This window comes from Bdellovibrio sp. ZFWA1 (assembly GCF_056175665.1).
The window spans coordinates 56,703-113,342 of record NZ_JBJKJH010000004.1 but is presented as its reverse complement, the minus strand read 5'-3'; the positions used below and the strand labels follow the sequence as shown (position 1 = coordinate 113,342).

Below are 56,640 nucleotides of genomic sequence, written 5' to 3'. Positions count from 1 at the left end.
AAATTGAGTGGCGTTGACAAGTTTAGCGCAGCGAGAAGGGTTTAAGGAAACGTTTCTGAACGAGATAAACGGGAAGTGCTTGCGAACATAGCGACCATACTGGCGCTGTGTGAAGCAATCGCCGGCCTTGCCGTCGCCTGGGTAGTCGTCTCCGAAAGCTCGCCAATCCATACCGCGCTCTTCAAGAAGGTCTCCAATATGAGATACATTTAAATCGAAAGGCTTATTTGTTGTGATGCCGTAGGTGTCCCCGGCGGTCAGCGCGATGTAATTTGGCTGAGAGACGGTGGCAATAGCGGAAAACTGGGTGAAGGTTGCCCCTTGGTTGGCTAGGGCTTTAAAGGCAGGCTCTTGAAGGGCGTGATTGTAATCGGTATTTTCAAGAACGATAACGACGACCCGGCGGTCACTGCTAGCAAAAGTTGTTACCGAGAAAAAAAGCAAGAAGAAGAGGCTAAGTGTTTTCATGCCTTTTCTATGCGCCTACGAATAGGGAAAGACAAATAAAAAACAGGCGAATAGAAAAAAGATCAAAGCGTACGAATGATATAATTAAAATCGCGCATCATTGTAGAGTAAACTTTTTGTTTATTTATAAACCCTAAGTAGTGGAAATGCCTGCATTTTGGAACCTCAAGCTCGGACTCATCGTGGGCAGAATAAATGACGACGGGGGTTGAGGCTTTATTTTTAGAAATACGATGTTCATTCAATAAGCGGTCCATCATTAGCAGCATTTCTTTGCCGGTCATTAGGGGCATTTGCCAGTCTAAGATGATCAGGTCGAAGTCTTCTTTGACCAGTAATGGAATGCTGTCTTCACCGTCGAAAGCCATGGTGATATCACATTTGTACTGGTCTAAAATGTGCGACATTAATCGAATGGACTCTAGGCAGTCGTCGACCAATAGGACTTTTAAGGGGCTTACGGGGAGAGATTTAGCGGCAGCCGAAGAATCCGAGTTCTGCATTTTGACTCCTAGTTATATGTCCATTGTTTTGCATTTTCGAATTAGCTGAAAGAAAAACCCCCACTCTTAAAGACCTTTAAGGGTGGGGGCTCAAAATAAGACAATTTGTTTTTTAGGGACGTCTTATAAAACTACGCATGCTGCGCCTTTTAGCCTACGCATGCTGCACCTTTTAGTTTACGCATGCTGCTCTTTGCGAGTTCCTTCCGCTACGATGGTTTCGCGGACGACGACCACTTTGATTTGCCCTGGGTAGTTGCATTCTTCTTCGATGCGTTTTGCAATTTTTTTAGCAAGTTCAAGGGCCTTTAAGTCATTAACCTTTTTGCTATTCACAAGCACGCGGCACTCGCGGCCCCCACTAAGGACAAAGCAATCTGTTACGCCCTCGAAGCTGCGTGCAATTTCTTGAAGCTCAGAAACTTTTTGGTTGTAGGTCTCCATGGTCGACCGTCTAGCGCCAGGGCGAGCACCAGAGATCGCATCGGCAGCAATCACAATAAATGCATGATCGGTGGCGGGTTGTTCGTCATAGTGATGGGCACGAACGGCGTGAACAACGTCGGGTGCTTCGTTGCGAGCTTGAATAAAGTCTGCGCCAATGACGGCATGCCCGCCGTCCATCGCATGGTCCATCGATTTACCAATATCGTGAAGCATTCCAATTCTTCGTGCTTTTTTAACTTCGACCCCGATTTCGGCAGCCAGAAGTCCGGAAAGCCAACCCACTTCACCACAGTGAAAGTATTGGTTCTGAGTGAACGAATATCGATAACGAAGGGAACCCATCATTTGTCGAATTTCTGGGTGTAGATGTTCAAGTTTTAATTCTTTAGCGATATTATCGCCATCACGCTTAATATTATTAAAAAGTTCTTTACGTTGATTCTCGGCGATCTTGCGAATGAAATCGGGTTGCACTGGCTTCTTTTCTTTCAATAGTCGCTCAAGAACCCGTCGTGTTAGTTCGCGACGGACTGGATCATAACCCGCGACTCCGATCATATCATTTTCATTTTCAACAACGATATCGCAACCACAAACTTCTTGGATTGTTTTAATATTCAGACCTTCGGGATCCAAAAGGACCTTTCTTGCGTTCGCGTCTGGAAAGTGAACGGCACCTATTCCGCGTTCTGGGCAGTAGGGACGAGCAAAGCGGTCAATTGCCAGGGCTAAAATTCGTTTTGCCTTAATTTCTGCATGCTCTTTGACTTCTTCTTCCAAGTTTTGCGCGGCCTTAGATGAAAAACGCTGCGCTTCTTCCTCGAGGCTCTTGATGATTTGAAGTTTGATTTCTTCTTTTGTTGTCTGGGTTTTTTGCGTCAGTTTTTCAATAAATTCTTTGTTTAAAAGATTTAATTGCTCGCGCTTTTGTTTGATACGTATTTCTTCGTTCTTGACCGCAGCTTCTTGAGTCTTAATATCTGACTCAAAACTTTGAAGTTTCTTTTTTTCTTCCTGAATGACGCTGTCGGCTTTGGATTTTTTTTCGTCCGCAATTTCTTGAAGCTCTTCAATGCGCTCTTCAAGTTTAAGCATATCGTTTTCAATTTTTGTCCAGAGCTCAAGCTCGATCTCCTGAGTTCTTTCAGCTTCTTCCAGTTTACGAATTTCAAGCGCTTCTTTGACTTCGTTTAAAATATCTTCCGCTTCGTCTTGGGCGCGACGGATTAAAGATTTATTTTTATATATGCGCAGGCCCCAGCCCAATCCTAGGCCAGCGACAAGGCTTGCAATGCCTGCTCCGATGATCATGATCATGATGTAGTGCTCCTAACATCTTACATTATACCGATGCTTTTTTAGATTCTACAAGCATTGAACGGATGGTCATTGGCAAAATCAGTTTCCAGTCGCATAATAGGGTTCCTAATGGGAGGCGTTATGGGTGCGATGCAATGTAAAACAGAGTGGGTTCAGGGAATGACATTTCAGAACGATATTCGAGGTCATCAGTTTAAACTTGATGCGAAATCCGAGCATGGTGGTCAAGATTCTGGCCCCACTCCCAAAGAGATATTGTTGGCGGGTATTGCAGGATGTTCCGGCATGGATATCGTTAGCTTGTTAAAAAAAATGAGACAAAATTTTAGCTCGTTACGTATCGAAACAAAAACGAATACCACCGAGGGCTATCCATCGATTTTTGATAAGGTCGAAGTTGAATATTACATTGTCGGCGAGGGACTAGCTTCTGATAAAGTGGCTGACGCCGTAAAAAAATCTATGACGAAGTATTGCGGCGTGAGCGCGATGATTTCCAAGGCATCGCCCATTGTGTATAAAGTATTTGTAAACGGTCAATTGGTGGACGAAGCTGCCGCTCAATTTTAAAAAAACATTCAAAGATCTAAATAAAAAACTTAGCGGTGGCTCGAGTCCAGGGACTCGGGTGTCTTTAAATATTTTGAAAGATAAAGCGCGAAAATAGTGAAGACGATCGCAAGGTAACCCACTTTTTCATAGTGAAGAATTTGGCCATCGCTGCCTTTTACAACTATTTGCCCGGCAAAAAAACTTGCGGCGGCAGATGAAAGCTGAGTGACCGAACTTACCAAGGACATAAAGCTGCCTCGGCTTTGCGGGGGTACCACTGACGATACCATCGTGTTCGCTGGAATCATGCGTCCGCCGATGATCATGAAAAAGAAGGCAGTGAGTGCTAAAATCATCCACAGCGGTGTGACGCCCAGATGGGTGACTAAAAAGACGGGTAATAGCGAAATAATTCCCGCAATAAGAAAGATCCTATGTTTTCCAAACCGGTCTGATAACTTCCCAATCAATGGCGAAGTAACGATAGAACAAGCACCTCCAACCAGATAAATTAGCGGTAGCTGGCTTTCCAGGAGTCCAGCGTTGGTGACCATAGATGGGCTGTAAAAAGGAATAATACTGAAGTGTCCAAAAACCAGCATGCTCATAAATATTAAAGCTAGAGCCTGGTTGTTGTTAGTGAAGATTCCACGCAGAGTTGAGAAGGGATCTTTAAGGCTTGAGTTGTGCTCCAAGTGGTCGCGCATCGAGGGAATGGCCCAGATGGCGAAAGCACTTAACAGTAAAGAGGCCGCACCCAAGAATAAAAATGGAGCGTGCCAATTGAAGTGGCTCGCAAGCCATAGTGAAAATGGCACTCCTAAAACAGAGGAAGCAGAAAAAGAGGCCATAACTATTCCCATAGCAGTTCCGCGGCGTTCGTAGGAAATTGCATCCGAAACGATAGACATCACTAAGGAGCTCAGGACTCCCCCAAAAATTCCTGTTAATGAACGAGTCATCAAAAGAATCGAATAGGTAGGGGCGAGGGCACACGCTAAAGTTCCAACTGAAAAACCCAGAAAGAAAAGAAGAAGCGCTTTTTTCCGATCAAAGCGATCGATGTAAAAAGAGGCCGCAAATCCAGAAATGCCGGCAGAGAATGTGTAACTTGAAACCAAAAGTCCGAACTCCTGGGGGCTGATGCTAAATATGCGCATCAATTGCGGTCCCAGTGGCATCAAGATCATGAAATCTACGATGTGAACGAATTGAATAGCTGCAAGGATAAACAAGAGGAATTTTTCTTTTTTTGAAAACATAGGACGAGTATTCCATAGAGTTCGACGAAAAGTGAAGCTTATTGTCAAATGCAAGTCCAATATTGATTTCGCTTGCTGCCAGGAGTAGCGTGAGAAATATGAATATGCTCGTAATGAATCCTCATTTTTCTTTTCTATTGCTTCCGGTTGCTGTGATTGCAGGTATCTTGGGGGCCATTTTGGGGCTTGGCGGGGGGATTATTATGGTGCCCTTCTTAACCCTTGTTTTTGGCGTCGACATTCAAGTAGCCATCGCAGCAAGTTTGGTTTCAATTGTCGCAACCTCCTCGGGAGCGGCGGCCTCTTATCTTCGAGATCGGCTAACCAATTTGCGTTTGGCGGTTTTGTTAGAGGTGGGTACAGTGCTCGGGGCCATCACAGGAGTCCTGCTTCATAAAATTATGAAGGCCTCTTCGTTGTTTTATTTATTTGCGTTTTTTTTAATTTGGTCTGCCTACATGATGGCGAAAAAAAAGAATCAATTAAATGAATCAGTCGGGCAGAATCCTCATCCATGGGCGACCAAATTGAAGCTCAACGGAGAGTTTAAAGATGGTGATGGCATTGTGAAGCCCTACTTTGTTGAAAAAGTTCCTTTTGGGGTTTTAGGAATGTATGGTGCTGGAGTCCTATCTGCATTGTTAGGTATTGGCAGCGGAAGTTTAAAGGTTTTGGTTATGGATGGGATGATGAAGTTACCGATCAAGGTCTCTTCGGCTACTTCCAATTTTATGATAGGGGTGACGGCTGCGGCATCAGCTGGAGCTTTCATGTTGGAAGGAAAAATCGATTTGCGTATAGCTGTTCCAATGGCCTTAGGAATTTTAATTGGATCCTTTTTGGGGGCGAAATTAATGATTCGTATGCCTGCAAGTTTAATTCGAAAATTATTTGTATATGTTTTGGTGTTTTTGGGACTTCAGATGATGTGGAAGGGGTGGCATGGCTAAGTCAAACTTAGAAGGTGTAGAATTAAGAATTGCGACTCTTTTACGCTACGGTGTGATTGGATCTGGATTCTTGCTTTTTGTGTCCATGTTAATGCTTGTATTGGGTTATCCAGCGGCTCAGGAATTGGGTCATTGGGGTCTCTGGTTATTAGTCTGTTTGCCTGTCTTAAGAGTTTTAACGACGGCACTTGTTTTTTTGTATGAAAAAGAATTCACTATGTTTGTTATTGCAACTACCGTATTATTTTTACTGAGTTTTAGCTTTTCAATGGGATGGGGGACGCACTAGATGAGTACATGGAAATATACCTTATTGATGCGATTTTATGGTTTATTTAAAATTCCGTTGTTAGCCTTTGTTGCACCCAAAATTAAGACTTTTGACGGCAAGAAATGTGTTGTTTCGATTCCGTTGGGTTATCGGACCAAGAACCACGTAGGTTCGATGTACTTCGGTGCTTTGGCTGTGGGGGCCGAGTTGTCCATTGCGGCAGCAGCTGTTTTTGCAATTTCCGAGAAAAAAAAGAAAATTGATTTTATATTTAAAGATTTTGATTGCAAGTTTTTAAAACGCGCTGACGGTGAAGTCTATTTCGTGTGTGAAGAGATCGAAGAGGTTTTAAAGCTTGTGGATCAGACAGCGTTGTCGGAAGAGAGATTAGAGAAAAAATTAAAAGGCTACGCTTATGTTCCTGGTAACAAAACAGGAGAGCCAATTTTAGAATATGAGTTAACCTTATCGATGAAAAACAGATCGAAAAAAGCATAATTTAAAAAGCTAGAGGGTGGTTTAACGAAGCCACCCTTTGTTTTTTATTTGCTGAGCTTTGTAAATGCTCTGGTTTCCCGAAAGACGATGACTGATTAGGCATGCCGCTAGAAAATAAATAAAAAATGAAGGTCCAAAAAGCTCTGCACCTAAAATCGCACAGGCCCAAGGAGCATGGACACAGCCTGCAAATAATGCGACAAAGCCAATGGCGGCAGCAAGCTCGGTTCCAAAATTTAAATATATTGAACTCCAGCTTCCCAGGGCGCTGCCGATGGCAAACAGTGGCGTGACTTCACCACCTTTGAGGCCAGCCGCTGTGCTAAGTAGAGTGAATAGGGCTTTTCCAAGCACAACGCTAATTTCTTGAGCTTCTAGAAAACTGTTTTGTATGATTTGTAAGCCCAACCCGTTAAAAAGATCTGTCTTTAAGGCGAGGCTCAATACCGTGACGATTCCGGATAAAATGAAGCTTGTGCTATAGCTGTATTTTGTCGCTTCAGAGAACCGATTTAGTGTTTGAAGGCAGATGCAGTAGAGTCTAGCGGCGAGCGCACAAAGTATTCCCAGTAAGCCCGCTTTTAATATGGTCAGAGTTGCCGAATTGGGGAGGGGGCCGGCGCTAAGGAAGCCATGTTCGATTCCAAACGATAGAGTCATGTGATGTGCAAGGAATGAAGTGGTCAGGCAAGGGAGCAAGGACTTAATAATTGGGCGCTCCGAGCGAGGTGTTTCTAGAGCAAAGATAAGTCCGGCCCAAGGAGTTCCAAAGATGGCTGCAAAGCCGCCTGCTATTCCCATCATCAGTAGAATTCGGCGCTGTTCTGTAGTGAACCTAAAAAATCGTCTTAATTGGTCAGCCAGAGCTGTACTAATTTGCACGGCGACCCCTTCGCGACCAACAGAGGCTCCGAATAAATGACTTAAAAGACTGAAGCAAAAGACTAAGATACTGGATCGGAATGGAATGAATTCGCCTTTTTGACGGTGAAGCTCTTCATAGACTAAGCTTGATCCGAGGTTGGATCTGCCACCGTAGTTTTTATATACGAATTTCGTTAGAAGAGCTAAGAAAGGTAAACCCCAGACAAGTGCTGGGGTTTCAAAAAAGAACTTTGACGTAATTTTTAAAATAGACAGAAATAAGTATGAACTGGATGCGGCCCCAACCGAAACGGCCAAAACAAAAGGTATCCAAAATAAAAAATACTTCAAAAGTCTCACTGAAATGATGCTAGTCCCTGTGAGGGACTGGCATCAAGTAAAACTTATTAGGCTTTCATGTAGCGAGTCAACATTAAGTGAATTTCCGATTTCAATTTTTCTTCATTTTCCTGTGACTGACTTTGAAGCAGGCTTAATTGAAGAGCATTATTGAATGTACTCACGATAATTAAGGACATCATATTTCGGTCACGACCTGGAATATCCGGCACGTGCTCCATGATCAGTTTTTGATAATGCTCGAAGAAGACTCTGCGTGTTTCCCAGTAATCCAAAAGACCTTGTACATTTTGAAGCGCCGTTCGTAGTTCGCGTTCAGTGTGGAATCTTGATACGCCAAGATCTAAGATCGCACGAATTCGCGAATCGAAATCTTGTGGTAGGTTTTTGAAACCTTCTTTCATAAACAAAATATCTCGTTCTAATAGATCATCCACGACCGCAGCAACGATGGCCTCACGATTCGAAAAGAATTGATATAAAGAACCAATAGAAACGCCTGCCATCTCGGCGATCTTATCTGTTGTTATGTTGTGATAGGGCTCCTGCACAAGAAGGCGAGCGCAAGATTCTACGATGCTAGAAACAGTCTCGCGAGAGCGGCGTTGTACCGGAATTTTTAACATATATTTCTTTGGCGAAGTCGGCACAAATGAGAGAGTTTGCATAAATGTTCCTTCCGTTTAGCCTCACATTTAAATAAGGCTGATTATTGATAGACTCATATTTCCATAATTAGTCCTTTTTTAAAAGACCTCCATGTGAAGTATCATTATACGGAACCAAGGTAGACTATTTAGCTACCTTATTACATTAATGAAATAGGGGCTTGATTTTTCAATGTTAATAAAATTCATAATTTAGCATTGTTATTAATATATTGAAATTATTATAAAATATTAAATATTTATTATTGCTGATAAAATAGAGTTCAATTTCAAAAAACGAGTATTTTCTCGTTTTTGACTTAAATTTAAGCAAAAAGGCTCGCTTTTTATTATTACAGAATTGTAGGGTGGTTTATTGTTAAAAAGAGACAACCGGTTCTGGTGATAAACTCTGATTTGAGTAAATTGTGTTTTTTTCACATCGCACAAATATATCGCTCACGTTTTTTATATCGGTTCTTTGGTCCTCTAAGTCCTTGAAAAATCGCATAAATATCCATGCATAAGAAAAACTTATGGAAAATCTAAATTTAATTAAATTGTTCTTATGGGTCCAGGGCGATATGTTGGTTTTCAAGAAGAGAGGGCTCAATAGAGCTAACTCTACAGAGTGAAACTCTAAAGACTCTCTAAACAGACCCTTTGTTGATCCATGGAAACTTAACGATAAGTCCCTCCCTCAACAAAACCGCAGCGATCGCTGCTTCCATAAAAAACACTTCAAAAATCCCACCTATAAAAACAACAAAGGGTTTGTGCGCGAACACAAACCCTTCTGATTTTATTAGGAATTTAAATTAATGAGCTCCGGCTTTTCTTTTGGTTAAATAGTAATCCCAATTTCCTTCAATGACATTCATCTCGTGTTTGTCGATTTCGAAGACTTTTGTTGTTATTTCTCGGAGGAAAAAGCGATCGTGCGATACGATCATGACGGTTCCTGGGAAGTCTTTGATGGCCTGAAGAAGGACTTCACGGGAGGTGATGTCCAAATGGTTGGTAGGTTCGTCCAGAACCAGAAAATTCGGGCCCTCGGCAAGCATGCAGGCTAAAACGACACGACTCTTTTCGCCGCCAGAAAGAATACTGATTTTTTTATCGGCTTCCTCTCCTGAAAACTTAAAGGCTCCTAGAAGAGTTCTGACAAAGCCTAATCCCATATTCGGGATGTGACTGTGAACTTCATCAAGGACGGTGTTGTTAGGATTTAAAACATCCAGAGAGTTCTGGCTGAAGTAAGCTAGTTTGATGGAAGCACCTACTGTGGCTTTGCCTTCTGTTGCATCGGTGCGGCCTGCAATAATTTTTAAAAGAGTCGATTTACCAGCGCCATTCACTCCGACGACGGCAACGCGATCTAATCGTTTCACAAGTGCGTTTGCCCCAGAGAAAACTCGCTTTTGAGTGCCATCATCTTTGGCGTAGACTTTACCCAGGTTTTCAATTTTGACGACTTCGTCTCCACCGCGAGGGGGTTCTGGCCATTCAAACTTGATCGACTCCTCCTCTGCTGGAATCTCGATGCGATCAATTTTTTCTAATTTTTTAACCCGCGATTGGACCTGAGCCGCGTGAGAGGCGCGGGCTGCGAAGCGAGCAATGAACTCTTCTTCTTTGGCTAGCATGTCTTCTTGTCGCTTGGCTTGAGCAATCAGTTGCTCGCGACGAATGTTACGCTCTTTTTCGTAGAAATCGTAGTTGCCTCCGTAAACGGTGATGGTCTTATTGGCAATTTCGACGATTTTGCTGACCAATCGGTTCATGAAGTCCCGATCGTGGGACGTCATAAGGATAGAGCCCGGATAGTTATTGAGCCACTCTTCAAGCCAAATAATACTTTCAAGATCCAAATGGTTTGTCGGCTCGTCCATTAGTAAAACATCTGGATTCAGAGCCAGAATTTTAGCCAAAGCAATACGCATTTTCCATCCACCAGAAAAACTTTCGGTGGGGCGATGGTAGTCATCAGGCCCGATACCCAAGCCCGTTAAAATTTCCGCAGCCCGAGATTCAATATCATAGCCACCCAAACGTTCAAATTCTGCTTGAGCCTCTCCATATTTTTCAAGGAGGCTTGTCATGGCGTCATCATCTATCGGGTTTATTGCAGAATCCTCAAGTTGATGTTCCATTGTCTTTAGGGCTGCCTGTAATCTAGGCAACTCTGGATGTGCGGCTTTGACCTCCTCCAAGGCGCTGCGTCCCCTCATATCTTCGATATTTTGGTGGAAATAGCCAACGACAAGACGGTCTGATTTGGAAACGGCTCCAGAATCGACGCCTTCTTCGCCCATAATCACTTTGAAGATGGTCGATTTACCTGCGCCGTTGGGTCCGACAAGTCCAATTTTCTCTCCGGGATTAATTTGGAAAGAGCCGTTTTTATAAAGAATTTTGTTTCCGTATTGCTTTGATATGCCTGAAATGTGAATCATGGCTGCACCTTAACAGGCTCGGCGCAGGCTGGCAATGAGGGCGCTGCGTAAATCAAAGAAATTCCCCAGAAGAGGTGAATGGGTTATTTTTATGCTTATTCACTCTGTTTCATCGGTCTATTTTAATAAGCCAAAGGATGCCAACATGTCGTTTAAATACGCTCCAATGTATGAAAAGCAAAAAGACAGTACTCAGTATAAAAAAATTTCTTCGGATTACGTGAAAGTTGAAAAACTGGGAAATCGAGATGTTTTAGTCGTTGCTCCAGAGGCTTTAGAGGTGCTTGCAGAAGCTGCATTTGTAGATGTGTCTCATTTGCTTAGAACGTCTCATATGGAAATGCTTGCAAAAATTTTGAAGGATCCAGAAGCTTCGGCAAACGATCGTTTCGTAGCTTTAGATCTTATTCGAAATGCCGTGATCGCGGCTCAGATGGAGTTTCCGTCGTGTCAAGATACCGGTACGGCGATTGCGATCGGTAAAAAAGGAGAAAATGTCTTTACCGGTTGTGACGATAAGGAGCTTCTATCAAAAGGAATTTTTAATACCTATCTAAAAAAGAATTTACGTTTTTCTCAAATGGCCCCGCTTAGTTTTTTTGAGGAAAAAAATACGGGAACAAACTTACCAGCGCAAATTGATATTTATGCCGATCAAGGGGATGAGTATCACTTTTTGTTTTTAGCAAAAGGTGGTGGCAGCGCTAATAAATCTTATCTTCATCAAAAGACGAAGGCGGTTTTAAATCCTGAATCTTTCGAGAAATTTGTGAAAGAAACTTTGATGTCTTTGGGAACAGCGGCTTGTCCTCCTTATCACTTGGCCCTGGTTGTAGGTGGGACCTCTGCGGAAGAGAATCTGAAGATCGTTAAATATGCCTCAGCAGGCTACTTGGATGGGCTTCCAACATCGGGTTCTGCAGAAGGCCGGGCCTTCCGCGATTTGGATATGGAGAAAAAAGTTGAACAATGGGCTCGAGAAACGAAGATCGGTGCACAGTTTGGTGGAAAATATTTTGTTCACGACGTGAGGGTCATTCGTTTGCCTCGACACGGGGCGAGCTGTCCCGTCGGGATTGGTGTGAGTTGTTCTGCTGATAGAAATATCAAAGCTAAGATTACCAAAGACGGTCTATTTATTGAACAACTCGAGACGGATCCAGCCCGATTCTTGCCGGCTGATCATAAGGATCCATCGGCTCAGGTGGTCTCTATTGATTTGAATAAACCGATGGCTGAAACTTTAAAAGTTCTATCCGGTCTTAAAGTTGCGACACAGGTTATGCTAAATGGTCCTATGATTGTAGCCCGAGATATTGCGCATGCAAAACTGAAAGAATTGGTTGATCAAGGAAAAGGCGTTCCAGATTATTTTAAAGAGTATGCTGTTTATTATGCAGGTCCTGCTAAGACTCCGGCAGGTTACGCTTCAGGTTCTTTTGGTCCGACAACTTCAGAACGTATGGATCCCTACGTTTCAACATTCCAGGCCCTAGGGGCATCGATGGTGATGCTTGGAAAGGGAAACCGCCAGCCGGCAGTGACGGAGTCTTGTCAGAAATATGGTGGATTTTACTTGGGCAGTATTGGTGGACCGGCAGCGCGACTTGGTAAAGAGTGCATCACCAAAGTGGAAGTTTTAGACTTTAAAGAGTTGGGGATGGAGGCTGTGTGGAAGATCGAAGTAAAAGATTTCCCGGCCTTTATTATCGTTGATGATAAAGGAAATGACTTCTTTAAAACCATGATCAGAAAGTTGTAAAAAAAAAGCCCACTTCTAAAGTGGGCTTTTTTTTATTTTGCTTTATCTTTGTATTCCTTTAAAGATTTTTGCAGTTCTGCGGGAATATCAGTACCTGCTGTTCCCGTGTAACCCATTGTGACTTGATCCTCGTACTCTTTGTAGCATTTTCTAGCTTGGGCAGTATGAGGAGCGGCATCAATACACTTTTGATAGAAAGCATCAGTCATCTGCCAAAAATCTAAATCTGTTAAAGAATCGTAGGCTTGGCCCAGTAACCAATAGATCTCAGCTTTTTGGTTGGCTTTTTCGGATTCTCCGATCGAGCGATGCAGTAGGGCGCTGGCACGAAGGAATTCGATGTCGCCAGCATGGCGATTCAGATCTTGTTTCTTCTGTCCTTTAGCGATTAGTTTTTTTGCCAATGATAGACGTGATTTTAAAGTATCTGCTTTTGTGTTTTTCTCGTTTTTCCATTGCATTAAGGATTCATTCCAGAATTTAGCATAGTCGTTCAAGTACTTTGGCGCACTAGACGACTTTTGAATCTTATTGACGATAGAAAGCGCCATGTCTGGATCTTGTTTGTATTTCACTGCAATAGCTAAAGAATTTCGAGTGGCTCGTTCCCATAAATTAAATGACGTCTTGTCTGGTGAAGAGCTTAATATCGATTCGAACTCTTTCATCGCATCATCAAAATTTCTAATCGCTGTTAAAAATTCGCCGCGCTCAAGTGGCGACATCTTTCCAAGAGACTCAGATAATTTTTTTCCAGAAAATGCAGGGCCTAAGTTTGTGCGAGTGTGGCATTGGATACAGTAAGAAGTGCTGTTTTTTAAAGTGAAGCGGGCATAGTCTTTTAATCCGAGTTCGAACGTGTTTAACCCACGAACAATTTCGTCTTCGAATTGTGCATTGATAAGTCTCATACTTGGATCCATTTTCATCATTTCAGAATCCGAGTTAAGTTGGCGTGAAACATTTGCTATTTCTTTAAGCTGGGCTTTGATAATTTGATCATTTTCTGAAGCGCTAAACTTTTTAGAATCCGAGAGGTAGGGAACCAGGGTGCTAAGTTTTTCGCCAAGGATTGACATTTTTCCCTGCCAAGAATCGGGATGGGCTTTGACGGCAGTATTGATTTCTTGATCTGATGATTTTTGGTGACCACAGGCGCTTAACATAATAATTCCTGCGGCGATGAATATTTTTAACTTCATAAGCGCTCCTTGCTTAAGTAATTTGATGATACCTGGATCATGCTCGAAGACAAGGTCTTGTTTGTTAAGAGCCAGCCTTAAATTGATCTTGCAGGGGAATCTCACGAGTGAATCCAGCAAAAGGACCATGGTATATATTTTCTTCTAACCATAGTATTTCTGCTTTGGCTTCTTCCTTGTAAACAAAACGATGCCAAAACTTATTTGTATTATCCCAATTGTAGCCACGCGCCTTTAAAAGATCTTTTGTTTCAAAGCGAGTTCCTGTGGCAATGATCTGAGTGGTATTTCTGCGGGCATTTTGCAAAAGTTCATTGAGATAGCTTTCGTTGCTGAATTCTGAAGAGTTCAAACTTAAAAGATATAGCAAAGCATCTACGTCGTTCAGGGCTCGATGGGCATCGACGAAAAAGCCATGATAAATATTTAAAAGTTCGAGCTTTGAACTGAAAAATCCTTTAGCGCTCCAATTGATTTGCTTTAGACTGCAGCCCCATATTTTATCTTGGCTGATTTTACATCGTTGATCGATAAAGGGACGATCAAAACGAGCATTATGCGCGATAATAATATGCGCTGACTCAAATAAGGCTCCGATTTTTTCCCAATCGATACTTTGGTTTTTGACCATCTCGTCGGTGATGCCGGTTAGTTCAGATATTTCTGGTTTGATGGGGCGACCTGGATCTTGAAAACTTGTATAGGCTTCTTCAATTTTTAAGACGTCACCATTTTGCTTATTAAACAAAAAACTGCGAATTGCAATTTCAATGATTGTGTCTTCGGAGTGGTTTAAACCCGTGGTCTCGACGTCTAAAACCAATCCCCGTCGCACGATATCAGCGTTTTGTTCGATCCAAGAAGTCGAGGAATAAGGGGCCAAAAGAACTTGACCACTTTCGAGTTTGTTGAGGGTTACCGTATTGCCGTCTGTTGATTTGCCAATCCATCTAAATGCCATAAGCTATAAAACGGTGACTCCTGATGGATGTCAAGATCAGGGTTCGATAGGGCTTTGGCTTTGTGCAATAGCTCCATCCAAATTCTTTTGCGGATAGAGTTTCGCGTACCAATAACGATTTCTCAGGATATTGGCAACGTACTCTCGCGTTTCTTCAAATGGGATAAGATCGGCAAAAAGCAACGAGTCCTCGATGGGATAGCGGCGACTCCATTTTCGAACATTACCCGCCCCCGCATTGTATGATGCGAGAGCTTTCATCACGTCACCATCGAACTCTCGAATAAGGGCGTGAAGGTATTCAGAACCTAATTGAACGTTTCGTGCCGGATCAAATAGTTGTTCGGGCTGGATATGGCGACGCAGCTCTTTAGCTGTATTGGGCATTAGCTGCATAAGACCGCGAGCGCCAACGGGACTTTCCGTTTTGGGATTGAAAGAGCTTTCTTGGCGGATGAGGGCAAAAACTAAATAAGGATCTTCTTCGGCCGTGTTTTGCACAATGATATTTGCAAAATCTAATGGATAATACAGCTTAAGATTTTGAGTCGTTTTGAATTTAGGGTTGTTTTGAAATAGGTTGGATAAAACTTTAAATTTTTCATGCTTAAGTTCTTCAAAATTTTGAAGTTCTTGCGCAATAAACAACTGAAATTCAGGTTCTGCATTTTTTAGAGCATCGATGTCGATAAACTCTAAGGTTCTTTTTGCTAAAGCAAGTTCGTTCGTTTGTTTAAACGCATTGTAAAGATGAGCCGATGCTTGCAATTTTGAGTTCGCAGTTCGCGATGAAGACTCTTGCTGTTCAGTTTCGCTTATTATCTCATAAGGAGTGTTTTCGTCTTCGCCTTGGAAGTCGTTTATTGCGTGATAGGAAAGGGGATGGTCGATAAGGTTATGAACCTTAGAACGATGGCTAACTCGCTGGTCCGCTGCCAGTTTGTTTTGATTAACCCAATATTTAGCTCTTCCAAGTAATAGGTTGTTATCTGAAGTTAAGATAAGTTCATTCAGAGCTTTATTAGAGGTTTCTAAATCGCCCAACCATTTCGAAAGTAAACCTAAGCGGTACATACCAAGATCCGAAGCATATTGAGGCTTCATTCCTTTTTGGCAAGCGTAGGTTTTTTTGTAGATATCTAGGCTTCTAGCAACGGCCTCTTTTTGAGGGAAAGACTCTTCAATTTTATATGCCAGCGCCGCAGAAATCATCGGAGGCAAGCATCGAGGAGATCCTAGGTACATCTTTTCTAGTTGCTGTCGTTGTTTCGTCGAAAGGCTGCCGATTAATTTGATTGCTGTTGATTGTGAGGGTGCAGTAAATGAATCCCAGGACTCTGATTTTAAAATATTTTTGAGAGCATTTTTAATCGAAAAATCAGACTTTGGTTTTTCATCTTTGGTAGGATAAAAGACCTCGCATAGAAGTTGGTTTTTTTGAATATGGCAGGCCTTGTAGCGGGCCCCGAAGAAGCCTTCTTTCTTAAATGTTTCACTCATTTCTTTGGCTAACGATTCAAAATAAAGTTTTTCCTGTTCCCATTGATTTTGACTATTTTTCTGGGTTTGCCAAATTTGGGCACCTAGAACCAAAATCCCTAAAAGTAGAAAGGCCAAAGCCAGGGGTTGATAACGGCCTAAAGCCCCATTTAATTGGGGTTGAAGAATTTTTGAAATAAATTTCACTTTTTTGGGTGTCTGCTTCGTTTCCATATGGATTTGCGGTGCAGTTTCCGGGCCTGCCTAGTGGATAAAGCTGTTCTGTCTTAAATTTAGACAGAACAGCTTCTTTTTTCTAAGCTTAGGAAATTCTTTCGGTATTTTTACTTTTATCGCTTATCTTAGCGCAATGAAAACAGCCGTTATTCTATTCTTTCTACTCTGTGTTCAGGTCGTACAGGCCGGAGCGACCTGTTTAACTAGGCACTTAACTGAAGCCATCGAGATCAACACTCGTCGAAAGGCAGCCTATGCTTTATTGACTGATGGCGCTTCAAAATCAATTTCCAATAAATTAATAAAGATGGAAAATGAATTACTTTGGGGGGCTCGATTGGGCGACTTCGTTGCAGGGCACTGGCGACGGGCGGGAGTACCACTTTTGTGTGCTGACGTCGTTGAAATGTCAGAAACCCCAGCTTTTAAAGCTCGCTCATTAGACCGAAGCCCCTTAAGTTCAATAACCTTACGCCCAAGTAGTATTGTGCAAACAATCAAAACATTTGTGAACCAAGAGAAGTTTGTAGCCCTAGAAGAGTGGGCGCATCTTCAGGTGTTATCATTGGAGTCGGAAAAAAGAGCTTATTGTTTAACAAGACATTTTTTAGAATCGGTGCGACGAGCGGCGGGATTGGTACCTTATTATCAGCAATTGTCTCAGCAAAAAAACTTGAGTGATCCGACCTGGGTAAGCAAAAAATTCATTAAGGATCAGGCCGAGCTTTTGATATTAGCTTATCAAATTGATCAGGAAGCATGGCTTATTCAAAATAAGGGTGTACCCATTATCTGTCAGGACGTCCCTGAAATTCCTCGATTTTTAAAATAATTCGAACATTAAGAAAATCTTTGAAAGTTCATCTTTTCAGGTGTACAGCCTTGGAACTCGGATAAAAAAAATTAGGAGTCTTTAATGAAAGCAAGAGCAGTCGCGGTTCGCTTTTTTCTGTTTTCCTTTTCCCTCATTATTTTAAATATCGGCTCCTTTGCTCAAGCAAAAAGCCTTCCTGAACTTTCTGAAGATCTTCAAGTGTACTTCCAGTTTTTACGCAATCAGCCTGTGAATTATAAAGTAGACGGTACCGTGTGCGAACAACTGACTCGACTTCACTTTATGCAACAGTATCCTGAATCCGAGTTCAATGTTGATTCTGGGGTTGAATATGGAGACTCTACGGGAGTTTTAGGAGAGCTGGATTTAGTCGTTACAAAAAAAATAGACAATCAAGTGGTCCTTCTTGGTGAGGTAAAGTGCTGGAAGAGTCTAGATATGGGTATGGATAAAGCTAAATTTCAGAGGGATCGCTTTCTTTGGAACCTGCAAAGCCAAGGTCGGAATTTGTTTTTTCGCGGTGGTCAGTTAGCTTTAAATTATGAGTTTACTCGCTTTGAGGCATCACCTGAATATATTTTTGTCTCGCAAGTGGGCGGAAAAAAATGGGGATTTCAATACGAGCTGCCGCTTCGTCTTAGTCAATTAGACGAGCTTCAGCAGTACTTAGTTCGCTGTCAGAAAAAAGGTCTTTGCGTTCAACCTTCAAAGTAAGTGATATCATGTCTATACAAAATCTAGTAAATTCAAAAGCCGAAATTTTAGAGCAGTTGGGTGTCCCCTCCTTAGCCTTCCCAAAAATTATTGCTTACATGGAGCTTCTTTGGGCCTCCAACGAAGAACTCAATTTAATCTCTAGGAAAATGACTATCGAGGAGTTACTGGATAACCATGTGATTGATTGTTTGCTTCCGCTAAAGTTTTTTCCGACGAATTTAAAGTCCGTGGCCGATTTTGGCAGTGGCGGAGGTTTGCCTGCGGTTTTGTATGCGATCTGTTTTCCAGCAGTGAATTTTCACCTTTACGAAAAAAGCCCTAAGAAACAAGAATTTCTATGGAAGTGCCAAAGAATTGCGAGCAATATCCATGTGCATGGAGAAATTCCAGTTGATCTGGCAGATATTCAACTGGTGACGGCTCGTGGATTTAAGCCCGTTGACGTAATCCTGGATGTGAGTCGAAGCTATTACAAACGGGGGGGGACATATTTTTTACTTAAAGCTCGAATGGAAAAAATTCAGGAAGAACTGCAATTGGCTCAAAAGAAATTCAAGCCTGTCCACTTTGATATCCACGAACTTCGATCACCAGTACTTGAGGTCGAGCGCCATTTAGTTCTCATTAACTTAAAGGCTGAATAGGTTTTTATAAATCATTTGTTCGCGTGCTTGACGCACCTTGAATAGCATCCATATTTAATCTATGGATCAAGAAGCGATAGATCAAGATACCGAAATAGAGTACGTACTAACCGAAACCTATATTTCTGGAAAACCCAAAGAGTCCGCATTTTGGTGGACTTCTTTTTTTATCATTTTGTTGGCAGGGATGAGTGTCTGGCACTGGGAACTTTTAAAGCAGGTGGGCTCGTCATTTCTTTTGGCGGATGAATTGACTTACTCTGCTCCTAGCCATTTATACCGACTGCTTTCTAGCACATTGATCCATGCAGATCTTGGGCACTTACTTTCAAATTTGATTATATTTATTTATCTAAGTTATTTCATTGTCGGATATTTTGGTGTGTCGGTTTTGTTCGCTGGGTTTGGGTTCGGTGCATTTATAAACTTAATTGTGTTAAATCAGGCAGTGGGTGCTGGTGGAATTCTTGGAGCCTCCGGCGTTTGTTACTGGCTTGCAGGATTTTGGTTGATCTCTTATTTCTTAATTGATTTGCGGAAGTCGTTGAAGCAGCGTCTTTTAAGGAGCCTAGGGGTTGCACTTGCCGTTTTTATGCCCTCGTCAGCGTTTGACCCACATATCAGCTATTTATCGCATTTTTTAGGTTTTGTGCTTGGTCTAGGTAGTGGTTTGTTTTTTTATGTTCTTTTTAGGACCAAAATTAAGTCCAAAGAAGTGTTTGTTGCGCTGCGCGAGCCTTGAGTCGCTCTTGGTGTACAGGTATGAAGGCTCCTGATCAAAAAAGGGGTCTTTATGTCTAGAATAATATTAGCAGTGTGTGCGGTCTTTGTATTTGCAGCTTGCGCGAAAGAAGTTTCGCCAGTTGCTAAAACGGCGACAGAAAACAAATCAGTTGAAGTCGCGGTTCCAGTTGCAAAAGAAATCGAAAATTTTGATGAATTGAATCCTTTTGCTGAAAATATCGAGCAGCAACTTGAAGCTTTGGATCAAGACTATTTCGAATCAACAGGACAAGCTCCATTTTTATTTGATCTATTCGCTGTGTCTCAATGTAAACGCTCTTCATGCAAGGTTTGGTTGCAAGTTGTTAAGTCGACCCAGTTAGCTTACCTTTATATCGATGGAGAGCATAAGCACACTTGGAAGGTCTCAACCGGCGCTGTCGGTTACGGGACTCCGAACTTCGATAAGCATCCAAATGGTCGTATTTACGATTCTTACACGTCGTCCAAATATCCAGGCGGTGATTATAATGGGCTAGGAAATATGCCGTATGCGATTTTTATCGAGGGCGGATTTGCCGTGCACGGGACTGGGAAGCCAAACTGGCCTAAACTTGGAAGTAGAGCCTCTCACGGATGTGTTCGACTTCACCCTGATAATGCTTACATCTTCAATCGTTTAGTTCGCGAACACGGTATTTATAAAGTTTGGATCACGATCCAAGACTAAGCTCTTTATTTGCAAAAAAATAACACGGCCTTATCGTTGTCGAATACAAGAACAACTTTGTTGTTTTTAAACGAGATCGCCGTGTTCTCATCATAGCTTGAAAAAGCATCTTGGCTTTGTTGTTCTTTTTGCCAAGGTCCCATTCCACTTAGTTCAGGCACCCATTTAGTTCCGTTATTCTCTTCGGTGCCGAGCTGCCATCGAACCCAGGTGTTTTCATTGTTGCTGATTCCGATTTGTATGTACAATTCGAAGTTATCTCTTGAACATTCGATTTGCCGTACGCTTTCCGAAGCTTCGCTGCCAATTGATATTGGCACATCTAATTTGCTGAATGCTGAGTTGAAAGCTTGCGCTGGGCAATACCAAGAGGTGATAAGTACGCTTGAAATCAAAAACATATGATTGAATGGTCTTAGAAGCACTTTGATTCCCCTCAGTTTTAGATCGAAGGGGCTAAATAAAAGAGGTCCTGCTGATATGCAAGACCTCTTTTGATATAAAGCAAATATTATTAGAAATCCGAGATTTGATCTGCCAAATCAGGGGTGTCGATAAACGGGTTGCGATTGCCTTGAATGCTTTCAATTTCGTTATTTCTTCGCATCTCCTCTTCATCCACGGGGTCTTCTTTATGCCATTTACGAAGAACGGCCTCTTCCTTGGCATCTAAAGGGTAGGCATAGCGAACCGAGAAGTAAAATAAGGCACGGGCAACATTTCCTTTGTGGGCTGCCGGTGGTTCAAAGACCAGTTGGCGACCATCGGCTGACGATCCAAGCTTTGCTCCAGATTTGTACTCTTGTTGGGATCCATCAAAGCAGCGAGGTGTATTTTTAATGGTACTGACTTCACCGAAGGGAAAGTTGCCTCGCATTGAATTGGCTGGGCTGTCTGAAGCATATAGGTGGTGAAGATCGCCTACGGCTTCTCGGAAGTAATTTTTATCTCGGAACATACTTTGAGGCTTAGTGTGTTCAACATTGATAATTGTTGAATCGGGTTCGACTCTGGGGCCAACTCGGCCGCCTAAGTGCCCAGCTCCATAAAGAGTCTGGCAGTAAACTTCATGAATAGCATATTGATGTCCAGGAAGTTCGACCAACGAGATATTGCCAAGAAGCTCAACCTGAGCGCGCTGATAGCTAATAGGCTTGTGCGCTTTGCGGATTCTTTCGCCGATTTGTTCTTTAAGTCCGGCGTGGCTTGAGATGCTAACTAATAGAAGACCAGATAGGATGAAAGCCTTAAACAAATTTCCCCCTCAGAAAATTGTTGAAGACTTTACATAGCGCAAGGAAGTTTAGGATTCATGTCAAAGTTGTGTTTTGACGTTAAGCGCATAAATGTAAGTTTATGAAAGAAATTTTTAGCGAGGTTTTATAAAGCGCGGATTAGAGTTGCCACTATATGTGTTCGGTAAGCCGGGGATTGCATTCTTTAAAAGTCGTCCGTGCTTCAGTCCCCACACCCATATTTGATCAGGGGATAGGCCGGGGTCGTTTCGATTTATCCAGTCTGGATAGTACTTCAGGTAGTGAGTCCCGACAAAACTCATTGGTGTTGGTTCGATTCCAAGGGCAATACCGACAAGTTCCGAGCAATAGGTCGTATTGTCACCCCATATGAAATTATAGTCGAAGGCAAGGCCCATTTGTGACTGAAGGTCATGTAAAGAAACAAGTTCATCTGCGACTTCGATCTGCGCATCTCCACGAGACTTCATTTTAGAAATTTCGAGCGCTCGGCCTCCTAAACGTGTATCGGCTTCATAGAAATAGCCTTGCAGTTCAATGCCGACATGAAAAAGAGACTGTTCTACTCTGGGGTGAGAATAAAAATGCAGAATGGCGGCCGAAGAGGCAAAGGGATATTGAAGTGCAATTAAAAAGAAAAACGTCAGTGAGTGCATAAGCAGTTCATATCAATGTTCATTAATTTCGGAAAGCATTTTTAGGTAGTATTGATTTGATAGCTCTAAAACGGCCATTTGTGCTTTTTGGTCTGAATTGAGAATAAATTTGTATTCAGAGCTTTCAGTTTGCTTTCCATGGCTATAGCCAAGCTTTCATGCCATATATAAAGTCCACTCTCGGGCTCTATCGATGTCTTTAGGGTTGGTTAACTCCGCTGGATCGAATTGAATTAAAGGCTTTTCCTTAAGACGGATAAGATAATCGCCTCCCTGAGTAGTCAAAGAGGAATAAGGCCCATAGGGCTCCGTTTCGGGCCGAAAATATTCTGTGAATGTTACGAAGCGCTCTTGCCAAGTCTTTTGGTTCAAGTCGAAAGCTGCGGTTGCCGGAGCCGACTCTTGTTTAAACTCGATGATTTGTCTGTGGCCATTAGCTTCGACAAGATACCAGAAACGAATCATTCCCTGGCTGCCGCCGCTGTTTTTAATATAGGCTCCGACGTCAATTATTGAATAATTTGTTAATATCTTTTCAAAAACGGGTTTCATTTTATTGTATTCGATCTTGATGGTATCGGCAGCCGCATCGATTGGCTGCGCCGCGGACTCTTTTGAAAATCCCAGATTATTACTATTATCGTTTAGGAATTTATTTTGTTTTTCGAGATAGGTTGTCTCGGCGCTATTTTCAAGCTTGTCTAAAAAATCTGGTCGATTTTTATTCTCGTTTACTAGTCCATCGAGATAGGCCTCAAAAACTTCTTTGTCGGCTAATTTCAACCCCGAAGCTCTGGCACCATTAAGCAGTCTAATCACGTCTCCAATGAACGGAGCCGAAACACCCGAGTCATCTGCATCGATAAAACCAAATTTGACGGTCTTCTTTTTTGTGAAGATAGCGCCAAAATTAAGGAGGTGAGGGTCGCCGACAACACTGCCGCGATAATTTAATAGGGAAGTCTTTTGGTCTTTTAACCAGTTCCAAAAGTGCGGCGCATTTGCGCGAAAATTTATAAATACATCTTTCGTCGTGGCTGGTCGCCAGGTATTTTCAATTTGCCTCTTGGATTGAAATAGTTCCTTTTTTGTAGTGAACCATAAAGAGCTGCAATTCGGCGCGGAGGTCGCAAAGACCAGGGAAGATTTCAAGAAAATAAGTACAATACCAGCAATAAAAGCGGGCCGCTTTAATTGGGCCTGCTTTTGGTTGTCTTTAAAAAGTGTGAACTGTCTTCTTAGGAAATTCATATTAACTATTGTAGCGGCGCTTGAAGGAATTCAATCGATTTCACTTGATTGCCCAGAATCAGATCAAAGCTTCCCCATTCAGGTTTGTAGAGCTTCATTTCATTTAGTTGAACTTCTGCCGTTGAAAAAGTAAGTATCGATGGTTGGTTCAGTTCATCCATTGTTGTTTTACTGATCTGGCCTTTTACGGTAACGCCAGATTCGTACTTGATTTCAACTGCTTGGTTGTTCTTAAGGGCCGAAATCTGAGTCAATTGGCCATCAGCCATGACAGATTGAATTTTACCAATAGGGCTAGAGTAGCCACCAGCGTGAACCTGTGCGCCTTGGCCTGGAATCACCTTTAAACCATTATCAACAATTCGTGCGGGCCCCGAGAATTGTACAAAGATTGGGGTGCCATCTTGAGAGTACAAAACTTTTGATAAGGTTCCTTCTACTGCATTCTTTTCCGTTGCTACTCGAACCAGTGTTTGGGTTTCGATAGCTTTGTTAAAGATGGAGATATTTGATTTCTTCATCTCGTGGCTTTGCGGAAACCACTCTTCCCAATTGTTAATTTTTACTGGGTCCTTTTTCAAAAGCGCTTTTTCCAATGGTAGGCGTTCAGTCCAGAATTTTTCAAGAATAGCCTGGGCTTCTTTGGTGTTCTTGAACCAGTCTTTGAAGCCTGGGTCTTGCTTCGCATTTTGTTTGTGCCACAAGAAGGCATAGTAGACAGACATTCCATCTTTGTGATGATTTAAGAACATACTTGGCGTCAATGGAACACCCACATCGTGGTGTGTGTAGAAATGATAATGTTCTAGGGCTGCTTTTACTTCAGGTGCTGCCACAGAATTTTTAAGTTGCAAAAATTCAGCGTGCCATTTTTGTTGAAGCATCGCTAAAGTTTCTTCTTGTTTTGGGGACAAGCTTTGGGCTTTTCGATATGCGTTCATTTTCATGTATCTATCTGCTTCGTGGCGGACATCATGCATCCAGAAAAGGCCTCCCGGACGATTAAATCCGTCAGCGGGTACGGGAGTATTTGTAGCTCCGAGGAAGTGTATTTTATGAGGCAAGACATGCATAAATGCAGATGATCCCAATGCATAGACCGAAGGAATGATGACCATTTCCAGAGTATCTTTTCGATCGAAGGCTTCTCGGAAAGGAAGTTCGGCGATGCGGAATTCATTGGCAATTTTGCCACTTCTTACTTGTAAGATAGGACTGCCTTTTGATTGATATAGGCTTAGTTCGGCGTCAATGCTCAGGCGGCGGTAGCCGTGCATGACCATATCGATGTACTTAGCAACTTGGTGGTAAGTGTTTAGCTCTTTAAATTGAAAGAAGCCACGCACACGAGAGTAATAGTAAAGAGTGTATACGGTGTCGCGGTAAGGATAGTTGTTAGATTCAACCATCGTGTCGATATCGGATTGAACTTTCTTGACGTATTGAAGCACCTTGGTGATGGTTTCAACCTTCGACGAGCGACGGCCTAAAATTGTATGAGCCAATTTGTTCGAAGTTGTACCTTTGGCTGTCTGAAGTTCGATGACAAGCTCCTGGCGGAATTTTTCAAGGTCACCACGGATTTCCTTCATTGTGGTGGCGGCTTCGGGAAAGTTAAATAGGCGTGGATCTTCAGGTGTCAGACTTTTTTGGGCTTCGAAGCGATCCTTCATGGTTTTCACAAATGCTTCTGGATCTTTAAAGACAAAGTCCAACTGCGGATATCTTTTTGCAAGAATCGAGTTTCGTTCTTTGTAGTTGGTTTCGATATTTTCGCGAAGTTCAACGAGAGGGTCTTTTGAAGCTTCCTTTTGAATCAGTAATTCAGGGCTGATATTTTCAATAAATAAATCGGAGCACTGAGGACCTTGTGCAAAGCTAGTCGTGGGCATCACCGCGCCCGCCAGGGTAGTAGCTAGAATTTGTGCCGTTATTACTGACTTCATTGTATATTTCATTTTCATAAAATTTCCCTCTACTTGAGAAGCATTTCAAGGACCGCGCCAGATCTAGAGCCAATTTTATGTCATTTGAGGTGGCTATTTTTTTGACAGCGACCGCATTTTCGCTAAATATAACAAAGGTTTAGGTTGCTGGATTGTCTCGTAGTGAGATACAATTGTGGCTACTTTTAGGAGCCCTACGTGAAAAGAGTCGATCACTTAATTAACACTCCGTTTACTCTAAGTCTCTCTTCAGGGTTCTTTGGCTTTTTCGCTCATCTAGGTTTTTATACTGCATTTGAACAAAGAGGACTAAGGCCCGAAGCCATCAGTGGCAGCAGTGCCGGGGCTTTAGTTGCAGCAGGTGTTGCAAGCGGGCTTGGTACGCAGCAACTTCGCGAGTTGTTCTTAAGTATATCGAAAGATGATTTTTGGGATCCAGCATGGGGTTACGGATATTTACAGGGAAAGAAATTTGAGGACTTGTTAAGAAAGCATTACGTCAGCGACTTTAACCAGGCACAGATACCTTTGTATATTTCGGTATTTAACATTAATAAAAAAAGAACCGAAGTCTTAACAGAGGGAAGTGTTGCTGCCGCAGTCAGGGCCTCGTCAGCAGTGCCTCTTTTTTTCCATCCAGTTCGTATAGGTGATCATCATTATTGGGATGGGGGAATTCGCGATCGTGCTGGTGTTCGCGGTTTAAAGAATCATAGCTCTGCAACCGTTGTACATTATTTACCCGCAGATGGTTTTTTTAGTCGATTCGAAGACAGATATTGGTATAGAGACCTGCATGATTCGAATCTTTTCTTTAAAGCCTCAAGTTCTGTAAAAATGGGGCCTGATCGAATGCATTTAGGTGCAGATGTTATTGATATGTATTGTCGTTTAACCAACGAATGGTTGGATCAAGATCTATCCATTAAAAAATGATGTAGATATTTTTTGAATATTTTCATACTTGGTCCATTCGGGACTCCATCGAAGCCGTGGGTTCCCTTTGAAAACCTTAGATAAAGACTTGGATATTTTTTGTCCAACAAGCTTGTAAAAAGCAATTCGCTTTGCTGGAACGGAACCACAGGGTCATTTTCTCCATGAATTAAAAGGTACTTTGATTTGGTGTTTGTTAGGCATTGCAGGGGACTTAAGTCTTTACATGATTCGAAGTGTTCTTCTTTAATCATTTCATTTCTGTTTATCCGTAAGGCCATACGAATTAGCTCTGGCGTATTCAAAATATCATTTTTATTTCCTGCCATAAAAAAGCTTTTTAGATCGGATATTGGGTAAAGAGCTACGACATGGAAGGGGAGTGAAGAAAAACGCTGGGCCATGGTTAAAGCCAAATGGGCTCCGGCGGAGCGCCCATAAAGAATAATTTTTTTCTTTTTAAATCGAACTAGGATTTCGTTAAGATCTTGCTCAAGAGCCGTGCAGATTTCGTTTAAGTTGTGCTCAGGTAATTTAAAATAGTTAACGGAAAGGATATCGCAATTTAGTTGTTTAAAAATGGAAAAATTGGATTTTAACTGTTCTGAATTTCCATGAATCCAAGCGCCACCGTGAATGTGAATTAATAGACATTCTGAATTTTTTTTCGGATAGAAATCATGAGAAATGCCAGAAGCAAAAATGAACGTTTCCTTCGTTAATTTAGGCGATTTTTGAAAGGGCCAAAAAAAGTGAATGATCTCTTGCAATAATGAGTAAGGGCTATGGTTCATGTCTTTTTTTAAGGTATCTACTTGAATCTGATAATTTCGAAATTCTGTGTGTCGACTTTTTAAGTAGCAATAAATCAAAGGCACGTAGATAAGAAAAGTCCAATTTTCGAAGCACGCAAATCCGAGTAGAACCATCCAAAGAGCGGGCCATTCGGTAACAAGGATTTGTAGAATCCACATCCATCCCCAACGAAAATAGCGAACGGGAGCGAAAAGTAAAACCCCCGTTTGTATGAATAGTATGTGACCTATAACTAGTATGTAAATATTTTCGAACATTTTCTCATCTCTATACCGTAGGGTATTTTAGAGTGAGGTGCTTTGTCCAAATTAAAAATATCCATTTGAGTTATGCCGCGGTGAGAATTGAAAGAATTTTCAGCCTGGATTCGTTTACTTTCAATCCAGAGATCTGGTTTTGATTTATCAATTGGGTTTGAGGGCACTTTTTCAATGAATTCCATTTTTACTTTTGCGGGAATATTTTCTATCGCAGTTAAATGTTCGATGATGTTTGTTTTCATTTGCACTAAGTAGACAGGAATTCCTTTGGCTTCTAACTGGGCGGCCATTTTTCTTGCGATAACGAAAGCTCCTTCTTTGACTGTCATGGGCATCTGACCGCCAGTATAGGGTAACATCCCCTCTGGGTATACTGCCAGGCTGACTCTTGATTTTCCATCTTGAAGGATATTTTTATTTAAAATATCTAAACTTTCTTGTACTGGGTTTGATTTTGGATCGTTGTCGACAACAAAAACCACGTCTCCTGCCGATTCAGGCGGCGGAATGGGATATACTGATTTCCTTGTCATAGTAATGTGTTGGTCACTTCCAAGCTTTAAGGCCACTTTTCTAGCCAAGGCAATATCCATTAAGGGCTGATCATGATTTCCTATAAGAATAAAGACTGCTTTTTCGTTTTTGCTTAACTCTTGCTTTATAGGATCGATATTTTCGTATTGGTAGCTTTGGCGATTTCGTAAAAATCGGGTTTCATCTAAAGAGTCCATTAATTTTGAAAGCGAAGCTCTGGTGCAGAAGCCAGCAGCCATTGTGCACAAAGTTCGTAGGAACTTCTGGTTTGCTTGAAATACTTGTCCAATACCCATCGATGCTGGTACTTCGATTGATTTTCCTTCTTTGAGGTCGGTTGTTAAGATGCGCATCTGAACGGTCATTTTATTTAATTCACTGGCCAGCACGTACTCATGTTTATTTTGCTTCTGAATGAAGCTTTTTAGCATCTCAAGCTGACGCTGAGTTGCGATAGAGAGATTCGACTCTTGATAAACTAATGCTTTTCGGTCTTCTTTTGTCCCAGTTTTTTCAATGAAGATCTTTTTATAAAGTAATTTTATTTTTTCGACCTCTGTGGCTTGAGTTTCGTGTTGAAACTGAAGTGCCTTTTTTGCCGCCTCAATAAAATGAGCTTCATTTGGTGATTTCTTTAAATCATCTAAATACAGAGAAAACTCCTCGACTTGGATCGAGGTGATTTTAAGGAATTCTTCAATTCGGTTTGCGTACTCGGGCAAGGAGTTAGCCCATGTATTTAGATAGCAAAGGAAAGAGGCTAAGCACACTATGATTGATATAAGATATTTTTTCATTTTTATTCCTTTGATCTAGGGCTATGCAAAATAGATGCACAGTGTTTTAAGTTTTTCTGTATCGATTTGAGTCGTTTTGACTAAAGCTTTGACTCAAGTTGAAGCGATTTAGTGTGTTTTGCTTATTAAGATTTTGTCGGAACAGTTTAGTGACATTTATTGTGAATTCACATCTAAAGTATGGTCACATTATTACAGGTATGTATTCTGCTTGCCGAAAAGAATATTAATGATTTTGCAACGTTTGATTCTAATCATTTTAGTAGTTTTTTCTTGTGGAAAGGTCTATTCGGCCTGTTCGACACCTACTGCAGTTGCAGGGACTCTGGACTATTTTACTGCTGAAAAAACCTATAAGTACTGTGACGGTACGAATTGGCAGGTCGCCCAAAGTGGAGGGATTTTTTTAAAGAAATCATTCTCTGATTTAACGGCAGCTCGTACTCGTAATCCTCTGAAGATGGTCTTGTCGGGTACTAGGGCTTACATCTTAGATGCCAGAAAAATTATCGTATTAGATATTTCGAACTTAAGTTCGCCAACGGATCTTGGAACTTATACGCTTCCTGATGCGGATACGGGATTTGCAGATTTTATTGTCTCTGGATCTTTCGGATACGCAGTTAGTACTGACAAGGTTTATTCATTTGATTTGTCGGGATCGACACCGGCAGTAATAGGAACTCTTACCAGTTCCAACTTTAATAACGGTGCTTATTTATTATTCTATGCAAATTATTTGTATGTGGTAAGCAATACGTCCAATTTCAAGGTGGCCGTTGTAAACGCGACTGACAAAGCAAATATGATTTCGGTTTCGTTGTTTACCTCAACAAATGGGACTGCAAACAGTGTGGGAATCTCAAATACCGGCAGTCATCTACTAGTAACTACAAGTGCTGCCATTGTTTCAGTGAATTTGGCTAATAAGTCTTCGTTGTCAGTCGCGGCATCGAAGACGTCTGTTGATTTTACGACAATTGTTAAAAGCGTAACCTTTGGAAATTACCTATATCTTTTGGGGCGAGCTTCAAGTGTTTATACGATGGGGATATTCGACATTACGGACCCCGTGAATATTGCACAAGGAACAAAAATTTCTAATACGACACTGTTCCAGTACATGGCGGATATATATACGGATAATGGTGATTATTTGTATGTTTCTACGAACCCTACTGGAAATTTGGGTGGCGGGCAAATTCACACCTTCAGTGTTTTAGACAAGGCGAAGCCTATTTTGCTTAATTCTCTTTTTATTCCCAGTGCTGGGACCAGCGGACTTACTAAAGTTGCCAGTTCTGGTGATCGCTTGCTTCTTCTTGATACTGAGCGTGTTTTTTATTCTGTTGATGTCAGTTTACAAAAGACATTAGGCAGCTCGATCGGTAATATTACCAATTATACTATGGCGGCAGCAGAGGATATCACTTTTGTTGGCAACTATATGTATTCAATGAATGGAAACAATGAAGCCATTTTTGTCCACGACTTAACAACCCCTGCCTCTCCAGTATATAAAAATCAATTTCAGTTGCCGACAGCCGGGGTTAACAGTGTGCTGTCCGGGCTCGTTCGTCACAGATGGCGGGATAATTTAAGTCAAAAAAGTGTGCGGATTTTGAGCTAAGTAGCTGAAATCTCGAAGATAGCCCTAGTTCTCAAAGGAGAACAAACCATGATACAAAGGGGTCACAATGAGCGAAGCAAAGAAAAAGCGGACAAGAAGATCAGCAGAGAAAATGGCGGAGTTGGTGTTAGAGGCCGAACGCCTGGGCGCAAGCGCCGTTTGTCGCCGAGAAAACATTGCGCCAGCGCAACTCTCGCGTTGGAAGCAGAAGTTCCTTCAAAGCGGGATTGCGGGTCTAAAAGATATCAAGCGCGGTCCAAAGCAAAAAGAAGATCCAGCGATGGCAGAACTCAAAGCCGAAAAAGAAGTGCTGGCTCAAGCCTTACTCGAAACTTCAATAGAACTCGCTGCAATGAAAAAAAAGAGTCGCTTGGTTTAGAGGGGCCACTATATGGCCGTCATTTGACCAAGGATCAACGAGAGGCCCTCCGGGCCTTCGTGGATGAGCATATTAAGCATCACTCAGTAAAGAAGATTTGTGATGCGCTTGAGGTGCATCCTCGGTCGTATTATCGATGGAAGGAAAATGGCTTAAAGGAGAATCACGGTGGCGGTGGCGGCCAAAACAAGATCACACCGAAAGAAGAAAAGGCCGTGGTAAGGCTCGCCAAGAAAAATCCCGACTGGCACTGCCGACGTATTGCTTACCACTTAGAGAAAAACGCCAAGGCTTTCATTGGTAAAACCAAAGTCGCCGAGATTATGAAGGCCCACGGCCTGAATCATCCGTTTGAACAAAAGCCGCCCAAGCTCATCGTCCCACCAGAGGACATGCTGTTGCATGAACCTTGGCGAAGTAATCTAATCTGGGGGATGGATTGGACGTGGGTCAATGTGAACGGCAAGTTTATGTTTTTACTCGTGCTGCTTGACTGGCACTCAAGAAAAATCCTGTCTTGGGGCCTTTATCACAAAATCACTCAACACGAAGTGGTAACAGTTGTCACTGAAGCCGTTGCCAAAGAGCGCATTGATTTTTTGCCGCATGGGGCACTTCGTCCAATCGTCGTTGCCGATCATGGCAGTGCTAATACGGCGGCTTATACCAAGAACAACATCGAGATCCAGGGGTTGAAGCTATGGCTCAGTGGCATCGGTAGACCCACAGGCAATGCTCGCACAGAGCGAGTCATCGGCACGTTAAAGAGAGAAGAAATTTATCTTCAAGAGCAGTACGAGAATGAAGAGGTGGCTCACAAGTTGATCGGGGCAAAGATCTATGACTACAACTTCCACCGGCCCAATCAAGGCAACGGTGGCTTTGCCCCGAACTCCGTTCATCACCAAGGCCGCTACGAACTAATGAAGCGAAGAGAAAGGGCTAGACAGAAAGCCCAAGAACTGAGAAGAAAACACTGGGAACAGGATCAGTCACCTTCAAACACAGTGTTGACTTAAACTTCAGCCCACTCTGTGCGGGGGTTGCTCGGACAGGACAACAGTCGTTCGCCTTCATTTATTACCTCGGCAGGAAATTACTTATATATTTGTTCTTCGAATTCGGCCTTGATGTACATCTATAATGTAACCGATAAAAACAATCCTGTTTTGGAAAAATATTTTTCTTTAGCTGACTGTAATGGCTCTGGGAAGGCATTTACCATTGGCGATAAGTTGTATATGACTGTAATGGGCGGCTATGCATACTACGACCTTTCTGATCCGGTAAATCCTGTAAGATTAAAAAAGGTGACCGGGAATTTGGGTGGATCTAACATGGGTGAAGTTAAGCTAGTAGGCAATACATTGTATGTTGCTGCTTACTCCGAATTCGGCGCTTATGATGTATCCGATCCTTTAAATCCAGTTTTTTTAAGTAAAGTGACTGATACAAACACGGGCTGCCGTTCGTTCGATATTTCGGGAAATTACGCATTTATTGGTTGTATGAATCAAAATGCACTTCGGATTGTTGATATCTCAAATCCAGCGAGCCTTTCCATTGCGACAACTGTTGTCGATAATAACAACTTATCGGCTGTCGAAGACATCGAGATTCTTGGAAACTATCTTTATGCTTCTAATTACTCCGGAGTTCGCAACGTTACGGTGTTCGATATAAGTAATCCTACAAGTCCAATAGCTCCAAGCTCAGGCCTTGCATGGGGAAATGGTTTAGCTCTTAAAAAATTCGGAACGCGAATTATACACTCGGCAACAGGTGGAATCAAAGTTATTAGTACGGCTTCAGCACCGACAATTACTGTTGAGGCTACTATTGCTTTTACCGGTGCCTATTCTACTTTATCAGGGTTGGCTGTTAAGAATTCATATTTATATTCTTATTCTACCGGGGCAGGAAATCTAGTTGTCGTCAACGCCACTAATGCCCTCAATCCCGTACATGTTACGTCTCTTGCTGTTCCAAACGGAACCAGTGGAAAGCAACTAACTATAGCTGGAAATTATCTTTATGGTATTGCTACGGGTTATTTCCATATTTTTGATATTTCAAGTCCAGGATCTCCGATTTTAACTGGTTCCATTTCTGATGGAGCTAATTTAACTGGCGTTGTAAGTGTCACCGTGAATGGAAACTACGCCTATGTGGGGACATCAACGGGAGTAACCGTCGTCAATATTACGAACAAGAGTTCTCCGACAGTGGCCAGTACTTTTACCAACACGAATGTCCAAGGTTGCAAGGATTCTGAAATATATGGTTCGTATTTGATACTAGCATGTGCGACTTCAAAAACTTTTGCGGTTGTGAATATCACAAATCCAGCATCCTTAAGTTTAACGTCGTCTATCTATGATCTTTTAAAATTTGCTTCGGCTACTTTTGTTGGAGTTAACGGCACTTACGCATATGTAGGTATTTCCAATGCAAATCCTGGAAGTGTGATTGATATTTCAAATATCAGCTCGCCTGTGATTTCAGGTTCTTTGCCGACAAATTCTGCAAGCCATGGTGTGGTTTCAGGCTCTTCTGTTTTGTTTATGACGTCCTCTGCAGCGATTGGATTTGTTTCTGCTTCGGCAGCTTCGGCTCCGTTGTTATTCAAAGGTGCGACGTCCCCGGTGCTTCTTGGTACCGGTAATTCTATTGCAACCGAAGGTAACTATGTTTACCTTGCCGGCAATGGAGGATTTGAAATCTTTGATTTTGGCCTTCATAGAACCGTTCATGCTGTGAAGAAAAGGTTCGATCGATTTCCGTTTGCAGCACAAGTGTTAACGATGCAGCGACTGGGAAATTATCTTTTTGCATTGAGTCCAAACTACAATCAGGTGAGCGTGTTTGATGTAACAGATTTTGAAAATCCCGTTTATTTATCAAGCTTCGTCGAGCCGACGATGGATCGTCCAAACGTGCTTGAGTTTTATGGAAGTAGTTATTTATTGTTGGCAGGTGGTTTGAATAAATATGCACTAAGTGCTGTGGATATCTCAAATGTAAATAATTTAAGTCTGTCGGCTATTTCTACCGCTTATCCGGCTCTGGCGAATGTCTATGGGTTAAAAGTAAATGGCTCAAATGTGTTTGTGGTCGCCAATCAACGGCTGTCGACATACAGTCTTAGTGGATTACCTGCGAGTATGACCTCGGTGGGCGTCTTAACAGTGGCGAGCGTGGCGAGGGTGCCTAGTTTTATTAGTGCTGATAAGGCCGTGGCTTGTGGAAGTTCGGGCGCTATAGATTTGATTGATTTTTCAACTCCTGCTAGTCCGGTTATATCAAATACTTTTTCCAATGGCTCACTAACAAGTTGTACCAATGTTTTTGCTAGTGGAAGTACGGTTTACTATGCACATGGTTCTAATAAAACCATTTATATTCTGGACTATTCAACCGCCACGAGTCCCGTATTAAAGGGAAATGTTGTGACCGCTTATATAAACTACTCATCGGACAACCTTTTAAAGGGTGGGAATTCTTTGTACGTGATAAGGGTCGGTGCGATATCGGCGATCGACGTTACGGATGTTAATGCCCCTTTATTTCAAGACCATGTGACTGATGGGGGGTCGGTTCCTTTTGGAGACGCTCTTTTTGATGCTGGACGCTTGGTTGTAGGTTCAAATAGTAAAGCTGGGATCTATATTTATCAGCACAACCCATCAGTTAATCTAGGAGCCTGCTCAACTGCTGGGGTTATGGATTTTGATTCAGTTCAAAATATATATAGATTCTGTGATGGCGCCGTTTTGCGGGCGATGGGGCCTGTCCCAGGTGCCGGTGGTGCCGGATGTTCTTCGCCAGTTGGGGCTGCCGGAGCGATCAATTTTGACAGTACTTCATCAAATATGAAGTACTGTGATGGTGCGTCTTGGGTTAAGATGGGGAATTAGGGTTGGCTCGACTCGGTAGTAATCCATTGATTGTTTTCAAGTTTTAGGTCGACTTTGGTTTTCAAGATAAAAAAATCTAACTTATCTTTGTACTCAACTTTTGAAAGATCTTCTTTTGAATTTAAAGCCAAATCAAATTTTTCCGCAATTTTTTGCATAGATTCTTCGTTTGGCAAAAGAACTTGTACTTCAAAATATTTTCGCTTGTCCTCGTTGATGTATTCAGCAATTGTTTCGACCTGACTGATAGATCTGATAAGTTCCTTAAAGTGAGGCGAAATAAAGATATTTTTTTTGACAAGCAATGGCGCTTTTTCTTCAATCACAACATCAAGAGAATTAAGGGCTTCTTTTTTAATTGCGTTGTTTAACTTCACTTGCTGAAGGTATTGATAGTATTTGAAGGTCGAAAAAAATCCCACAGAGAGGGTTATAAGGGCAATAGCGATGAATTGTTTTTTCTGCTTCATAGGCTAATGGTGGATTAGAACGGCTCCGTGGGCAAGTTGATAATAAAAATAGGCCCAGAGGGCCTATTTTTATTGTTCGGAATCAGCGACAGCCGGAAAATAATTACCTTTTGCGTTTATCTTGTGTCCGGCGGGGATGCCCGTTCCGAGTTCATCAGCTCGTAGGACTTCCGGAGGAAGATTCAATGATTTTCTAAGCTCATCCACGGTGCTGGGTGCAAAAGGGGCAAGCATGATCATTAAATTTTTCAAGACATAAAAACTGGTAAATAAAGCATCTTTTCTCTCTGCTTCAGGAGCGCGATCGTCATGCGGCTTGTACTGAGCAAAAAGAGAGTTGATCAAACGGGCATAATTTTCTACTTGTCCAAGAAGTGTTGAGTAATCGCCTTTTTGCATAGAGCGAAGGTACATTTGCACAAGCTTCACGGTCTCGGCTTCTGCTTTACCAATAAGTTTTCCCTCAGGGACGACGCCGTTAAATTTTGAATTACATGCCGAAATGGGTTTTTCAAAGGCCGCATTCATTGGGCCTGCTAAAAACTTATTTCTTTCAGCAAAGTGGGCAAAATCGAAATTAGATGCTTTAACGGGAAGACTTAACATTGCTAAGTAATAGCGAATCTGATCTGGGGCAAAACCCATCTCTAAAAGTTGATCTCCAGAGTAAAAGTTTCCTTTGGATTTACTCATTTTTTCGCCGTTAACCATTAAGTGATAACAGCTCAAAATTTCCGTCATTTGTAAGTCCCCTTTTTGAGGGAGCTCTTGAGGATTATTTTTGTGTCCTAACCACATCGTTCCTTGCATAATTACATAGAAGAAAACGTTATCTTGCCCAAGGAATTGAACAACGCTGGCTTCGGGGTCACACCAGAAATCCTTGTATTTCTCGATTGAGCGTCCCGCTTTTTGAAGTGCCACTTGAGTAAAGACAATTGGAGCAATTAAAGAATCTGGCCAGACATAAAGAGTCTTGCCTTTCATATCAGGGTCAATCTCTGCAGGAACCGGGATTCCCCACGAGACATCTCGAGTAATCGGGCGGTAACCCCATTTATCGGTAACAACCGAAGGGATGCCTTCGGTCTCTAGCATCTTCTGAGCTGTCGCTAGATCTTGTTGATTTTCAAAAAGACATTCGACCTTCTTGCCTGGAACGTATCTTGATTTGTGTTTTGGTAGGCTGTCTTTGATTTCTTTGTACTTGGGTTCGTGAATGTTTTCGAAGCGGCATCCGATTAAGACAGTGTTTATGACCTCTTGTATGATCGCCGAACGCCAAGACTTCTGTTTAGACTCGATCCAAGTCTTCAACGGGTTGGCAACTTTCCACATATTCAGCCACCAATGGGCTGTGTCCCGAAGTTCGGGCTGAGCTTCACTCAGCTCACTGCGGGGATTTTGAAGCAAGCTGGGCTCGTAAGTTGATTGGCAAGAGTCACACTCGTCAGAATAGGCGTCTGTGTATCCACAGTGCGGGCAGGTGCCGCGAACAAAGCGATCTTGCAGGAAGCGATTCATTTTTGGATCATACCACTGCTTAGTCGTACGTTTTTCTAGTAGGCCATTGTTATACATTCTGCGCATGAAGTCTTGTGAATAGGCTTCATGTAAAGGGTAGGTCTCGGTTCGAGAGGTTCCTGTGAATATATCTGTTTGTATAGAGTAGGCCTTCAAAGTTAACTTTTGAGTTTCGTGAATTGTATCAATGAACTCGCGTGTTGATTTTCCCGCTTTTGCTGCGGCAACTTCACTTGTCGAGCCATGATCGTCGTTACCGTTGACGAATAAAACATTTTCAGCCCCGATAAGCATTCGCATCCATCGAGCGTATATATCTGCAGGTACATGTGCGCCAGCAAGGTGCCCCAGATGCAGGGGGCCATTCGCGTAGGGCATTCCGGCAGTAACAACGATCTTCTTCGGACGTTTGTAATTAGCTAAAACAGACTTAACATCTGAAGGAGGATTAAACTTATTTTCTGGCTTAGTTGTAGGATGCATATTTAGAACCTCTAATGATTAGAAATTAGCAGAAATTTCAGATAGATGCATCATATACGAAGCGCCAATTTAAAGATTTTCCTTAACGGGGCGCATTATTGAATTAGCCATTTCGCGTCTATGATGTTTTGTGGGTAAGCTACTCGTATGGAGTTTGTTCGCTTGAAGTATTTGATTCCTATTTTCTTGATTTTGTCGAGTTGTGTCGGCTGGGCGGGAGCTGTGCCTATCTCTGTAGAAGATGATTGGGCGCCATGGTCAGGAAAAGACTTAAAGACGAATCAGCCTATTGGTTTATCCGTTGAGTTGGTAAAAAAGCAATTCGCTCTGGCTAATATGAATGTCGATTTAAAAGCAGTTCCTTTTTCACGATGCTTAATTGAGGCGGAAAGCGGGAAGACCTTGGGTTGTTTTCATACTGCGAAAACGCCGGAAAATGAAAAGCGATTCTATTTTCCTCAAAAGCCCTTGGTTGTCGACGATGTGATCATTGTTAGCCTTAAAGGAGCTCCTAAGCTTGAAAAGCTGTCTCAGCTGGATTCACTCCGGGTCGGAGTCACGATCGATTATGCTTATTCTCCTGAATTTGATTCCCTTAAAGGAATCCATAGAGAGGTTTGTAAGTCTGATTTTAATCTTTTAAGAATGCTTCATTCAGGGCGCATTAAGTATGCGGCTATCTTTAAGGAAGCTTTTGCAAATGTGCTCGCTGAAAATTCTGATTTGATGAAGCTGGAAGAGTTCGAAATTTTTCCAGCGGGAAAAGCCAAGTTCTACCTAGCGTTTTCAAAAAGATTTCCTGACTCCTTGGAGATTCTAAATAAATACAATCAGGCCGCAGAGAAAATTAAAAACCCGCTTTGAAATATTTTAGTCTATTTTTTCAAAGAATGGAATTTCAACTATCGAGCGAATTCCTTGACGGGCAGTAATTGCAGATATAACAGCGCGAAGTCCTGAAATAGTTTTTCCCTTTGAGCACATAATTTGCCCAAGATTCCGCTGAAGACAGTTGATCTTAAATACTGTAGTTCGCTCTCCGCATATATATTCAACACTGATGTCTTCAGGATGATCTACAAGAGATTTCGCTAGGCTTTCTAAAGTGAATCGTGCTGATTCTCGAATTTTTGTTTTTTCTTCCTCGTTCAGGCTTAATGACTTCGTTAAAGATTTAGGCTGAAAAGCCTTTATAACATTAACGTTTTCGAATTTCTTATTGTCGCTCATATCAAGCTCCTTGTGACCTTTGTTCATTCTGGAATGAAATATTTGGTAATCATAGAGTTTGGCTTAAACATCTAGACGCTTAACTTTAAAAACTGCGACTTCGATTTCGTGCCGCAGTTTATTTTTTGTTAAGAAAATTTATTCGCATCACTGGAAAATATGATACAAGAATTGTGTAAAGACCTTTTTTATTTCTATTGCGGTCGACGTAAGTTGCTATTTTATCCACGCACTCGTGAAGCATGTCGTTTATTTTGGCGACATCTTCTTCGTCGACGGCGATGACCAGAGCTCCTTGACCTTTGGGGCCCTTAACGTCGGAAGAGAGGGCTTCGCGAGCAATATCAAGATAATGATGCTGTACTTTTATTCTGGACTCATAGGATTCTTCGTGTTCATCGGTTTCCATTTTTTGATAAATGAAATTTCCTTGCGAGTCCTTCTTAACAAGGCCGACTGAGTTGAGCTTTTCAATTTCGTGATCGAGCTCGGCCAAAGATATCTTAAAAAAACTTGCCAAGTCGATTTTCCTTAAATCAAAATCTGGTAGACATGGCTCAGTGGCATCGGTAGACCCACAGGCAATGCTCGCACAGAGCGAGTCATCGGCACGTTAAAGAGAGAAGAAATTTATCTTCAAGAGCAGTACGAGAATGAAGAGGTGGCTCACAAGTTGATCGGGGCAAAGATCTATGACTACAACTTCCACCGGCCCAATCAAGGCAACGGTGGCTTTGCCCCGAACTCCGTTCATCACCAAGGCCGCTACGAACTAATGAAGCGAAGAGAAAGGGCTAGACAGAAAGCCCAAGAACTGAGAAGAAAACACTGGGAACAGGATCAGTCACCTTCAAACACAGTGTTGACTTAAACTTCAGCCCACTCTGTGCGGGGGTTGCTCGGACAGGACAATAGCGTATTGACCGATAAATAAGTGTTACCGAAGGACTTGTCTGTGGGTTTATGTGTCATGCTGGTATTCCTTCTGGATCTTCTTCGGTTTTTTGAAGAAGTTTGTTGATGATCTTTAGTTTAGTTTCTATGCTTTTTTTGAGTTCGAACGGATTTAAAGTTTGTTCAAGCTTTCTTAGCTTCTCTTTGCAGTCTGGGGAGACGTTTGGTGAAGCTAGGATTCTTTCTAAAGGTGTCTGTGGTTCCGAGTATTTCTTCTTGTACTTTGCCCCCACTCGAGTTTTGTATTCCAACTTCATCTGCGGATAAAAAAGATTTTGTAGTAACGACCATTCGTTGCGGTAAATGTCGTTCATCACTTCGATCAGATCTTTTTTGTCTAAACGATCCCAACCAAAAAGCTCCCTGACATGGGTGAAGTTCTTTTGCTCAACGTAACACTGATCATTCTTGCGGTAGGGACGACCTCGCTTAAGAGCGACCTTTTCTTCGCGGTCTTGCAGGTAACGGAGGAACTGATGGTTTAAAAACTCGTTGCCGTTATCCGTGCAGATCGTGTGTAGCCTAAACGGTAAACTTCTTTCAATGTCCACCATGCAAGTCGTAACCCCGAACGAAGACTTGCCCCACATAGCACGGCACTCCGTCCAACTGCTCAGTACATCCGTCACGGTTAGCGTAATCGCATAAGCTCCACTTAAGCTCCCGCCACAGTGGTGAACCGTGTCGGCCTCGATATGCCCCACGGATCCCACGTTGTAGTCCAGGGGCTTTAAAGGGATCATCGTTTTGATGTACTTACCGGCTCTCGTACCGCTATTCCAGTGACGGCGGTATTGTGCCTTGTAGGGCCGCAGATATACATCTATGGTTGTTTTACTCATCTGTAGCAATAAGTGCTTGGTCACATCAGGAGCTTCGTAGTGAGTAATCCAGCGAGGCAAGGCCTTCTTCATTCTGCGCGAACAGAGCTGCCCCATCTCCAGCCACAACTTCTTTAAATGCTGGATCACGAAATCGTCGTAAATACGACGGCGACCTCGAGACTCTTTGGGCTTTTTATTTTTTACATAATTCAAGGCCCTCACGGCACTTTTTCTGTGAACTTTTAAATTTTTCTCCAGCTCATCCAAAATGAGACGCTTCTCCTTGCGACACGCATTCTGGTAACGTTCGCTCATAACTCGGACATAGTCCCACTTACTAGACCCTTGCACCAAATCACCTCCCTGTGATTCTAAGGACTTAAGGCTAGCCTGTTCGGTAACACTATTTAACGGGCAATGAGCTTGGGGACGAAAATCTGGATCTCGTTTTGAGGCAGCTTCGGTAACATTTATTTCCGGGCAATTCGAATAGCCATGTTGTCTCAACTTGAGACAGAAAAAAATTAAAGTTTTTCGATTTGGTGGACGATAAGTAGTCAATGATGAAAATGCCAGTAAAAACAAATATTCATATTGACTGTAGTCTAGGGCTAGCTAGTCTGATTTCGTCATTCGTCATTCGTCATTCGTCATTCGTCATTCGTCATTCGTCATTCGTCATTCGTCATTCGTCATTCGTCATTCGTCATTCGTCATTCGTCATAAGGTCAGAATTAGGTGAGCCCATGAGAAGGCTCGCGCAAATTACAATTACATTATTGGTTTCACTTATCACAACAGCTTGTCATATTAGTGGCACTATCACGGACGTAGAAAAAGCGAGCCTTAAAGAATCCCAAAAAAGAAAATCACCAGACACCATTATTGGTGAAACGGTCAAGACCACAAAGGGCACAGCCAATTATCAAATCAAGGCCAGCTTTGGCGAGATCTCGGAAGTAAAAAACACCACCTCGAATTACAGAATAGAAGGGGTCTTCTATGAATAGAGAAAATTATTTTACAACCAATTTGACCAATTATACTGCCGCAGCGGCAGTGATATTTGCAGCAGTGATGTTATTACCCCTACAAAAAGCCCAAGCCGTCGCGGTCCAAGGTAAAGGTATCAGCTTTCAGGCATTTATTCAAGACCCAGCTGGCGAGGCCATTAATGCTTCGAATATTACTGTGAATGCCAAGATTTTAGCCCCGAATGGTTGTGTGCTCAGGGAAGAGAATTTCACAAACGTGACCATTACAGATGGTTATCTCAATATCAACATCACCAAAGGTGCACAGGGCGGAGCAGATCCAGGGCTTCAAATTACAGAAATATTTAAAAACACCACAGCCCTTAGTTCGCTAACTTGTTTGAATGATGATAATACAACAAATGGGAGTTTAAATTCTTACACACCATCAGCAAATGACACCCGAAAACTAAGAATTACTTTTGCCAATGGTGCAGATACAATCTTGGCTGATTTTAATATGCGCAGTATGCCTTATGCTCAGGTGGCAGAAAGCCTGAATGGAAAATTAGAGACAGATTTTATTCAAACCAGTACAAATGTGACTCAAACAAATTTAGACACTTTTATGACAGCGATACTGCAAGGCGCTTGCGCCAATGGACAAGTGATTAAGAAAGTTGCAGGTAGCTGGGCTTGCGCGAATGAATCTGGGGTTGGAATTGAATCCGATCCTACGGTGCAAAATTTTGCAAAGAATGCACCCAGTACGGGCTTAGTTGTGAATGGGTCAAATCAATTGGAATTAAGTTTTGGAACAATTGGGGGCACTGCTGCCCAAGGGAATGATTCAAGAATCACGGGAGCTTTTCAGGCATCGACGGCCTTGGGTAGTGATTTATCTGGTACATTGCCCAATCCCACAGTTGAAAAAATCAAAGGCCAAAGCATCACTGCCGCAGCGACAACAGCGGGGCAGGTGCTCAGATATGCTGGTGGTAATAATTGGACCCCAGGATTTGTGAGCATGTTTGATTTGCGAAGCACAGTGACTGGGTCACAAACCTTTGGGGGCGGGGCTGCGGGCTGTACAGCAGGACAAACGCTGACCTGGGTTGCGGCAACGGATAACTTAGCTTGCGCGAATATCAACATTACAAAATCACAAGTCAGTGATTTTCCGACATTTTCGGCAAGTGCCACAACAGACACAACGAATGCCAGTAATATTTCAAGCGGCACATTGGCTGCGGCAAGGCTTCCAGCTCTTGCTGGTGATGTCACATCAAGTGCGGGCTCTAATTCGATCACTTTAAATACAGTCAGTGTCAGTAAAGGTGGTACGGGTTTAACCGGAGCTCCAACAAATGGTCAGATTTTAATTGGCAATGGAACAGGCTACACATTGGCAACTCTCACCGCTGGGACAGGGGTGACAATCACCAATACTGCCGGTGGAATTACAATTTCCGCAGCCAGTGGAGTAAACGGATTAAGGTCTTGCGACACCGGCAACGCCAACGATGTGATGGTGGCTGTTGGCTCTTGGTGTGTGGATAAGTATGAAGCCAGCGTTTGGTCAAATGCTGATGGATCAGGAACTCAATATTTTTCAAATGGATCGACCGCGGATTTTAATTATCCAAACGCAGGTAATTTGCCAGCAAGTTTTAATCGTAATGGTTCAGGGTCTTCTGTTGTCTATGCGGCCTCAAAGCCGAACGTGATTCCAGCAAGAGGTCTGACTTGGTATCAAGCTGTTGTCGCCTGTGCAAATTCAGGCAAGGTATTAATTCCAGATAGCGTTTGGCAAACAGCAGCGATTGGCACCTCAGATCCAGGAGCAGGGAGCGGCACTGGTGGTACTTTAGGGGGTTCAGCGACAGATGCGGCAGCAGCTCAATGTAACATCAATACACATGGTGCAGGTAATGACAATGACTCGGACGGGACTTGGAACGATGTGAACAACAAGATAAGACCAACGGCAAAAGCGGGTGCTACAAATCAAGGATCAAATGCTTGTATCAGCCGATTTGGAGTTGAAGACATGGTGGGTAATGTTTGGGAATGGACAGATATGAACGGTGTTGAGGCCGGAACAGATGCTTCGGGATTTACTCAAGGCGAAAACAACGCATCAGGAAGTCCTTTTGCTACAGCTGATGGAACTTGGAATTTGAACGGATCGGCTTATGGTTGTGATGGTGAGGGCTCCACTCTAGGAACTTGTGGTTGGAAGAACAATGTCCCTGCGGCGGCTCTTCGTGGCGGCAGTTGGGGTAATGGTGCACAGGCAGGTGTGGCTGCGCTCCATCTGAACAGTTCGGGTTCCGGTTCGGGTTGGAATGTCGGCTTTCGCTGCGCCCGCCCGCGATAAGGAAAAGCCTAGAGCCTGGAAGGCTCGGGCTAGACATGGCGAGCTGATCGAAGGCCTTGAGAGCGGCGTCAGCCGCAATTGGAGCTTGATGCGAAGGAGCTGGAGCGCCAGCGGCGCGAAAGTGAACGGCATCAAGCTTGGTCAGGCGAAGCTAAGCTTCGCCGCTTGGGCAAACTCCGTGAGGAGTTTGCTTGGTTGCAAATCAAACATGATTTGCCAGCCACCAGGGGTGGCTGTAGCGCATGATTGAAGGTTGAAAAAAGACTTAAACATGAATGAATCAAACATGACAAACAACTTAGATGAAGTGATGAAAACCAAAAAAGAAGTCAGTCTTGAAATTGCAAGGCTGTGGCTGGGGGTCACTTTAAAACATTTAATGGCATACTTGAAATCCAAACAAATTGCTGGTGTTAAAGTTGGTGATGAGTGGTTTATCAAAACGGAAAGTCTTCTGCAAATACGTCCCACGGGCATCAGACTGAATGCTGTTATCCTGCCTGAAATTGAAAACCCCCAAAGTAAATCTCAATATGAAAGACAAAAAAATCGTTCAAGCTGGGCTGAAGGTTCGCAAAAAGAATGGAGCTTCTATAAAACAAAGGGGCGAAGCCCACTTAAGCTGAATGGATTTTTGCGATATAAAGAGGTTTATAGTTTATTATTTGATTTAAAAAATGAAATTGAAAGTGTTGATTATACTTTTTTTGATCAAGAATTGCTCTTGATTGGTGATGACTTAGGGGCGGGTTTTTATAGCTACGGAATTATGAAACGAAAACTTTATGGCCGAGCAAGAATCAGAGCTGGTCGAATCGTGGCTCGAGCATTGATTTTATCTGTGCCGCAGGGGTTTATGGTTGGTCTTTATCAGTTGGTCGAGGCCATTACTTTTCTTTGTCGAAAAATGGAACCGAGAGAGGTCTTAAGTGACAAAGCCCCACAAAAAGCCTAAAGAACCTGAGATATTTTTACAAAGCTTTGAATTGGCCAAATTGATTATCAAGAGCACAACTCTTTTTCCAAAACCGACCCGATATGTTTTAGGTCACAGGCTAGAGGAAAAGTCTTTAGACTTTTTAACACTATTAAATCGACTTGTGGGTCCCTCGGGTTTGCATAGTTATGACCAGGAGACGAGAAAGAAAATTTTGAAGCAGTTATCTCTAAGTCTTGATGAATTTAAATTGTTGCTCAGGATGGCTCGAGAAACTGGGGCCTATTCAGCGGGCCAATATGATGATTTAAATACGAGAACTCAGTCTGTCGGTCGTCAGATCGGTGGGATGATGAGAGAGGCTTATCAGAAAAATGGATCACACTTTACTTGATGAGATTGCAGATATAGAAAATATCGAGTCGGCATTTTATTCTTGTCTTCAGGGTAAGAGATCAGAATTTAGTCCGCAAATGGCTTTCCTTAAGCTGGATGGATATTTAGAAAAGCTTCGCTTGATGCTTTTATCTGGAGCAGACTATCCTTGGGGTCCCTATAAAGAGTTTTATATCTGTGATCCCAAAAGAAGACTTGTTTCTTCGGCTCCATTTATTGACCGAGTAGCTCATCGAGCGATTTATAATGTTATCAATCCACTTCTTGATGGAAAGTTGATTGAGAATAGCTTTGCTTGTCGTCAGGGCAAGGGGAACGGCCGAGCTGTCGTGACCTTGTATAAAATATTGCGTGAAAACCCTAACTATTTTGTTGTTAAGCTCGATGTGAGGAGCTTTTTTGCCTCTGTTCCGCATGGAAGATTGTTGGGAAAACTTTTAGGCTATTTGCCCGATGATAGTTGTGCGGGATTATTTAAAGGACTATTGAAGTCCCATCCCGATTTTCGTCATGGGGTGGGACTGCCACTTGGAAATCTGACCTCGCAGATATTTGCAAACTTTTATATGCATGATCTGGATGAACTTCTTGTTGGTTTAACCAGGGGATATTTAAGATACATGGATGATTTAATTCTTATCTGTGATTCATTGGCTCAGGCTCGGGAGGCTGTTTCAAAAGCGATAGAACTTGGAAAGAGAGAAAAATTAAAATTTCCACTAAAAAAGCGAGTATGGATTGGTCATTCTGAAGTTCCATTCTTGGGATTTCTGGTCAGTGCGAACGGTGCTTGCCCACTGAATAGAAATCGACGCCGAGTTCGGCGCAAGATTTTGGACAAGCGAAAGCGTGGTCATTTAGAAAGTGAAATCGCCCAAAGTTTAATGTCATATCGTGCTTGGAGCGGATTTCCGGTGCGAGAAATTGATCAACTGAATAGAAAGGAGTGACTGCTATTGTCAGTCAGCGCCAGCCCTTGCTGCGGCGGCTCTTCGTGGCGGCAATTGGAATAATGGTGCACAGGCAGGTGTGGCTGCGCTCAATCTGAACAATTCGGGTTCCAATTCGAATTGGAATATCGGCTTTCGCTGCGCCCGCCCCGTCTTTGACCGACGACCTTCAGACTTGAGAATTACGCTTTGTTCACTGTATTGAAACAAATGCAAAAATTGAATTTGGAAATTGGTAGGATAAATTTGGTCGAGGTTAGGGGAAATCAAGTTGTGAAATCCCTCTCGCAGCCTTTGTTGTTTTTCTCAAGGCACGGCAGTCAATCCTTGGGGCTTATTCCTTCGCGTGTAAGGATTCGGGGCAACATGAAGTTGCCCCAGCCCTGAATTTTATTGAGATGTTTTCGCCACGATTATACGAATTCGATAAGAATTATGAATTAAACCTACTTAGGCAGCCGTCTTAAACTCAATCTTTGTTCTGGAGAGTTTATGAATTCAAAATTATTTTCTAAGTTTCAGCTAAGTTCCAGCATTGAATTGCAAAATCGTATCGTAATGGCACCAATGACCAGAAGTCGAGCTGAAGGAAACATTCCTGGTTCGATTGTTGAAGAATATTATGGACTGCGCGGAGAAGCAGGTTTGATTATTTCAGAGGGTACGTCGCCTTCGCCAGAAGGTTTAGGCTATGCAAGGATTCCTGGTTTATTTAATGCAGATCAGGCGAATGCTTGGGGGCGGGTTGCGAGTGCTGTGCATAAAAAGGGCGGAAAGTTCTTTATACAATTGATGCACACAGGAAGAGCTTCGCACATCGATAATTTAGCCAAAGGGCTACGGGTTGTTGGACCTTCTGCTTTGGCTCTTGATGGAAAAATATGGACCGACACGCAAGGGGAGCAGCCGGCGTCTCTACCGTCGGAGATGAGTGAAGTTGAAATCGAGAAAACTATCGAAGATTTTGTTCGTGCTGCAAAGTTGGCGGTCGAAGCTGGGGTTGATGGTATTGAGATTCATGGAGCCAATGGATACCTGATTGATCAGTTTACAAACGTGGCATCCAATGTTCGCAAGGATAAGTGGGGTGGCAGTATTGAAAACCGTATTCGTTTCGGATTAGAAATTGCTAAGCGCATGTCAGCTGCAATTGGGGCGGATCGTGTTGGCTATCGAATTTCACCTTTTGGAGTTTTTAATGGTATGGTTGCTTACCCAGAGATGGAAGAAACATTTCTTGCTCTAGCTAAAGAGCTCGGTAAATTGAAAATTGCCTATCTCCATGTGGTTGATCATAGTGCAATGGGGGCTCCTGCTGTTCCGGTAGATTTTAAAAAGGCTCTTAAGAGCGTATTTCAAGGGCCATTTATCGATGTTGGCGGCTATGTGGACGCGGACCGAGCTGAGCAAGCGTTAGAAACAGGGTACATAGATTTGGTTGCCTTTGGGCGTCCATTTATATCGAATCCAGATTTGATTTCTAAACTTCGAAACAAAACGGCTCTGACTCCACCTGATTTTTCGACTTTTTATACGCCAGGAGTAAAAGGATATACTGACTACTAAGTCGTAAAAATAAAAGAAGTAGGCAAATGCCTACTTCTTTTTGTTTTTAGGTCTCATTTCTTTCATCAGGACTCCCATATTTTTGGGTTTTCTGCCCTCTAATTGCGCGATAAGTTTTTCATCCCGCTCGGTGACTAAATTGATCACGAGTCCAGGGCGACCGGCTCGAGCTGTACGACCTGCGCGGTGAATATAGTTTTCCATCTGCTTGGGGAGATGATAATTAATGACTCGCCCAACGCTATCGATGTCCAAGCCCCGTCCTGCTAAATCTGTAGCGACCAAAAGCGCAACTTTTCCGTCTCTGAATTTTTTTAGATTTTGGCGGCGATCTGTTTTTTCCATTTCGCCTCGGTAGATTAGGTTTTCATAGCCTTTTGTTGTCAATTCTTGCGCCAATTTATCGCATTGTTCACGTGTGTTGGTGAACAGAATGGTCCCACCTTCAACTTTTTTGGAAAGAACTTTTTCAAGCTCAGGCCATCGTTTGCCATCGGTGACGATGATATTTTTAGTTGTTAGACTCGAGACCGGTTTCCCGCTTCCCGAGCTCTTGCAGAACTCGGCGCCTTCAAAGGTTTCGTTAATAAGATCTTGAACCTTTTCAGAGACTGTCGCTGAAAAAAGTATTTTCTGAACTTCCTCGGGGCAGCAGCTAGCGATATAGTTTGTGTCTGCCAAGAAACCCTGATCCATCATTTGGTCGGCTTCATCGTAAACCAAGCATAGTACATCGCTTAGGTCGATGTGTTCGCCTTGAAGCATCTGTCCTAAGCGTCCAGGGGTGGCAAGTAGAATTTCGAAGGAGCCTGAGGTGTTCTTTCTCGCTTGAGCTAAGGACATTCCTCCCAAAGCTGTGCGAACCCGCAATCTCGTGTCGTGCGTAAGCATTTTAAACACTTTCGCAACCTGTTCGCCAAGTTCTCTTGTCGGAACAAGAATCACCGCGCGGGGGGTGGCGTCTTGATTTACTGGATATCCGTCATCCTCAAGAGTCTTTAGTAAATGCAAAATTGGAAGGGCATAGGCCAAAGTCTTTCCACTTCCGGTCTCTGAGATTCCTACCACTGATTGTCCAGACATTAGCAAAGGAATTGTTAATGATTGAATTTCAGTGGCCTTAAAAAATTTCTTTTCAGAAAGTGATTTAAGTAATGAGGGGAGTAATCCAAAATCTTTAAAGTGCTTCATCTGTTCTTCTTCGGTTTTTTGGGGAATTTCTGTAATTGCAAAAGGACGTTATACAGCATGTGTGGCTTTTGTCTAGGCCTACATTTTATGTCCCAATTTGGATGCTAGCTATGTGCGCGATAGTGCATTGATGTTGATTGAGGGGGCCATGTTGAGGGAGTCTTTCATTGTTGGAGGCAGTATGAAAATTCTGATTTACCTATGTATTTTTTTTCTTGTATCGCCGTTTGCGGGGGCTTTTGAGGATATAACAGAGCCAACCTCGGGGAAGGCTCCAGTCATCTGTAAAGTTCAGTGCGATTGTTGGGGGCATTTTGGTAATTATGCTCAAGACTTTTATATCGGCGAAGTAGAGTCGTGGGGGTATTGCCCAAAAGATTACGATCGTAAAAAGCTCTATCAGGCACATGCTAAAGCAGCCCTTCAGCGTTGTCGGGAAATCGGTCGATCTTCATCTGCTTCAAAGTACCTAAGATCCTGTAAAGCCACGTTTTAATAAATGACCTCTAAAAATCAGTGTATGGAATTTTTTCAATAAGCAATCTCAGCAGGGAATCATGCAATTTTTGAATAACATGTTGATGTTCATTTATTGTACTTCGCCGATGGCTCGGGCTAGAAGCCTTTTATTCTATCCACTGTTGGAGGTATTTATGAAAAAGATCGCTTTCTTGTTAATGACTTTAGTGTTGGGTGTTCATGCTCAGGCCGCGCAATTGCCTTTGTTTCCGGAGTTTGCAGAACAAGATGCCGAGCAAGAGCTAATCACCTTCTGCCAATCGGAAGGATTGGAGTGTTATCTGGACAGCTATGATGTGTCTTCATTTGATGCGGCATCAAAGCTTCGCCAGATTGCTGGGGATTTGCATGATCCGAAGGCGGCATGGCAGTATGAGGTTGATACCAACATTAAACGCGTGATCACTCATTCATATTTAAAAAGTTTGGGGGGATACGATGCTCTTAAATACTTTTATGAGAACAATCGAATCAAGGCTGCCTTTGGATTTTCACCAGACGTCGAGCAGTGCACAGAGGCTGAGTATTGCAGTCAGTATAGAGTTTATATCTTTTTAGATGACGGTCGTGTGATGTCTGTGTTCTTTGATTTTAATGATTGAGGACCTTCGGACTTTGTTGTTAATGGTGGAATGCTAGAATTAACATCCCCAGAAAATGGAAAAGGCTCGATGGTTTACCATCGAGCCTTTATTGGTTGCGGGGGCAGGATTTGAACCTACGACCTTCGGGTTATGAGTTTGGGAAATCACTTTTTCCAACTACGCGAAATATCTATAAATAATTATTCATATCAACAATTTAGAACAAAAAGTTTGTTCGGAGCTTTTCGGTGAAAATGGGTTCTTTTCGAGGGCTCGTGGACCATCGGTGGACTATTTTTTTGCGACCTTCGCCACGCGAAGGTCAGCAAATGTCGATAGTCCACGGCCGTTTAGCACTTAAGGACGCTGAAAAGGTGCAAAACTGGCAATCTGATCGACAACTTAAATGCCTGTACATGGAATACTTTCAGTTTAAAGGAAGCAGAGATTCTGCCCCCGACGGAGTATACACATCGCTTGCTGGTAAGATTATCGCCTTTGAATATGAGATCGCCCAAAAGTCCAAACAACGTTATCGCGACAAAGTGCGCCGGTATGTCGAGTGCATCAGACGAAGAGATTCAACTGACGGTCCGAAGTATGACCACGTTCGGATCGTTTGTGAAAAACCCAGCGTCTATAAAATCCTAAAAGACGCCACAGCGATCTATCGCGACTACTTCACCATAGTAATGGCCGGAGACTTTTTTGCAAGCCTTGCCCCGCAAGTGAAAGCTACACCACTGCCCCAGGCAGTAGGCCAAGAGGCTCTGCAGTAGGTATTCGGCTTAAGGGCGGCCTGGAAGTCAGGTCTAGGTCGCCTTCTCAAATATAAACACCCAAAAGGCCCTATTGGTGCCTAGGAAATACAAAATGACAAAAAAACCTAAAGGTGGTACTTTAAGTATCAGTAGGCTTTCCGATAAGAAAGCTAGGCCCCCAAAAGAGAAGAACCTCATTAAAAAGATGAAGGTCCTTTTAGAGGCCCACAGACTCAGGATGAGTGACCACGCCAACCGCCGCATGAAAGAGCGTAATATCCTTTACTACGAGGTTTTACAGGCTCTCGCCAGCGGCAAGCACGATGCAAAGCGGGATCGCTTTAACGAAGAGTTTAGCTCTTGGGACTACAGCATCGAGGGTAAAACCATCGACGGTCGGGAGTTAAGAATCGGGATTACCTTTGAGGTTGTCCCGGTATCTAAAGAAGTGATCTTGGTTTTAACAGTGATTGATCCGAAAGTCTAAAATGGGAGAAGTTATGAAAATAAAAAACTACAGATTCGAAGGTTTCGGCTTCCCAGTTATTTTTGACGAACTCCCTGCGGTCAAGGTTCGCGGTGAGCTGGTGCCGGATGTGGATTTTGATAAATACGCAAAACCTTTGATTGAGCATATCTGTGCTCGTCAGGATGTGCCGCTAAGCGGGAATCAGGTTAAGTTTATTCGAAACTACTTTGGGATGTCTTTGCGGGAGTTTGCGAAGATGTTGAATGTGACTCATCAGTCAGTCATGCGGTGGGAGAAAAATCGCAAATCAGCCGCCCGAATTGATCTCAACACCGAGGTAGTTATGCGCATTAAAATCTTAAATGACTTTAAAAGTAGTGAAAAGATAATTGATTTAGTTTTTGAAAAAACTCATGATTTTAAATTGCGATCAAACTATTTAAGCAACATTCCTGCTCTTCGAATTTTAGAATCATAAAAGATACAAGAAAAAGTATAGTGCTAGTAACCTTTAGAGTATAAACTTGATTTTGAGTTTTCTAAGCAGAGTGTCTATAGCTTTGAGCCCGGCATAAATATGTTGTAAATGCGTAATGATGACCGATGGCGAGTCATAAGTTGAAGTCCCTTTTATATGTGTATGAGCGGCACTATTTCGCGGTATTTTTAATTGTCCTAAACTACTTTTGAGGTTACTCAGAATATTAGGATCGATTCTTTTTTCCAACTGCAAGGTGATAACCTGGCCAATTAAGTACACGATCAGAGGCCTAAAGTGCTTTTTGTATTCAAATCCCCAAGTGTTTTTAATTTTATCTTCGAACTCTGTTCTTTGTGTGGGCTTCAAAAATCTCACAGATGACCGAAGCAGCACGTCATCCATAGAGTCTTCAACCCATCCACAAAGTTCGATCAATGCCATCTTGGAATATAATTTTGCCTTTTTTGTCGACGAAGCGCGTTTATATTCTTGATCCAAGGCCGTAAGTGTTTTGCTGATATTTGTCTTGTTTATCATTTGGAGAAAACTACTTTTGCAGCATTTAGTCGAGCTATTACCTTATTCCTATGTGACAATCCCTCTACTAATTTTTCTTCAGAAAACTCTTCCAGTTTCAAAAATTTTTCGTACCGCTTATTCAAGCTTGTCGAGCTCTCTTTTTGAAGACTTTGTAAATTCTCGGAAACACCAATTAAAAGTCCCTCTAGAAGAGTAATGCTGTACCGCTCAGGCAAGGTGCCTTTTAAAATATTAGTCCAAGTAAATTCGACAACTTCTTTAAAAAGCTTTCTCTTTTTTTCGACATCTTTAGGCGAAAGGTTTCTGTTTTTTTGCATATATTGATTTAAAAATTTGGATAGTTTTCCATCGTATGAATTTATCTGCCCATGGAAAGCAAAAAAGCGAAGTATCAATTCTTCTTTTTTAAATCGATTTCCATTTGATTTTTTCATTTTATTTAACTTATGCCACGATTTATGCTCATTTAATTCATGTAATAAGTTGTTAAAACTTCCTGAGTAGATGCAGTTCCTAATCTCCTGACTGGTGAGTTTCATGCCTCCTGAGTTTAGACGATGAAATATGGTGAAAACATACTCTGCATGTGACTCTTTAGATAAATCGCACCTTAATACCGTGATTGGAATCGAAACATCTTTAACGCGCTTGTAATATTTGTGATGTGGAGATTTTTGATTCAATAAAGCTTCGGCCCGTATACCGCGCAAGTCTTCAGTAATATCATCCAAATTGGCGAGCCTCCAGTCTGGATCTCCAGATAAGAAACGAATAATACTGGACATTCTTTGAAGTCCATCAATGACTTGCCATTTTTCAGTCTTGTAATCGAAACTAAAGCACATACTTGGAATTGGTAGGCGTTTTATTAAAGAATCTATAAACCTCGTTTGTGCGGGCCCATTCCAGACGACTTCGCGTTGGAATTCTGGCTGTATATCCAACACCCCCTCAAGACTCATTCGATGTAGGTCTGCGCAAGACCGTAACTCATTGAACGCAATTATATCAGAAGGTGGAACTTCGGAGTTGTCGTCAGATTGAAAAGATTCCTCTTCAATTTCATGAAGAGTTTTAGCCATTTTTTTATTTTTCTCTTTCAAGCCTCATCCTCCTGTATATATCCTTCAAAGGTTTTCCCGCTCGAGACTAAAAGTGTATAAGAACTTTCATAATAATCAATAAATCTTATTGATTATTATTTCGGATTTTATACTGTTTCACGACTTATCCAATCCCTAAGCAAATCCGACCTCACAAAAAGCATTGTGCTAATCTTAACAAAAAGCCCATCAGGAATTCCTCGCTTCTTCGTTCGATACTTCCAGTCATATACCGTTTCAGTAAATATACCCAAAATCTTAGACACCTCATTCGGGCGAAGTAGCTTTTTGCGATCAGTTTCAAGAAAGCTCACCAAGTCTAGTTTCATTTCGTTATTATTGTGTTGCATACGATTACCTCCGTTAGCTTCAACTGATCTGCCAGAGCAAAAATAAAAATGCAAACGCACCACTTTTCTCAAATCGAATTAAATGTCCCTAGAGGTCCCTTCGTGACCCTTTACCTGTGGACATTGAAATTTCTAGAAACACATGGAAACGTTTTGTAACGTTTGTGAAGAAAGAAAAAAGTATCTAAAAAATATTTTTACTTTTCATAAATGCGTCGAAGCCAAAGATGAAGACTCAAGTATAGGAAATCTCTCAGAAGACAAGTTACCAGAGATTGAACCCGCTCTAGTTTTTTAAAAAAGAAAAACTCCATTAGAAGTTTTGGGACAACAAAAAGGACGTGACTCAACAAACCCCGTGATTAAAATTGATAAAACCCTGCGGGGAAGATATGTCGATTATTGAGCCAAGATTGGTGAAATTGAAGAACGGAACACAGCTAACTCTTCGAAGTCCCCAGGCAGAAGAGGCTGAAACACTTCTTTCACATTTAAAAAACGTTTTGCGTGACTCTTATAGATACATGAACCAGCCGAAGAATCATTGGGACACCTTTCCTGTTGAAGAAAAAGTCAAAATTCTAACTGACTTTAAGGATTCAAATCAGAAATTTATGCTTTCAGCTTTCGACGGAGATCGAATCGTCGGCAATTTTAGAAATAAAAAAAGCCAGCTTTTGATGGCTGGCTTTTGTAAGTCCCTGTATCTTTTAAGAAAAAAATGGTTGCGGGGGCAGGATTTGAACCTACGACCTTCGGGTTATGAGCCCGACGAGCTACCAGACTGCTCCACCCCGCGACAGGGTTTCGTGATTCGCTAAATGCGTTTCGTCGAAGTGGGTTGAGACTATTAGGTATGAATCTCTAGGTCAATGTCTTTTATCAATATATTAATGCTTTCGCAGGGTTTATATGGTGCGAAATGCTCAAAAACAGAGCGGTGCTTTAAATTGTGCTCGGATCAAACTCAAAAAGTTTGAATATTTTCTTCCATTTAAGTGAGGGCTTGGCTTGAATTATAAGGTTCCGTTGTGTTTTCGGATGAGTAAATTCTATGTGGAATGCTCGAAGCCATAAACCCGGAAGACCCAGTTCATCACGGAAAAGGCGATTGTGATGGCTGTCACCATGTACGATGTCGCCAATCAGCGGATGTGATATCTGGTCCATATGTCGGCGAATCTGGTGCCAGCGTCCTGTATGTATTTCAACTTCTGCTAGTGAATATCTGGAAGTTGCGTGTTGTCCGATTTGAAAAGGAAGCTCGATCGTCTTTAAACATCGATAGGTGCTTAAAGATTTTTTAGGAAGTTTTGTGGTCGGATGAAGTAGGTCTAAATCAATCGAGCCTTGTTCATCTAGGTAGCCTCTGGTCACGCACCAATATTTCTTTCGAATTTCGCGGCTTCTGATCATTCTTCCTAAGGTTGACGCCATCTCAGAGTTTTTTGCATAAATCACAAGTCCGGTCGTGGAAGAGTCAAGTCGATGAACGGGAAATACAGGTAGCCCAAAGTGTCTTTCTAATCTTGGCGTGAGATATTTGTTGATATCGATTCGATGGCCGGTATTTTCAGGTTCTTGTGTGAAGCAACCTTGTGGCTTATCGATGACAAAAATATCTTCGTCTTCATAAGTAAAATTAAATAGCTCCAGGTCCGCTTCTATTTTGATGATTTCTTCAAGCGAAGCCTCATGAAATTTCACAGACCCCAGGGATCCAAAACTTAATTCGATTTCGGGATTTAATTTCTTATTGGCTCCGGTAGTTATCCATTCAAGTTGGGGATAGTCGGCCATAAAATGCATGGGATTTCTGTTAAGGACGATTTCAAGGTGTTCAAGGCCATCAACCGTATTTTTACCGAGTTTGGGGGCCGGTAACTCTATTAAGGGAATTATCCAGCTTCGATTATTGTGATTGATCTTTACTGGACTATCTAACTTGAAACAAGCAATCGGGCGGCCGTTGACTTCGGTCTCGGCTATCATCATACCAAACTGACTGAGCTCTCTCTTTTTAATTGCATAGTTTTTGTAGCTCGAGACACGGTAGCAAATATGATCTATCTCTAAGTTGGAAATATCCACTTGCTGACCGACTTTTTCAAGGAGGCCTTTTACGAAGGGCACTGGATCGCCAATAATGGTTTTGATGTTTTTCATATTGATATTCTACAAGTTCTTTTGTTTATAAAACTCAGCAACTATCAATGCGACTGCTGTGGCGACATTCAGGCTTTCGACTTTTCCAGTGCCGGGAATTTGGACAGAGCTATCAGAAATTTTAAAGGCGGCCTCAGATAAACCGTCTCCTTCTTCTCCAAAAAAGAAAATCACTTTGTCTGGGATTTCACTTTTGAAAATTGAAGTGCCTTTATGGCTAGATGTCGAAATAATGGAATATCCTCTTTTTTTGGCTAAGTTCACAAAGTCCTTAAGATTTTTATACTCAAGAATAGCCACACTTTCGGCTCCACCTTCAGCTGTGCGTAGTGCGGCTCCACTTTGAAGGGCTGTTGCATCGGGGTGACATATAGCAGAAACACCAAAATGAGCACATGTTCGTATAATGGCCCCTAAATTGTGAGGGTTTCCAATGTCCTCTAAGAGTACCAAACAGTCTTTTGCACTTTTATGACTTTCAATCCATTTTTCTGCAGCAAGGGGTGGTTCGACTTCGACAATAAGAACAACACCTTCGTGGTGTGAAGTTTGCCCAATTTTTTGAAGCTCGTCATCGGTGACTAAACGATAAGGCTTTTTATTTTTGGCTAGGTATTTTTGAAGGGCTCCAAATTTTGGAGCAGTCTTCGTATTAAAAAATGCGCGGATCACTTGCTGTGGCCGCCCGCTGAAAAACTTCAAACTGGCATTAATTCCATAGACTTTTGATTCGCGCATTTTTTTATTCATAAGGTGCAATTTTTAACCCGTACAAGATCTAAAGTCAATTTACTGAGAACACTGACTGATCGTGCAGTTAAGCTTGAAATTTTCAGATGTACAAGCTTTCAAAGCAAGTGCAGAAGCCTCAATTTTTGTGGCAGCATTAGCTCTGAAAATATTTCCGGAAACCGTGTTGTTAGCAATACAAGTGATGCTAGAGCCAAGAATTTCGTCTTCGCATTTTAAAGAAGTATCGTCGCAGTTTAGTTTAAACTGACCTGCCTTACAGGATTGTTTTGCTAGAAATTCAGCATCTAGACGAGTCGGGCCCTTGCCAAGGTGAGTTTCGCCAGTGACGCTATTTCTTACCGAACAAGCCACACCAACTTTGCCGCCAGGAAGTTGTCCTGATCCGCCGAACACCGCATCTTCAAGGTTGCGAACTCTTTCCGTTAACTGCATATTTTTTCTTTCAAGTTGTTCAACTTTTCGCATGATTACGTTTAGTGTTTGTGAGTCGCCAACGCTGACATTGATTTGGGCTGCCTGAGCCGCGAAAGAAGTGCAAAAAAGGGCGCCAGCTAAAATTAGCTTTTTCATAGGGTCTCCGATTCTTTTCTTGTTAAAAGTGATTTCTGTTAAATGTTTTTTATTTTAGTCACCACGGGAAACTAAAGCGTTACCGATGATTTCTTCTGCTTGATCTTGAGCATTTATTTTGACGGTGAACTCGACAGCTGTTTCGCCAAGAGGTTTAAATTGAATCATTAGTGCACATTTTGCAGTTTCCAGGTTGGCT

General features: G+C 42.3%; 58 protein-coding genes and 1 tRNA gene (2 of these 59 running past the window's edge). 28 read left to right on the top strand and 31 right to left on the bottom strand.

All coding sequences use genetic code 11. The features are described 5' to 3' along the window. The 3 genes from AC04MN_RS15305 to AC04MN_RS15295 form a co-directional block, all read right to left on the bottom strand. A protein-coding gene (locus AC04MN_RS15305; RefSeq protein WP_475384084.1) for an alkaline phosphatase family protein crosses the window boundary here: on the bottom strand, nucleotides 1–468 show its 5' portion. It extends 360 nt beyond the left edge of the window; 468 of the gene's 828 nt are visible here — the first part of the coding sequence; the start codon lies at nucleotides 466–468; the stop codon falls past the left edge of the window. A gap of 62 nt (nucleotides 469–530) precedes the next feature. Continuing rightward, nucleotides 531–971 carry a response regulator gene (locus tag AC04MN_RS15300; protein WP_475384083.1) on the bottom strand — a complete coding sequence of 147 codons (441 nt, stop codon included), beginning with the start codon at nucleotides 969–971 and terminating at the stop codon, nucleotides 531–533. A gap of 177 nt (nucleotides 972–1,148) precedes the next feature. After that, a complete protein-coding gene (locus tag AC04MN_RS15295; protein WP_475384082.1) occupies nucleotides 1,149–2,735 on the bottom strand; it encodes an Rnase Y domain-containing protein in 1,587 nt (528 codons plus the stop codon). 123 nt (nucleotides 2,736–2,858) lie between these two features. Between AC04MN_RS15295 and AC04MN_RS15290 the strand changes: the two genes are divergently transcribed. Continuing rightward, entirely contained in the window at nucleotides 2,859–3,308 is a 450-nt protein-coding gene (locus tag AC04MN_RS15290; protein ID WP_475384081.1) for an OsmC family protein, read from the top strand. A 29-nt stretch (nucleotides 3,309–3,337) separates the two neighbouring features. Here AC04MN_RS15290 and AC04MN_RS15285 read toward each other — a convergent pair whose 3' ends face one another. Next, entirely contained in the window at nucleotides 3,338–4,552 is a 1,215-nt protein-coding gene (locus AC04MN_RS15285) for an MFS transporter (protein ID WP_475384080.1), read from the bottom strand. A gap of 98 nt (nucleotides 4,553–4,650) precedes the next feature. Here AC04MN_RS15285 and AC04MN_RS15280 point away from each other — a divergent pair, with 98 nt between their 5' ends. The 3 genes from AC04MN_RS15280 to AC04MN_RS15270 are packed head-to-tail and all read left to right on the top strand — an operon-like array spanning nucleotide 4,651 to nucleotide 6,271. Beyond that, nucleotides 4,651–5,502 carry a sulfite exporter TauE/SafE family protein gene (locus AC04MN_RS15280; protein ID WP_475384079.1) on the top strand — a complete coding sequence of 284 codons (852 nt, stop codon included), beginning with the start codon at nucleotides 4,651–4,653 and terminating at the stop codon, nucleotides 5,500–5,502. Beyond that, entirely contained in the window at nucleotides 5,495–5,791 is a 297-nt protein-coding gene (locus tag AC04MN_RS15275) for a DUF1634 domain-containing protein (RefSeq protein WP_475384078.1), read from the top strand. The genes AC04MN_RS15280 and AC04MN_RS15275 overlap by 8 nt, the downstream gene beginning before the upstream one ends. Further along, the gene (locus AC04MN_RS15270; RefSeq protein WP_475384077.1) at nucleotides 5,792–6,271 is read left to right on the top strand and encodes a DUF4442 domain-containing protein; all 480 of its coding nucleotides are present in this window, start codon (nucleotides 5,792–5,794) and stop codon (nucleotides 6,269–6,271) included. Between the two features lie 21 nt (nucleotides 6,272–6,292). On the opposite strand, the gene AC04MN_RS15265 is transcribed toward AC04MN_RS15270, so the two are convergent. From AC04MN_RS15265 to AC04MN_RS15255, 3 genes are all read right to left on the bottom strand, one after another. Then, nucleotides 6,293–7,486 carry a chloride channel protein gene (locus AC04MN_RS15265; RefSeq protein ID WP_475384076.1) on the bottom strand — a complete coding sequence of 398 codons (1,194 nt, stop codon included), beginning with the start codon at nucleotides 7,484–7,486 and terminating at the stop codon, nucleotides 6,293–6,295. Nucleotides 7,487–7,542: 56 nt separating this feature from the next. Next, nucleotides 7,543–8,163: a TetR/AcrR family transcriptional regulator gene (locus AC04MN_RS15260; protein WP_475384075.1), complete on the bottom strand. Its 621-nt coding sequence runs from the start codon at nucleotides 8,161–8,163 to the stop codon at nucleotides 7,543–7,545. Between the two features lie 797 nt (nucleotides 8,164–8,960). Next, nucleotides 8,961–10,598, bottom strand: coding sequence for an ABC-F family ATP-binding cassette domain-containing protein (locus tag AC04MN_RS15255; RefSeq protein WP_475384074.1), 1,638 nt, complete (start codon nucleotides 10,596–10,598; stop codon nucleotides 8,961–8,963). A 145-nt stretch (nucleotides 10,599–10,743) separates the two neighbouring features. Between AC04MN_RS15255 and AC04MN_RS15250 the strand changes: the two genes are divergently transcribed. Next, nucleotides 10,744–12,360 (top strand): fumarate hydratase, encoded by a 1,617-nt coding sequence (locus AC04MN_RS15250; RefSeq protein WP_475384073.1) that lies wholly within the window; start codon nucleotides 10,744–10,746, stop codon nucleotides 12,358–12,360. 32 nt (nucleotides 12,361–12,392) lie between these two features. Here the strand turns inward: AC04MN_RS15250 and AC04MN_RS15245 are convergent, their stop codons facing one another. The 3 genes from AC04MN_RS15245 to AC04MN_RS15235 form a co-directional block, all read right to left on the bottom strand. Beyond that, nucleotides 12,393–13,562, bottom strand: coding sequence for a hypothetical protein (locus AC04MN_RS15245; RefSeq protein WP_475384072.1), 1,170 nt, complete (start codon nucleotides 13,560–13,562; stop codon nucleotides 12,393–12,395). A gap of 64 nt (nucleotides 13,563–13,626) precedes the next feature. After that, nucleotides 13,627–14,523: a 3'-5' exonuclease gene (locus AC04MN_RS15240; protein WP_475384071.1), complete on the bottom strand. Its 897-nt coding sequence runs from the start codon at nucleotides 14,521–14,523 to the stop codon at nucleotides 13,627–13,629. A 36-nt stretch (nucleotides 14,524–14,559) separates the two neighbouring features. After that, nucleotides 14,560–16,236 (bottom strand): lytic transglycosylase domain-containing protein, encoded by a 1,677-nt coding sequence (locus AC04MN_RS15235; RefSeq protein WP_475384070.1) that lies wholly within the window; start codon nucleotides 16,234–16,236, stop codon nucleotides 14,560–14,562. 136 nt (nucleotides 16,237–16,372) lie between these two features. On the opposite strand from AC04MN_RS15235, the gene AC04MN_RS15230 reads away from it, so the two are divergent. The 5 genes from AC04MN_RS15230 (at nucleotide 16,373) to AC04MN_RS15210 (ending at nucleotide 19,888) form a co-directional block, all read left to right on the top strand. Further along, on the top strand, nucleotides 16,373–17,071 hold the full coding sequence (locus tag AC04MN_RS15230; RefSeq protein ID WP_475384069.1) for a hypothetical protein: 699 nt from the start codon (nucleotides 16,373–16,375) through the stop codon (nucleotides 17,069–17,071). 84 nt (nucleotides 17,072–17,155) lie between these two features. Continuing rightward, nucleotides 17,156–17,788: a hypothetical protein gene (locus tag AC04MN_RS15225; RefSeq protein WP_475384068.1), complete on the top strand. Its 633-nt coding sequence runs from the start codon at nucleotides 17,156–17,158 to the stop codon at nucleotides 17,786–17,788. Between the two features lie 8 nt (nucleotides 17,789–17,796). Further along, nucleotides 17,797–18,435: a 16S rRNA (guanine(527)-N(7))-methyltransferase RsmG gene (locus tag AC04MN_RS15220; protein WP_475384067.1), complete on the top strand. Its 639-nt coding sequence runs from the start codon at nucleotides 17,797–17,799 to the stop codon at nucleotides 18,433–18,435. A gap of 61 nt (nucleotides 18,436–18,496) precedes the next feature. Then, nucleotides 18,497–19,177 carry a rhomboid family intramembrane serine protease gene (locus tag AC04MN_RS15215; RefSeq protein ID WP_475384066.1) on the top strand — a complete coding sequence of 227 codons (681 nt, stop codon included), beginning with the start codon at nucleotides 18,497–18,499 and terminating at the stop codon, nucleotides 19,175–19,177. A gap of 51 nt (nucleotides 19,178–19,228) precedes the next feature. Beyond that, nucleotides 19,229–19,888, top strand: a complete 660-nt coding sequence (locus AC04MN_RS15210; RefSeq protein WP_475384065.1) for a L,D-transpeptidase — start codon at nucleotides 19,229–19,231, stop codon at nucleotides 19,886–19,888. A gap of 5 nt (nucleotides 19,889–19,893) precedes the next feature. Here AC04MN_RS15210 and AC04MN_RS15205 read toward each other — a convergent pair whose 3' ends face one another. The 5 genes from AC04MN_RS15205 to AC04MN_RS15185 all read right to left on the bottom strand — a co-directional run bounded on the left by AC04MN_RS15205 (nucleotide 19,894) and on the right by AC04MN_RS15185 (nucleotide 25,015). Continuing rightward, nucleotides 19,894–20,313 carry a hypothetical protein gene (locus AC04MN_RS15205; protein WP_475384064.1) on the bottom strand — a complete coding sequence of 140 codons (420 nt, stop codon included), beginning with the start codon at nucleotides 20,311–20,313 and terminating at the stop codon, nucleotides 19,894–19,896. 89 nt (nucleotides 20,314–20,402) lie between these two features. Continuing rightward, complete coding sequence (locus AC04MN_RS15200; RefSeq protein WP_475384063.1) at nucleotides 20,403–21,143, bottom strand: endonuclease I family protein; 741 nt, start codon at nucleotides 21,141–21,143, stop codon at nucleotides 20,403–20,405. 114 nt (nucleotides 21,144–21,257) lie between these two features. Then, the gene (locus AC04MN_RS15195; protein ID WP_475384062.1) at nucleotides 21,258–21,800 is read right to left on the bottom strand and encodes a hypothetical protein; all 543 of its coding nucleotides are present in this window, start codon (nucleotides 21,798–21,800) and stop codon (nucleotides 21,258–21,260) included. 156 nt (nucleotides 21,801–21,956) lie between these two features. Beyond that, complete coding sequence (locus AC04MN_RS15190) at nucleotides 21,957–23,051, bottom strand: DUF2252 family protein (protein WP_475384061.1); 1,095 nt, start codon at nucleotides 23,049–23,051, stop codon at nucleotides 21,957–21,959. Nucleotides 23,052–23,056: 5 nt separating this feature from the next. Then, entirely contained in the window at nucleotides 23,057–25,015 is a 1,959-nt protein-coding gene (locus AC04MN_RS15185) for a hypothetical protein (RefSeq protein ID WP_475384060.1), read from the bottom strand. Between the two features lie 180 nt (nucleotides 25,016–25,195). Here AC04MN_RS15185 and AC04MN_RS15180 point away from each other — a divergent pair, with 180 nt between their 5' ends. Further along, the gene (locus AC04MN_RS15180; RefSeq protein ID WP_475384059.1) at nucleotides 25,196–25,933 is read left to right on the top strand and encodes a patatin-like phospholipase family protein; all 738 of its coding nucleotides are present in this window, start codon (nucleotides 25,196–25,198) and stop codon (nucleotides 25,931–25,933) included. On the opposite strand, the gene AC04MN_RS15175 is transcribed toward AC04MN_RS15180, so the two are convergent. Both AC04MN_RS15175 and AC04MN_RS15170 read right to left on the bottom strand, forming a co-directional pair. Further along, nucleotides 25,909–27,006, bottom strand: a complete 1,098-nt coding sequence (locus tag AC04MN_RS15175; protein WP_475384058.1) for an alpha/beta hydrolase fold domain-containing protein — start codon at nucleotides 27,004–27,006, stop codon at nucleotides 25,909–25,911. The genes AC04MN_RS15180 and AC04MN_RS15175 overlap by 25 nt on opposite strands. Next, nucleotides 26,982–28,340, bottom strand: coding sequence for a hypothetical protein (locus AC04MN_RS15170; protein WP_475384057.1), 1,359 nt, complete (start codon nucleotides 28,338–28,340; stop codon nucleotides 26,982–26,984). Before AC04MN_RS15170 ends, AC04MN_RS15175 begins: the two co-directional genes overlap by 25 nt. Before the next feature lie 229 nt (nucleotides 28,341–28,569). Between AC04MN_RS15170 and AC04MN_RS15165 the strand changes: the two genes are divergently transcribed. From AC04MN_RS15165 to AC04MN_RS15150, 4 genes are all read left to right on the top strand, one after another. Next, a complete protein-coding gene (locus tag AC04MN_RS15165; RefSeq protein WP_475384056.1) occupies nucleotides 28,570–29,970 on the top strand; it encodes an LVIVD repeat-containing protein in 1,401 nt (466 codons plus the stop codon). Between the two features lie 67 nt (nucleotides 29,971–30,037). Next, the gene (locus AC04MN_RS15160; RefSeq protein ID WP_475381332.1) at nucleotides 30,038–30,349 is read left to right on the top strand and encodes a helix-turn-helix domain-containing protein; all 312 of its coding nucleotides are present in this window, start codon (nucleotides 30,038–30,040) and stop codon (nucleotides 30,347–30,349) included. 59 nt (nucleotides 30,350–30,408) lie between these two features. After that, nucleotides 30,409–31,368: a DDE-type integrase/transposase/recombinase gene (locus tag AC04MN_RS15155; protein ID WP_475381333.1), complete on the top strand. Its 960-nt coding sequence runs from the start codon at nucleotides 30,409–30,411 to the stop codon at nucleotides 31,366–31,368. A gap of 150 nt (nucleotides 31,369–31,518) precedes the next feature. Continuing rightward, nucleotides 31,519–34,266, top strand: a complete 2,748-nt coding sequence (locus AC04MN_RS15150) for an LVIVD repeat-containing protein (RefSeq protein ID WP_475384055.1) — start codon at nucleotides 31,519–31,521, stop codon at nucleotides 34,264–34,266. Here the strand turns inward: AC04MN_RS15150 and AC04MN_RS15145 are convergent. Beyond that, a complete protein-coding gene (locus AC04MN_RS15145; RefSeq protein WP_475384054.1) occupies nucleotides 34,263–34,736 on the bottom strand; it encodes a hypothetical protein in 474 nt (157 codons plus the stop codon). The two genes, AC04MN_RS15150 and AC04MN_RS15145, sit on opposite strands and share 4 nt — an antisense overlap. A 69-nt stretch (nucleotides 34,737–34,805) precedes the next feature. Next, entirely contained in the window at nucleotides 34,806–36,743 is a 1,938-nt protein-coding gene (locus tag AC04MN_RS15140) for a methionine--tRNA ligase (RefSeq protein ID WP_475384053.1), read from the bottom strand. Between the two features lie 147 nt (nucleotides 36,744–36,890). Here AC04MN_RS15140 and AC04MN_RS15135 point away from each other — a divergent pair, with 147 nt between their 5' ends. Beyond that, nucleotides 36,891–37,607 (top strand): substrate-binding periplasmic protein, encoded by a 717-nt coding sequence (locus tag AC04MN_RS15135; protein ID WP_475384052.1) that lies wholly within the window; start codon nucleotides 36,891–36,893, stop codon nucleotides 37,605–37,607. A gap of 6 nt (nucleotides 37,608–37,613) precedes the next feature. Here the strand turns inward: AC04MN_RS15135 and AC04MN_RS15130 are convergent, their stop codons facing one another. Beyond that, nucleotides 37,614–37,973, bottom strand: a complete 360-nt coding sequence (locus AC04MN_RS15130) for a KH domain-containing protein (protein ID WP_475384051.1) — start codon at nucleotides 37,971–37,973, stop codon at nucleotides 37,614–37,616. A 118-nt stretch (nucleotides 37,974–38,091) separates the two neighbouring features. Next, a complete protein-coding gene (locus tag AC04MN_RS15125) occupies nucleotides 38,092–38,493 on the bottom strand; it encodes a DUF4423 domain-containing protein (protein ID WP_475384050.1) in 402 nt (133 codons plus the stop codon). A 141-nt stretch (nucleotides 38,494–38,634) separates the two neighbouring features. On the opposite strand from AC04MN_RS15125, the gene AC04MN_RS15120 reads away from it, so the two are divergent. Next, entirely contained in the window at nucleotides 38,635–38,844 is a 210-nt protein-coding gene (locus AC04MN_RS15120; RefSeq protein ID WP_475384049.1) for a hypothetical protein, read from the top strand. Between the two features lie 97 nt (nucleotides 38,845–38,941). On the opposite strand, the gene AC04MN_RS15115 is transcribed toward AC04MN_RS15120, so the two are convergent. Continuing rightward, nucleotides 38,942–40,066 (bottom strand): transposase, encoded by a 1,125-nt coding sequence (locus tag AC04MN_RS15115; protein ID WP_475382640.1) that lies wholly within the window; start codon nucleotides 40,064–40,066, stop codon nucleotides 38,942–38,944. A 431-nt stretch (nucleotides 40,067–40,497) separates the two neighbouring features. Between AC04MN_RS15115 and AC04MN_RS15110 the strand changes: the two genes are divergently transcribed. The 6 genes from AC04MN_RS15110 to AC04MN_RS15085 all read left to right on the top strand — a co-directional run bounded on the left by AC04MN_RS15110 (nucleotide 40,498) and on the right by AC04MN_RS15085 (nucleotide 46,954). After that, nucleotides 40,498–40,761 (top strand): hypothetical protein, encoded by a 264-nt coding sequence (locus AC04MN_RS15110; RefSeq protein WP_475384048.1) that lies wholly within the window; start codon nucleotides 40,498–40,500, stop codon nucleotides 40,759–40,761. Continuing rightward, nucleotides 40,754–43,105 carry an SUMF1/EgtB/PvdO family nonheme iron enzyme gene (locus tag AC04MN_RS15105; RefSeq protein ID WP_475384047.1) on the top strand — a complete coding sequence of 784 codons (2,352 nt, stop codon included), beginning with the start codon at nucleotides 40,754–40,756 and terminating at the stop codon, nucleotides 43,103–43,105. Before AC04MN_RS15110 ends, AC04MN_RS15105 begins: the two co-directional genes overlap by 8 nt. 271 nt (nucleotides 43,106–43,376) lie before the next feature. Next, nucleotides 43,377–44,060: a hypothetical protein gene (locus AC04MN_RS15100; RefSeq protein ID WP_475384046.1), complete on the top strand. Its 684-nt coding sequence runs from the start codon at nucleotides 43,377–43,379 to the stop codon at nucleotides 44,058–44,060. 196 nt (nucleotides 44,061–44,256) lie between these two features. Next, on the top strand, nucleotides 44,257–44,436 hold the full coding sequence (locus AC04MN_RS15095) for a four helix bundle protein (RefSeq protein WP_475384045.1): 180 nt from the start codon (nucleotides 44,257–44,259) through the stop codon (nucleotides 44,434–44,436). Beyond that, a complete protein-coding gene (locus tag AC04MN_RS15090; RefSeq protein WP_475384044.1) occupies nucleotides 44,417–45,388 on the top strand; it encodes a reverse transcriptase domain-containing protein in 972 nt (323 codons plus the stop codon). The genes AC04MN_RS15095 and AC04MN_RS15090 overlap by 20 nt, the downstream gene beginning before the upstream one ends. Nucleotides 45,389–45,880: 492 nt before the next feature. Next, the gene (locus AC04MN_RS15085) at nucleotides 45,881–46,954 is read left to right on the top strand and encodes an alkene reductase (RefSeq protein WP_475384043.1); all 1,074 of its coding nucleotides are present in this window, start codon (nucleotides 45,881–45,883) and stop codon (nucleotides 46,952–46,954) included. A gap of 30 nt (nucleotides 46,955–46,984) precedes the next feature. Here AC04MN_RS15085 and AC04MN_RS15080 read toward each other — a convergent pair whose 3' ends face one another. After that, on the bottom strand, nucleotides 46,985–48,145 hold the full coding sequence (locus tag AC04MN_RS15080) for a DEAD/DEAH box helicase (RefSeq protein ID WP_475384042.1): 1,161 nt from the start codon (nucleotides 48,143–48,145) through the stop codon (nucleotides 46,985–46,987). Between the two features lie 181 nt (nucleotides 48,146–48,326). Between AC04MN_RS15080 and AC04MN_RS15075 the strand changes: the two genes are divergently transcribed. The 5 genes from AC04MN_RS15075 to AC04MN_RS15055 all read left to right on the top strand — a co-directional run bounded on the left by AC04MN_RS15075 (nucleotide 48,327) and on the right by AC04MN_RS15055 (nucleotide 50,956). Then, a complete protein-coding gene (locus AC04MN_RS15075) occupies nucleotides 48,327–48,641 on the top strand; it encodes a hypothetical protein (RefSeq protein ID WP_475384041.1) in 315 nt (104 codons plus the stop codon). 157 nt (nucleotides 48,642–48,798) lie between these two features. Next, nucleotides 48,799–49,266, top strand: coding sequence for a hypothetical protein (locus AC04MN_RS15070; RefSeq protein ID WP_475384040.1), 468 nt, complete (start codon nucleotides 48,799–48,801; stop codon nucleotides 49,264–49,266). Nucleotides 49,267–49,577: 311 nt separating this feature from the next. Next, nucleotides 49,578–50,027 (top strand): hypothetical protein, encoded by a 450-nt coding sequence (locus tag AC04MN_RS15065; RefSeq protein WP_475384039.1) that lies wholly within the window; start codon nucleotides 49,578–49,580, stop codon nucleotides 50,025–50,027. A 94-nt stretch (nucleotides 50,028–50,121) separates the two neighbouring features. Further along, on the top strand, nucleotides 50,122–50,496 hold the full coding sequence (locus AC04MN_RS15060; protein WP_475384038.1) for a DUF4258 domain-containing protein: 375 nt from the start codon (nucleotides 50,122–50,124) through the stop codon (nucleotides 50,494–50,496). Nucleotides 50,497–50,509: 13 nt separating this feature from the next. Then, on the top strand, nucleotides 50,510–50,956 hold the full coding sequence (locus AC04MN_RS15055; RefSeq protein WP_475384037.1) for a helix-turn-helix domain-containing protein: 447 nt from the start codon (nucleotides 50,510–50,512) through the stop codon (nucleotides 50,954–50,956). Between the two features lie 33 nt (nucleotides 50,957–50,989). Here the strand turns inward: AC04MN_RS15055 and AC04MN_RS15050 are convergent, their stop codons facing one another. The 8 genes from AC04MN_RS15050 to AC04MN_RS15015 all read right to left on the bottom strand — a co-directional run. Further along, nucleotides 50,990–51,496: a hypothetical protein gene (locus tag AC04MN_RS15050; protein WP_475384036.1), complete on the bottom strand. Its 507-nt coding sequence runs from the start codon at nucleotides 51,494–51,496 to the stop codon at nucleotides 50,990–50,992. Then, entirely contained in the window at nucleotides 51,493–52,581 is a 1,089-nt protein-coding gene (locus tag AC04MN_RS15045; protein ID WP_475384035.1) for a GmrSD restriction endonuclease domain-containing protein, read from the bottom strand. Before AC04MN_RS15045 ends, AC04MN_RS15050 begins: the two co-directional genes overlap by 4 nt. 128 nt (nucleotides 52,582–52,709) lie before the next feature. Continuing rightward, the gene (locus AC04MN_RS15040; RefSeq protein ID WP_475384034.1) at nucleotides 52,710–52,952 is read right to left on the bottom strand and encodes a hypothetical protein; all 243 of its coding nucleotides are present in this window, start codon (nucleotides 52,950–52,952) and stop codon (nucleotides 52,710–52,712) included. A 722-nt stretch (nucleotides 52,953–53,674) separates the two neighbouring features. Then, nucleotides 53,675–53,751 (bottom strand) — tRNA-Met (locus AC04MN_RS15035). Nucleotides 53,752–53,897: 146 nt separating this feature from the next. After that, the gene (locus AC04MN_RS15030) at nucleotides 53,898–55,118 is read right to left on the bottom strand and encodes a VOC family protein (protein WP_475384033.1); all 1,221 of its coding nucleotides are present in this window, start codon (nucleotides 55,116–55,118) and stop codon (nucleotides 53,898–53,900) included. Between the two features lie 9 nt (nucleotides 55,119–55,127). Continuing rightward, complete coding sequence (locus tag AC04MN_RS15025; protein WP_475384032.1) at nucleotides 55,128–55,868, bottom strand: tRNA/rRNA methyltransferase; 741 nt, start codon at nucleotides 55,866–55,868, stop codon at nucleotides 55,128–55,130. A gap of 39 nt (nucleotides 55,869–55,907) precedes the next feature. Next, entirely contained in the window at nucleotides 55,908–56,441 is a 534-nt protein-coding gene (locus AC04MN_RS15020) for a hypothetical protein (protein ID WP_475384031.1), read from the bottom strand. Nucleotides 56,442–56,495: 54 nt separating this feature from the next. Next, nucleotides 56,496–56,640 carry the 3' portion of a metalloproteinase domain-containing protein gene (locus AC04MN_RS15015; RefSeq protein ID WP_475384030.1) on the bottom strand. 299 nt of this gene lie beyond the right edge of the window, so 145 of the gene's 444 nt are visible here — the last part of the coding sequence; its start codon lies beyond the right edge, outside the window; it ends in the stop codon at nucleotides 56,496–56,498.

Coding starts and splice junctions, on each gene's coding strand:
- AC04MN_RS15295 (WP_475384082.1), bottom strand. CDS start 2,735: ATGATCATGATCATCGGAGCAGGCATTGCAAGCCTTGTCGCTGGCCTA.
- AC04MN_RS15165 (WP_475384056.1), top strand. CDS start 28,570: ATGATTTTGCAACGTTTGATTCTAATCATTTTAGTAGTTTTTTCTTGT.
- AC04MN_RS15105 (WP_475384047.1), top strand. CDS start 40,754: ATGAATAGAGAAAATTATTTTACAACCAATTTGACCAATTATACTGCC.
- AC04MN_RS15055 (WP_475384037.1), top strand. CDS start 50,510: ATGAAAATAAAAAACTACAGATTCGAAGGTTTCGGCTTCCCAGTTATT.
- AC04MN_RS15135 (WP_475384052.1), top strand. CDS start 36,891: ATGGAGTTTGTTCGCTTGAAGTATTTGATTCCTATTTTCTTGATTTTG.
- AC04MN_RS15270 (WP_475384077.1), top strand. CDS start 5,792: ATGAGTACATGGAAATATACCTTATTGATGCGATTTTATGGTTTATTT.
- AC04MN_RS15220 (WP_475384067.1), top strand. CDS start 17,797: ATGTCTATACAAAATCTAGTAAATTCAAAAGCCGAAATTTTAGAGCAG.
- AC04MN_RS15190 (WP_475384061.1), bottom strand. CDS start 23,051: ATGAATTTCCTAAGAAGACAGTTCACACTTTTTAAAGACAACCAAAAG.
- AC04MN_RS15210 (WP_475384065.1), top strand. CDS start 19,229: ATGTCTAGAATAATATTAGCAGTGTGTGCGGTCTTTGTATTTGCAGCT.
- AC04MN_RS15160 (WP_475381332.1), top strand. CDS start 30,038: ATGAGCGAAGCAAAGAAAAAGCGGACAAGAAGATCAGCAGAGAAAATG.
- AC04MN_RS15075 (WP_475384041.1), top strand. CDS start 48,327: ATGAAAATTCTGATTTACCTATGTATTTTTTTTCTTGTATCGCCGTTT.
- AC04MN_RS15275 (WP_475384078.1), top strand. CDS start 5,495: ATGGCTAAGTCAAACTTAGAAGGTGTAGAATTAAGAATTGCGACTCTT.
- AC04MN_RS15070 (WP_475384040.1), top strand. CDS start 48,799: ATGAAAAAGATCGCTTTCTTGTTAATGACTTTAGTGTTGGGTGTTCAT.
- AC04MN_RS15030 (WP_475384033.1), bottom strand. CDS start 55,118: ATGAAAAACATCAAAACCATTATTGGCGATCCAGTGCCCTTCGTAAAA.
- AC04MN_RS15280 (WP_475384079.1), top strand. CDS start 4,651: ATGAATATGCTCGTAATGAATCCTCATTTTTCTTTTCTATTGCTTCCG.
- AC04MN_RS15175 (WP_475384058.1), bottom strand. CDS start 27,006: ATGTTCGAAAATATTTACATACTAGTTATAGGTCACATACTATTCATA.
- AC04MN_RS15145 (WP_475384054.1), bottom strand. CDS start 34,736: ATGAAGCAGAAAAAACAATTCATCGCTATTGCCCTTATAACCCTCTCT.
- AC04MN_RS15060 (WP_475384038.1), top strand. CDS start 50,122: ATGACAAAAAAACCTAAAGGTGGTACTTTAAGTATCAGTAGGCTTTCC.
- AC04MN_RS15260 (WP_475384075.1), bottom strand. CDS start 8,163: ATGCAAACTCTCTCATTTGTGCCGACTTCGCCAAAGAAATATATGTTA.
- AC04MN_RS15235 (WP_475384070.1), bottom strand. CDS start 16,236: ATGGAAACGAAGCAGACACCCAAAAAAGTGAAATTTATTTCAAAAATT.
- AC04MN_RS15115 (WP_475382640.1), bottom strand. CDS start 40,066: ATGAGCGAACGTTACCAGAATGCGTGTCGCAAGGAGAAGCGTCTCATT.
- AC04MN_RS15170 (WP_475384057.1), bottom strand. CDS start 28,340: ATGAAAAAATATCTTATATCAATCATAGTGTGCTTAGCCTCTTTCCTT.
- AC04MN_RS15110 (WP_475384048.1), top strand. CDS start 40,498: ATGAGAAGGCTCGCGCAAATTACAATTACATTATTGGTTTCACTTATC.
- AC04MN_RS15020 (WP_475384031.1), bottom strand. CDS start 56,441: ATGAAAAAGCTAATTTTAGCTGGCGCCCTTTTTTGCACTTCTTTCGCG.
- AC04MN_RS15285 (WP_475384080.1), bottom strand. CDS start 4,552: ATGTTTTCAAAAAAAGAAAAATTCCTCTTGTTTATCCTTGCAGCTATT.
- AC04MN_RS15240 (WP_475384071.1), bottom strand. CDS start 14,523: ATGGCATTTAGATGGATTGGCAAATCAACAGACGGCAATACGGTAACC.
- AC04MN_RS15090 (WP_475384044.1), top strand. CDS start 44,417: ATGGATCACACTTTACTTGATGAGATTGCAGATATAGAAAATATCGAG.
- AC04MN_RS15130 (WP_475384051.1), bottom strand. CDS start 37,973: ATGAGCGACAATAAGAAATTCGAAAACGTTAATGTTATAAAGGCTTTT.
- AC04MN_RS15100 (WP_475384046.1), top strand. CDS start 43,377: ATGAATGAATCAAACATGACAAACAACTTAGATGAAGTGATGAAAACC.
- AC04MN_RS15065 (WP_475384039.1), top strand. CDS start 49,578: ATGTCGATAGTCCACGGCCGTTTAGCACTTAAGGACGCTGAAAAGGTG.
- AC04MN_RS15215 (WP_475384066.1), top strand. CDS start 18,497: ATGGATCAAGAAGCGATAGATCAAGATACCGAAATAGAGTACGTACTA.
- AC04MN_RS15045 (WP_475384035.1), bottom strand. CDS start 52,581: ATGGCTAAAACTCTTCATGAAATTGAAGAGGAATCTTTTCAATCTGAC.
- AC04MN_RS15250 (WP_475384073.1), top strand. CDS start 10,744: ATGTCGTTTAAATACGCTCCAATGTATGAAAAGCAAAAAGACAGTACT.
- AC04MN_RS15290 (WP_475384081.1), top strand. CDS start 2,859: ATGGGTGCGATGCAATGTAAAACAGAGTGGGTTCAGGGAATGACATTT.
- AC04MN_RS15225 (WP_475384068.1), top strand. CDS start 17,156: ATGAAAGCAAGAGCAGTCGCGGTTCGCTTTTTTCTGTTTTCCTTTTCC.
- AC04MN_RS15085 (WP_475384043.1), top strand. CDS start 45,881: ATGAATTCAAAATTATTTTCTAAGTTTCAGCTAAGTTCCAGCATTGAA.
- AC04MN_RS15185 (WP_475384060.1), bottom strand. CDS start 25,015: ATGAAAATGAAATATACAATGAAGTCAGTAATAACGGCACAAATTCTA.
- AC04MN_RS15300 (WP_475384083.1), bottom strand. CDS start 971: ATGCAGAACTCGGATTCTTCGGCTGCCGCTAAATCTCTCCCCGTAAGC.
- AC04MN_RS15080 (WP_475384042.1), bottom strand. CDS start 48,145: ATGAAGCACTTTAAAGATTTTGGATTACTCCCCTCATTACTTAAATCA.
- AC04MN_RS15025 (WP_475384032.1), bottom strand. CDS start 55,868: ATGAATAAAAAAATGCGCGAATCAAAAGTCTATGGAATTAATGCCAGT.
- AC04MN_RS15040 (WP_475384034.1), bottom strand. CDS start 52,952: ATGCAACACAATAATAACGAAATGAAACTAGACTTGGTGAGCTTTCTT.
- AC04MN_RS15140 (WP_475384053.1), bottom strand. CDS start 36,743: ATGCATCCTACAACTAAGCCAGAAAATAAGTTTAATCCTCCTTCAGAT.
- AC04MN_RS15245 (WP_475384072.1), bottom strand. CDS start 13,562: ATGAAGTTAAAAATATTCATCGCCGCAGGAATTATTATGTTAAGCGCC.
- AC04MN_RS15195 (WP_475384062.1), bottom strand. CDS start 21,800: ATGCACTCACTGACGTTTTTCTTTTTAATTGCACTTCAATATCCCTTT.
- AC04MN_RS15050 (WP_475384036.1), bottom strand. CDS start 51,496: ATGATAAACAAGACAAATATCAGCAAAACACTTACGGCCTTGGATCAA.
- AC04MN_RS15255 (WP_475384074.1), bottom strand. CDS start 10,598: ATGATTCACATTTCAGGCATATCAAAGCAATACGGAAACAAAATTCTT.
- AC04MN_RS15230 (WP_475384069.1), top strand. CDS start 16,373: ATGAAAACAGCCGTTATTCTATTCTTTCTACTCTGTGTTCAGGTCGTA.